At 64.7% G+C, this 56,564-nt stretch carries 52 protein-coding genes (2 of these 52 cut by a window edge); 18 read left to right on the forward strand and 34 right to left on the reverse strand.

Annotation, left to right across the window (positions count from 1 at the left end; translation table 11 throughout):
- On the forward strand, positions 1–698 hold the 3' portion of the coding sequence (locus AC5ZFO_RS16370; protein WP_282522961.1) for an IclR family transcriptional regulator. 46 nt of this gene lie to the left of the window's left edge; 698 of the gene's 744 nt are visible here — the last part of the coding sequence; its start codon lies off the left edge, out of view; the stop codon is at positions 696–698.
- A 10-nt stretch (positions 699–708) separates the two neighbouring features.
- Here the strand turns inward: AC5ZFO_RS16370 and AC5ZFO_RS16375 are convergent, their stop codons facing one another.
- Positions 709–1,125 carry a hypothetical protein gene (locus AC5ZFO_RS16375; RefSeq protein ID WP_282522962.1) on the reverse strand — a complete coding sequence of 139 codons (417 nt, stop codon included), beginning with the start codon at positions 1,123–1,125 and terminating at the stop codon, positions 709–711.
- A 369-nt stretch (positions 1,126–1,494) separates the two neighbouring features.
- On the opposite strand from AC5ZFO_RS16375, the gene AC5ZFO_RS16380 reads away from it, so the two are divergent.
- Positions 1,495–2,982 (forward strand): glycosyl hydrolase family 79 N-terminal domain-containing protein, encoded by a 1,488-nt coding sequence (locus AC5ZFO_RS16380; protein WP_496122231.1) that lies wholly within the window; start codon positions 1,495–1,497, stop codon positions 2,980–2,982.
- Positions 2,983–2,988: 6 nt separating this feature from the next.
- Here the strand turns inward: AC5ZFO_RS16380 and AC5ZFO_RS16385 are convergent, their stop codons facing one another.
- Positions 2,989–4,290, reverse strand: coding sequence for an MFS transporter (locus tag AC5ZFO_RS16385; RefSeq protein ID WP_496122232.1), 1,302 nt, complete (start codon positions 4,288–4,290; stop codon positions 2,989–2,991).
- Between the two features lie 371 nt (positions 4,291–4,661).
- Here AC5ZFO_RS16385 and AC5ZFO_RS16390 point away from each other — a divergent pair, with 371 nt between their 5' ends.
- The 3 genes from AC5ZFO_RS16390 to AC5ZFO_RS16400 are packed head-to-tail and all read left to right on the forward strand — an operon-like array spanning position 4,662 to position 8,431.
- A complete protein-coding gene (locus AC5ZFO_RS16390) occupies positions 4,662–5,876 on the forward strand; it encodes an ABC transporter substrate-binding protein (RefSeq protein ID WP_496122233.1) in 1,215 nt (404 codons plus the stop codon).
- A gap of 7 nt (positions 5,877–5,883) precedes the next feature.
- Positions 5,884–7,617: an FAD-dependent oxidoreductase gene (locus AC5ZFO_RS16395; RefSeq protein WP_282522966.1), complete on the forward strand. Its 1,734-nt coding sequence runs from the start codon at positions 5,884–5,886 to the stop codon at positions 7,615–7,617.
- 19 nt (positions 7,618–7,636) lie between these two features.
- Positions 7,637–8,431, forward strand: coding sequence for an IclR family transcriptional regulator (locus AC5ZFO_RS16400; RefSeq protein WP_282522967.1), 795 nt, complete (start codon positions 7,637–7,639; stop codon positions 8,429–8,431).
- 6 nt (positions 8,432–8,437) lie between these two features.
- Here AC5ZFO_RS16400 and AC5ZFO_RS16405 read toward each other — a convergent pair whose 3' ends face one another.
- Positions 8,438–10,588, reverse strand: a complete 2,151-nt coding sequence (locus tag AC5ZFO_RS16405; protein WP_282522968.1) for an ADP-ribosylglycohydrolase family protein — start codon at positions 10,586–10,588, stop codon at positions 8,438–8,440.
- A gap of 36 nt (positions 10,589–10,624) precedes the next feature.
- Positions 10,625–11,680, reverse strand: coding sequence for a LacI family DNA-binding transcriptional regulator (locus AC5ZFO_RS16410; protein WP_282522969.1), 1,056 nt, complete (start codon positions 11,678–11,680; stop codon positions 10,625–10,627).
- A gap of 76 nt (positions 11,681–11,756) precedes the next feature.
- Here AC5ZFO_RS16410 and AC5ZFO_RS16415 point away from each other — a divergent pair, with 76 nt between their 5' ends.
- The 3 genes from AC5ZFO_RS16415 to AC5ZFO_RS16425 are packed head-to-tail and all read left to right on the forward strand — an operon-like array spanning position 11,757 to position 14,777.
- Positions 11,757–13,097, forward strand: coding sequence for an ABC transporter substrate-binding protein (locus tag AC5ZFO_RS16415; protein WP_282522970.1), 1,341 nt, complete (start codon positions 11,757–11,759; stop codon positions 13,095–13,097).
- Between the two features lie 7 nt (positions 13,098–13,104).
- Positions 13,105–13,953 (forward strand): carbohydrate ABC transporter permease, encoded by an 849-nt coding sequence (locus AC5ZFO_RS16420; RefSeq protein ID WP_028156517.1) that lies wholly within the window; start codon positions 13,105–13,107, stop codon positions 13,951–13,953.
- Positions 13,950–14,777 carry a carbohydrate ABC transporter permease gene (locus AC5ZFO_RS16425; RefSeq protein WP_254140142.1) on the forward strand — a complete coding sequence of 276 codons (828 nt, stop codon included), beginning with the start codon at positions 13,950–13,952 and terminating at the stop codon, positions 14,775–14,777. Before AC5ZFO_RS16420 ends, AC5ZFO_RS16425 begins: the two co-directional genes overlap by 4 nt.
- Before the next feature lie 5 nt (positions 14,778–14,782).
- On the opposite strand, the gene AC5ZFO_RS16430 is transcribed toward AC5ZFO_RS16425, so the two are convergent.
- The 8 genes from AC5ZFO_RS16430 to AC5ZFO_RS16465 form a co-directional block, all read right to left on the reverse strand.
- Positions 14,783–15,562, reverse strand: coding sequence for an SDR family NAD(P)-dependent oxidoreductase (locus tag AC5ZFO_RS16430; RefSeq protein ID WP_282522971.1), 780 nt, complete (start codon positions 15,560–15,562; stop codon positions 14,783–14,785).
- 57 nt (positions 15,563–15,619) lie between these two features.
- Positions 15,620–16,210: a thiamine pyrophosphate-dependent enzyme gene (locus AC5ZFO_RS16435; RefSeq protein WP_282522972.1), complete on the reverse strand. Its 591-nt coding sequence runs from the start codon at positions 16,208–16,210 to the stop codon at positions 15,620–15,622.
- Positions 16,210–16,752, reverse strand: coding sequence for a thiamine pyrophosphate-binding protein (locus AC5ZFO_RS16440; protein WP_282522973.1), 543 nt, complete (start codon positions 16,750–16,752; stop codon positions 16,210–16,212). The genes AC5ZFO_RS16435 and AC5ZFO_RS16440 overlap by 1 nt, the downstream gene beginning before the upstream one ends.
- Positions 16,753–17,077: 325 nt before the next feature.
- Complete coding sequence (locus AC5ZFO_RS16445; RefSeq protein WP_282522974.1) at positions 17,078–17,782, reverse strand: GntR family transcriptional regulator; 705 nt, start codon at positions 17,780–17,782, stop codon at positions 17,078–17,080.
- A gap of 108 nt (positions 17,783–17,890) precedes the next feature.
- Positions 17,891–18,634 carry an aspartate/glutamate racemase family protein gene (locus AC5ZFO_RS16450; protein WP_282522975.1) on the reverse strand — a complete coding sequence of 248 codons (744 nt, stop codon included), beginning with the start codon at positions 18,632–18,634 and terminating at the stop codon, positions 17,891–17,893.
- A gap of 9 nt (positions 18,635–18,643) precedes the next feature.
- Entirely contained in the window at positions 18,644–19,909 is a 1,266-nt protein-coding gene (locus AC5ZFO_RS16455; RefSeq protein WP_282522976.1) for an NAD(P)/FAD-dependent oxidoreductase, read from the reverse strand.
- Positions 19,910–19,912: 3 nt separating this feature from the next.
- Entirely contained in the window at positions 19,913–21,574 is a 1,662-nt protein-coding gene (locus AC5ZFO_RS16460) for a thiamine pyrophosphate-binding protein (RefSeq protein WP_282522977.1), read from the reverse strand.
- 147 nt (positions 21,575–21,721) lie between these two features.
- Positions 21,722–22,639 (reverse strand): NAD(P)-dependent oxidoreductase, encoded by a 918-nt coding sequence (locus AC5ZFO_RS16465; RefSeq protein WP_282522978.1) that lies wholly within the window; start codon positions 22,637–22,639, stop codon positions 21,722–21,724.
- A 108-nt stretch (positions 22,640–22,747) separates the two neighbouring features.
- Between AC5ZFO_RS16465 and AC5ZFO_RS16470 the strand changes: the two genes are divergently transcribed.
- Positions 22,748–23,581 (forward strand): transporter substrate-binding domain-containing protein, encoded by an 834-nt coding sequence (locus AC5ZFO_RS16470; RefSeq protein WP_282522979.1) that lies wholly within the window; start codon positions 22,748–22,750, stop codon positions 23,579–23,581.
- A gap of 113 nt (positions 23,582–23,694) precedes the next feature.
- Here AC5ZFO_RS16470 and AC5ZFO_RS16475 read toward each other — a convergent pair whose 3' ends face one another.
- Complete coding sequence (locus AC5ZFO_RS16475) at positions 23,695–24,441, reverse strand: metallophosphoesterase family protein (RefSeq protein ID WP_282522980.1); 747 nt, start codon at positions 24,439–24,441, stop codon at positions 23,695–23,697.
- Positions 24,442–24,702: 261 nt separating this feature from the next.
- Between AC5ZFO_RS16475 and AC5ZFO_RS16480 the strand changes: the two genes are divergently transcribed.
- Entirely contained in the window at positions 24,703–26,400 is a 1,698-nt protein-coding gene (locus AC5ZFO_RS16480) for a GMC family oxidoreductase (RefSeq protein WP_496122234.1), read from the forward strand.
- A gap of 69 nt (positions 26,401–26,469) precedes the next feature.
- Here AC5ZFO_RS16480 and AC5ZFO_RS16485 read toward each other — a convergent pair whose 3' ends face one another.
- A complete protein-coding gene (locus AC5ZFO_RS16485; RefSeq protein ID WP_282522982.1) occupies positions 26,470–27,081 on the reverse strand; it encodes a TetR/AcrR family transcriptional regulator in 612 nt (203 codons plus the stop codon).
- A 79-nt stretch (positions 27,082–27,160) separates the two neighbouring features.
- On the opposite strand from AC5ZFO_RS16485, the gene AC5ZFO_RS16490 reads away from it, so the two are divergent.
- Positions 27,161–28,045 carry an NmrA family NAD(P)-binding protein gene (locus tag AC5ZFO_RS16490; protein WP_282522983.1) on the forward strand — a complete coding sequence of 295 codons (885 nt, stop codon included), beginning with the start codon at positions 27,161–27,163 and terminating at the stop codon, positions 28,043–28,045.
- A 50-nt stretch (positions 28,046–28,095) separates the two neighbouring features.
- On the opposite strand, the gene AC5ZFO_RS16495 is transcribed toward AC5ZFO_RS16490, so the two are convergent.
- Together AC5ZFO_RS16495 and AC5ZFO_RS16500 are read right to left on the reverse strand one after the other, a co-directional pair.
- A complete protein-coding gene (locus tag AC5ZFO_RS16495; RefSeq protein ID WP_282522984.1) occupies positions 28,096–29,589 on the reverse strand; it encodes a carboxylesterase family protein in 1,494 nt (497 codons plus the stop codon).
- Between the two features lie 22 nt (positions 29,590–29,611).
- On the reverse strand, positions 29,612–30,952 hold the full coding sequence (locus AC5ZFO_RS16500; RefSeq protein WP_282522985.1) for an MFS transporter: 1,341 nt from the start codon (positions 30,950–30,952) through the stop codon (positions 29,612–29,614).
- A 208-nt stretch (positions 30,953–31,160) separates the two neighbouring features.
- Here AC5ZFO_RS16500 and AC5ZFO_RS16505 point away from each other — a divergent pair, with 208 nt between their 5' ends.
- Positions 31,161–31,811 carry a TetR/AcrR family transcriptional regulator gene (locus AC5ZFO_RS16505; RefSeq protein WP_085405284.1) on the forward strand — a complete coding sequence of 217 codons (651 nt, stop codon included), beginning with the start codon at positions 31,161–31,163 and terminating at the stop codon, positions 31,809–31,811.
- Positions 31,812–31,956: 145 nt separating this feature from the next.
- Here the strand turns inward: AC5ZFO_RS16505 and AC5ZFO_RS16510 are convergent, their stop codons facing one another.
- From AC5ZFO_RS16510 to AC5ZFO_RS16535, 6 genes are all read right to left on the reverse strand, one after another.
- Complete coding sequence (locus tag AC5ZFO_RS16510) at positions 31,957–32,742, reverse strand: ABC transporter permease (protein ID WP_282522986.1); 786 nt, start codon at positions 32,740–32,742, stop codon at positions 31,957–31,959.
- Positions 32,739–33,551: an ABC transporter permease gene (locus tag AC5ZFO_RS16515; RefSeq protein WP_282523022.1), complete on the reverse strand. Its 813-nt coding sequence runs from the start codon at positions 33,549–33,551 to the stop codon at positions 32,739–32,741. The genes AC5ZFO_RS16510 and AC5ZFO_RS16515 overlap by 4 nt, the downstream gene beginning before the upstream one ends.
- A 68-nt stretch (positions 33,552–33,619) precedes the next feature.
- Complete coding sequence (locus tag AC5ZFO_RS16520; RefSeq protein WP_282522987.1) at positions 33,620–34,666, reverse strand: ABC transporter substrate-binding protein; 1,047 nt, start codon at positions 34,664–34,666, stop codon at positions 33,620–33,622.
- A gap of 28 nt (positions 34,667–34,694) precedes the next feature.
- A complete protein-coding gene (locus AC5ZFO_RS16525; protein ID WP_496122244.1) occupies positions 34,695–36,002 on the reverse strand; it encodes an NAD(P)/FAD-dependent oxidoreductase in 1,308 nt (435 codons plus the stop codon).
- Positions 36,003–36,017: 15 nt separating this feature from the next.
- Positions 36,018–36,734, reverse strand: coding sequence for an HAD family hydrolase (locus AC5ZFO_RS16530; RefSeq protein WP_282522989.1), 717 nt, complete (start codon positions 36,732–36,734; stop codon positions 36,018–36,020).
- A gap of 36 nt (positions 36,735–36,770) precedes the next feature.
- Positions 36,771–37,853, reverse strand: a complete 1,083-nt coding sequence (locus tag AC5ZFO_RS16535; protein WP_282522990.1) for an ABC transporter ATP-binding protein — start codon at positions 37,851–37,853, stop codon at positions 36,771–36,773.
- A 212-nt stretch (positions 37,854–38,065) separates the two neighbouring features.
- On the opposite strand from AC5ZFO_RS16535, the gene AC5ZFO_RS16540 reads away from it, so the two are divergent.
- Positions 38,066–39,004, forward strand: a complete 939-nt coding sequence (locus AC5ZFO_RS16540) for a LysR family transcriptional regulator (protein ID WP_496122235.1) — start codon at positions 38,066–38,068, stop codon at positions 39,002–39,004.
- A gap of 20 nt (positions 39,005–39,024) precedes the next feature.
- On the opposite strand, the gene AC5ZFO_RS16545 is transcribed toward AC5ZFO_RS16540, so the two are convergent.
- From AC5ZFO_RS16545 to AC5ZFO_RS16575, 7 genes are all read right to left on the reverse strand, one after another.
- A complete protein-coding gene (locus AC5ZFO_RS16545) occupies positions 39,025–40,176 on the reverse strand; it encodes an alpha-hydroxy acid oxidase (RefSeq protein WP_496122236.1) in 1,152 nt (383 codons plus the stop codon).
- Positions 40,177–40,291: 115 nt separating this feature from the next.
- Complete coding sequence (uxuA, locus tag AC5ZFO_RS16550) at positions 40,292–41,482, reverse strand: mannonate dehydratase (protein ID WP_282522992.1); 1,191 nt, start codon at positions 41,480–41,482, stop codon at positions 40,292–40,294.
- Between the two features lie 13 nt (positions 41,483–41,495).
- On the reverse strand, positions 41,496–42,545 hold the full coding sequence (locus AC5ZFO_RS16555; RefSeq protein ID WP_282522993.1) for an L-idonate 5-dehydrogenase: 1,050 nt from the start codon (positions 42,543–42,545) through the stop codon (positions 41,496–41,498).
- On the reverse strand, positions 42,542–43,948 hold the full coding sequence (locus AC5ZFO_RS16560; RefSeq protein ID WP_085405292.1) for a TRAP transporter large permease: 1,407 nt from the start codon (positions 43,946–43,948) through the stop codon (positions 42,542–42,544). Before AC5ZFO_RS16560 ends, AC5ZFO_RS16555 begins: the two co-directional genes overlap by 4 nt.
- Before the next feature lie 4 nt (positions 43,949–43,952).
- Positions 43,953–44,531: a TRAP transporter small permease gene (locus tag AC5ZFO_RS16565; protein ID WP_282522994.1), complete on the reverse strand. Its 579-nt coding sequence runs from the start codon at positions 44,529–44,531 to the stop codon at positions 43,953–43,955.
- Positions 44,532–44,777: 246 nt separating this feature from the next.
- Complete coding sequence (locus AC5ZFO_RS16570) at positions 44,778–45,737, reverse strand: sialic acid TRAP transporter substrate-binding protein SiaP (protein WP_282523023.1); 960 nt, start codon at positions 45,735–45,737, stop codon at positions 44,778–44,780.
- 90 nt (positions 45,738–45,827) lie between these two features.
- Positions 45,828–46,637: a FadR/GntR family transcriptional regulator gene (locus AC5ZFO_RS16575; RefSeq protein ID WP_282522995.1), complete on the reverse strand. Its 810-nt coding sequence runs from the start codon at positions 46,635–46,637 to the stop codon at positions 45,828–45,830.
- Positions 46,638–46,783: 146 nt separating this feature from the next.
- On the opposite strand from AC5ZFO_RS16575, the gene AC5ZFO_RS16580 reads away from it, so the two are divergent.
- Complete coding sequence (locus tag AC5ZFO_RS16580) at positions 46,784–48,268, forward strand: mannitol dehydrogenase family protein (RefSeq protein WP_282522996.1); 1,485 nt, start codon at positions 46,784–46,786, stop codon at positions 48,266–48,268.
- A gap of 98 nt (positions 48,269–48,366) precedes the next feature.
- Positions 48,367–48,774 carry a nuclear transport factor 2 family protein gene (locus tag AC5ZFO_RS16585; RefSeq protein ID WP_282523024.1) on the forward strand — a complete coding sequence of 136 codons (408 nt, stop codon included), beginning with the start codon at positions 48,367–48,369 and terminating at the stop codon, positions 48,772–48,774.
- A 24-nt stretch (positions 48,775–48,798) separates the two neighbouring features.
- Here AC5ZFO_RS16585 and AC5ZFO_RS16590 read toward each other — a convergent pair whose 3' ends face one another.
- Positions 48,799–49,554: an HAD family hydrolase gene (locus tag AC5ZFO_RS16590; RefSeq protein ID WP_282522997.1), complete on the reverse strand. Its 756-nt coding sequence runs from the start codon at positions 49,552–49,554 to the stop codon at positions 48,799–48,801.
- Positions 49,555–49,697: 143 nt separating this feature from the next.
- Between AC5ZFO_RS16590 and AC5ZFO_RS16595 the strand changes: the two genes are divergently transcribed.
- Positions 49,698–50,546, forward strand: coding sequence for an NAD-dependent epimerase/dehydratase family protein (locus AC5ZFO_RS16595; RefSeq protein WP_282522998.1), 849 nt, complete (start codon positions 49,698–49,700; stop codon positions 50,544–50,546).
- Between the two features lie 70 nt (positions 50,547–50,616).
- Here the strand turns inward: AC5ZFO_RS16595 and AC5ZFO_RS16600 are convergent, their stop codons facing one another.
- Both AC5ZFO_RS16600 and AC5ZFO_RS16605 read right to left on the reverse strand, forming a co-directional pair.
- Positions 50,617–51,504 carry a dienelactone hydrolase family protein gene (locus tag AC5ZFO_RS16600; protein ID WP_496122237.1) on the reverse strand — a complete coding sequence of 296 codons (888 nt, stop codon included), beginning with the start codon at positions 51,502–51,504 and terminating at the stop codon, positions 50,617–50,619.
- A gap of 101 nt (positions 51,505–51,605) precedes the next feature.
- Positions 51,606–52,832 (reverse strand): MFS transporter, encoded by a 1,227-nt coding sequence (locus tag AC5ZFO_RS16605; protein WP_282523025.1) that lies wholly within the window; start codon positions 52,830–52,832, stop codon positions 51,606–51,608.
- Between the two features lie 481 nt (positions 52,833–53,313).
- On the opposite strand from AC5ZFO_RS16605, the gene AC5ZFO_RS16610 reads away from it, so the two are divergent.
- Complete coding sequence (locus AC5ZFO_RS16610) at positions 53,314–53,895, forward strand: MarR family winged helix-turn-helix transcriptional regulator (RefSeq protein ID WP_282523000.1); 582 nt, start codon at positions 53,314–53,316, stop codon at positions 53,893–53,895.
- A gap of 14 nt (positions 53,896–53,909) precedes the next feature.
- On the opposite strand, the gene AC5ZFO_RS16615 is transcribed toward AC5ZFO_RS16610, so the two are convergent.
- The gene (locus AC5ZFO_RS16615) at positions 53,910–54,842 is read right to left on the reverse strand and encodes a hypothetical protein (protein ID WP_496122238.1); all 933 of its coding nucleotides are present in this window, start codon (positions 54,840–54,842) and stop codon (positions 53,910–53,912) included.
- Positions 54,843–55,658: 816 nt separating this feature from the next.
- On the opposite strand from AC5ZFO_RS16615, the gene AC5ZFO_RS16620 reads away from it, so the two are divergent.
- Positions 55,659–56,429, forward strand: a complete 771-nt coding sequence (locus AC5ZFO_RS16620; RefSeq protein ID WP_028147148.1) for a response regulator transcription factor — start codon at positions 55,659–55,661, stop codon at positions 56,427–56,429.
- A gap of 122 nt (positions 56,430–56,551) precedes the next feature.
- Here the strand turns inward: AC5ZFO_RS16620 and AC5ZFO_RS16625 are convergent, their stop codons facing one another.
- Positions 56,552–56,564: the 3' portion of a hypothetical protein gene (locus AC5ZFO_RS16625; protein WP_282523002.1), read on the reverse strand. It continues 446 nt past the right edge of the window; 13 of the gene's 459 nt are visible here — the last part of the coding sequence; its start codon lies beyond the right edge, outside the window; its stop codon occupies positions 56,552–56,554.

Raw genomic sequence — 56,564 nt, forward strand, 5'->3', positions numbered from 1 at the left:
TCGCGCAAACGAGGAAGCCGGCAACGCTTGCCGAGATCGCCGATCATTTCGGCTGGCCGCGCTCGTCGACCTTCAACCTGCTCGCGACGCTCTCCGAGAAGGGCTACCTCTATGAGCCGCGGCCGCGCGCCGGCTTCTATCCGACGCCGCGCTGGCTGGCGATGGCGCGGATGATCTCCGAGGTCGAGCCGCTGCCACCGTGGACGCATCAGCTGATCGCAGATCTCTCCGCCGAGACCGGCGAGACCGCATCCATCGTGGCGCCGGCCGGTGTGATGGCGGTGTTCATCGACGTCGTCGAATCCCAGGCCGCGATCCGCTATTTCGCGACCATCGGCCACCGCGTGCCGATCCACGCCACCGCCAGCGGCCGCGCCCTGCTGCTGCAATATTCGCAGGACGAGCGCGACTCCGTCTATCGCAAGATCGAGTTCAAGCAATACGGCCCGTCGACGCCGATCAGCATCGAGGCCGTCGAGCTCGAGCTGCGCAATTCGATCGCGCGCGGCTATTGCCAGAGCTTCGCCGATTACAGCCGCGACCTCGCCGGCGCGGCGATCCCGTTGCCGATCGGTGATCGCCGGCTCTCCGTCGTCGTCGCAGGGCCGGAATTTCGCATTGGTCCAAAAGTGCCGGAGGTGGCCGCGCTGATCGCACGGACCGTCGACCGGCTGCGGCCGAAGACAACCGCGGCCTAAAGCCGGAGCCTCATTCGAGTCCCTGAACGGGCGGGGTCGAAGTCTCCGCCGGCGGAGCCGGGGCAGCTTGAACTGGCTGCACCGGGGGCGCGGCTTGAGCCGGCGGATTGCTGGCAGCTCTGATCTGGCCGTTGGCATTCATCGCCTCACGTGCGCGCGGCGGAGCGCCGGTCGCGGCTGCGCGGTAGGCCTCGCGGCGTGGCGGCTGCTGATGTCTTGCCGACCGCGAACCTCTCACGCCCCATGACCTCGCGATTGAAGGACCGGCGGTATAGCCAATCACTGCACCCGCGACCGCACCGACCGGACCAAGCACGACGGCCCCGGACACGGCGCCTATCGCCGCAGCACCAGCGCGCTCCTGCGCAACGGCGCTCGCAGGCACGCCAGCCAGCAGCACGACCGCAGTGATCAAAGCTTTCTTCATCGGAGCGCCTCCCTCTCGGGAGATCACTCTTACTCAAATATGGCCGCACGAGGTTTGTTCGTTGCCCAACACGGGGCAATGGCCGATGGAACTCCGGCAATTCAAAGACCCCCGCCGCCAGTCGGGGTTCCAGCGCAGGCCGACCGGCGCAATAGCGTCGCCTCGGCGCGACCTTGTCGCCCGTAAAACTGTTCCCGTCGAACGCGCGGCCGAACGTACCGTCCGCCTTGGCGATTGCCCACGAGGTCCATGGGCGCGATTTTTCGATGTAAAATCGGCACCTGCTTTCGGCAGTGCCGCATGAGAAGGCGTCAGGACGTGTGTACAAGGCAATGGCTTCGATGGCGCGGGCTGGCTCTCACAGCAGGCGTGACGACGATTGCGTTGTTCGGTGCCGCGACGTTTGCGGTGCACGCCGGCGGCGCCTCCATCGCACCCGCCGAGCTGAAGGCGATCGGCACGATCGATACGCGCTTTCAATCCTACAATATCGAGATGGTGGAGGTGACCGGCGGCCGGTTCTGGAAGCCCTATCCGCGAACAATGCGCGCGCTCGATGAGCGGGATCGTTACGGCGAGAGGCCGCCGATCGATCTTGCCAATGCGCGGCTGCGCAAGCTCGCCGCCGCTTTGGCGCCGGCCTATCTGCGCGTGAGCGGCACCTGGGCCAATGCCACGTTCTTTGCCGACACGGACCATGCACCGGCCAAGCCCCCGCCGGGATTCGACTCTGTGCTCAGCCGTCAACAGTGGCGTGGCGTGATCGACTTCGCGCGCGCAGTCGACGCCGAGATCGTCACCTCCTTCGCGATCAGTCCGGGCAGCCGCGATGCGGATGGCGCGTGGAAGACCGATCAGGCGCAGCGCCTGATCGACACGACGCGTTCGCTGGGTAGCCACATCGCGGCGGCGGAATTCATGAACGAGCCGACGCTTGCGGCGACGAACGGCGCGCCGCCGGGATATGATGCGAAGGCTTATGGGCGCGACTTCAGGATTTTTCGCGAATGGATGCAACGCGCGGCGCCGGAGACGCTGATCGCCGGTCCGGGCTCAGCCGGCGACGCGCCGTCGCCATCCGGGTCTGGCATCACCACGCGCGATCTGCTCGTCGCATCCGCCCGCGGCATCGATCGCTTCTCCTATCATCACTACAACACGCTCTCGCCGCGCTGCGGCGGCCGCGACGATCCGGCGCAGGCGCTCTCCGCGGACTGGCTGGCACGCACCGACGCGACATTCGCGACCTACCGGGCCCTGCGCGACGCATTCGAGCCGGGCAAGCCGATCTGGCTGACGGAGACGGCAAATGCCGCCTGTGGCGGCAATCCATCGGACAAGACGTTTCTCGACACATTCCGCTATCTCGACCAGCACGGACGCCTGGCGAGGGCCGGCGTCCAGGTGGTGATGCACAACACGCTGGCCGCCAGCGACTACGGCCTGCTCGACGAGGGAACGTTCCGTCCGCGGCCGAGCTACTGGGCTGCGCTGCTCTGGCATGGGCTGATGGGAACGATCGTGCTCGACGCGAACCCGGCCGCCGCGCCAGATCTCCATCTCTACGCGCATTGCCATCCGGGCATGCGGGGCGCCGTGTCCGTGCTCGCAATCAACGCGTCGCGGCACGCATCATCGACCCTGACGCTGTCACACCCCGCCGAGCGTTACACGATCCATGCGACGCGGCTGCAAGACGCGACAATTCAGCTGAACGGCAAGACGCTCGCGCTGAGTGCCGATGACGAATTGCCCCGACTTGAGCCGCGCGCAACACCTGCGGGAGCGATCCGGCTTGTGCCGGCGACCGTCACCTTCCTGGCGTTTCCGGACGCAGCAAATCCCGCCTGCCGGTGACCGCGCTTACGACTTGAGCGCGTCGCGCGCCGTCTCCGGCGCCATCAGCGTCGCGATGATCGTGATGACCGACAGCGCGATGATGTAGACCGACACCGCCCAGGACGAGCCGGCCCACGCGAGCAGTGCGGTCGCAATCAGCGGCGAGAAGCCGCCGCTGAGCGCAGCCGCGACGTTGGCGCCGAGCGATGCACCACTGTAGCGCACCTGGGTGCGGAACAGCTCCGGCATGAACGCCGCCTTCGGCCCGAACAGCAGCGCGTGCGTCAGCGTCATCGTGACGACGAGCGCGAAAATGATCAGCGCCGGCTCCCTGGTGTCGAGGAACCAGAACAGCGGAAACGCCAGCGCCACCGAGAACACCCCGCCGGCGAGGTACAGCGCCTTGCGGCCGAAGATGTCGGAGAGCCAGCCCGCGAGCGGCAGCGTCGCGAACTCGACGATCGCGGCATAGACCACCGCGTTCAGGATCACCTGGCGAGGCAAGCCGAGTTTCGTCGTCGCATAGACCACGGTGAAGACGGTGAGGAGATAGGCGAGCCCGACCTCCGACACCGTGATGCCGATCGCGAGCAGAAAACTGCGCCAGTCGCGGCGCAGCACCTCCAGCACCGGCTGCGCCAGCACTTCCTTGCGCTCCACCACTTCCTTGAAGTGCGGCGTCTCCGCGAGCTTGAGCCGCACGATGAAGCCGACCCCGACGAGCAGGATGCTGATCAGGAACGGCACGCGCCAGCCCCAGCTCAGAAAGTCGGCCTCGGGCAGTTGCGTCATCAGGCCGAAGATGCCGGTCGAGGCGGCGACGCCGACCGGAAAGCCGATCTGGACCAGGCTGCCGTAGAAGCCGCGGCGATCACCGGCGTGCTCGATCACCATCACGACCGCGCCGCTCCATTCGCCCCCGAGCCCGATGCCCTGGACGAAGCGCAGGATGATAAGCAGGATCGGCGCCCAGACGCCGATCTGGCTGTAAGTCGGCAGGCAGCCGATCAGAAAGGTGCCGAGCCCCATCGCGATCATGGTCGCGACCAGCATGGTCTTGCGCCCGAGCCGGTCGCCGTAATGCCCGATGATCGCGCCGCCGATCGGACGCGCCACGAAGCCGACCGCATAGGTCGAGAACGCCACCAGCGTTCCGACGAAGGGATCGAAGCTCGGAAAGAACAGCTTGTTGAAGACAAGTGCAGCTGCCGTGCCGTAGATCAGGAAATCGTACCACTCGATCGCGGTGCCGAGCGCGCTTGCCCACACCACATGCGCCGTCGTCGATTTCTCCGCCGCCGCGGAGACTCCCGTTGCTGCCGTCATGCCCTGCCCCAAAAGATTCCGGAGCGCATCATGGCTAATCGTGTGGACGGTTGCAACCTGCGGAGGTGTGATCTCTGTGCGGGATTACAATGCGAGATTTTGCGCGTCGCTGCTCCCGCACTCCGTCATTGCGAGGAGCTCTTGCGACGAAGCAATCCAGGCTGCCTCCGCGGAGAAAGTCTGGATTGCTTCGCTGCGCTCGCAATGACGGGTGTGGCGGCAGTTGCGCGCACGCCTCCGGCAATGTCTCCCGGGCGATCATGGAACTCATCGACCCCTCTTATTAGCCATTGACAAACTCATTCGACAATATCTAATTTGCCCCCAGAATAACCGGCCGCGCCAAGCGGCCAATAAGAGAGGGATCGACGATGAGAGGGCTTTTGGCCTGCACCATGCTTGCGGCCATGACTTCGGCTGCCATGACCACGGTCGCTAGCGCGCAAGTCTCCGATGACGCGGTGCGGATCGGCGTGCTGACGGATCTGTCGAGCTGGGGCCGCGACAACAGCGGGCCGGGATCGGTCGAGGCGGCCAAGATGGCGGTGGAGGAGTTCGGGCTGACCGTGCTCGGCAAGCCGATCGAGATCATCAGCGCCGACCACCAGATGAAGACCGATGTCGGCGTGCAGATCGTGCGCGGCTGGTTCGACAACGGCAAGGTCGACGCCGTCGTCGACATCCCCAACTCCGGCATCGCGATCGCCGTGCACAACATGGTGCGCGAGCGCAACAAGATCGCGCTGCTCTCCGGCCCCGGGGCGAGCTCGCTGACCGACGAGCTGTGCAGCCCGAACACCGTGCACTTCACCTACGATACCTACGCGCTGTCCAAGGTGACGGCCTCCGCCGTGATCAAGGAAGGCGGCAAGTCCTGGTACTTCATCACCGCGGACTACGCCTTCGGCCAGCAGCTCGAGAAGGACGCCACGCGGTTCATCAACGAGATGGGTGGCAAGGTGCTCGGCGGCGTGAAGCATCCGACCAACACAGCCGACTTCTCCTCCTTTGCGCTCCAGGCGCAGAGCTCGAAATCCGACGTGGTCGCCTTCGCCAATGCGGGCCAGGACACCGACAACGCGATCAAGCAGTCCGGCGAGTTCGGCCTGGTCCAGGGCGGCCAGAAGCTCGTCGGCCTCCTGATGTTCGACACCGACGTGCATGCGGTCGGCCTCAAGGCCGCGCAGGGCACCTACATGACGACGGCGTCGTACTGGAACATGGACGAGGCGACCCGCGCCTGGTCCAGGAAATTCTACGAGCGCACCAAGGTGATGCCGACCATGATCCAGACCGGCGTCTACGGTTCGGTGCTGCATTATCTGAAAGGCATCAAGGCCGCCGGCACCGACGATCCCGCCAAGGTGATGGCCAAGATGCGCGAGCTGCCGATCGAGGATACCTTCGTCCATGGCGGCAAATTGCGCGAGGACGGCCGCGTCATCCGCGACATGTATCTCGCCAAGGTGAAATCGCCCGAGCAGTCCAAGGAGCCGTGGGACTATCTGGAGATCGTCAAGACCGTGAAGGGCGAGGACGCCTTCCGCCCGGTCTCCGAATCCAAATGTCCGCTGCTGAAGAAATGAGGCCCGCATGACCGGCAACGAGCGCAACGCAATTGAGACTTACGAGTGCGATGTGCTCGTGGCCGGATCGGGTGCCTCCGGCATGTCGGCCGCGATCACCGCTAGATATCGCGGCCTCGACGTGCTGATCGTCGAGAAGGAGCCGCGCTTCGGCGGCACCACCGCGCGCTCCGGCGGCTGGCTCTGGATCCCCGGCACCTCGCTGGCGAAGGCCTACGGAATCGAGGAGACGCCGGAGCAAGCCCGCACGTACTTGCGCCATGAGGCCGGCAACAACTTTGACGCCGCGCGGGTCGATGCATTCCTGAGTGCGGGTCCGGAGGCGGTCGACTTCTTCACCACCAGGACCGCGCTGCGCTTCGACATGCCGCTGGTGTTTCCCGACTATCACGCCGAAGCGCCGGGCGGGGCGCAGGGCGGCCGCTCCATGGTGACGCGCCCGTTCGACGGCCGCGAGCTCGGCGACCAGATCAAGACGCTGGGCATGCCGCTGCCTGAGCTGACCGTGTTCGGCATGATGCTCGGCTCCGGCAAGGAGATCATCCATTTCATGCGCGTGACCAAATCGCTGACCTCGGCCGCCTATGTCGCCAAGCGACTGTCGCGCCATTTGATGGACGTGCTGCGCTATGGCCGCGGCATGACCTTGACCAACGGCAATGCTCTCGCCGGGCGCCTCGCAAAATCCGCGCAGGACCTGAAGATACCGATGTGGCTGTCCTCGCCGGTGCGCGAGCTGACGGTCGAGAACGGCGCGGTGACCGGCGCCATCGTCACCCGCGAAGGCCGCGAGGTGCGCGTCCGCGCGCGGCAGGGCGTCGTGCTCGCCTGTGGCGGCTTCCCGCATGACGTGGAACGCCGCAAGAAGATGTTTCCACACGCACCGACCGGCCATGAGCATTATTCGCCCGGACCGACCGGCAACACCGGCGACGGACTGCGCCTTGCAGAAAGCGCCGGCGGACATGTCGAGGATCGCCTGCCGAACGCGGCGGCCTGGGTGCCGGTATCGGTGACCAAGCGCAAGGATGGTTCGAGCGGCGTGATGCCGCATTTCATCGACCGCGCCAAACCTGGCGTGATCGCGGTGATGCGGGACGGCAAGCGCTTTGCCAATGAGGGCAATTCCTATCACGACTTCGTCCAGGCCATGATCAAGGCCGCAAAGCCCGGCGAAGAGATCGCGGCATATCTCGTCTGCGATCACCCGACGCTACGCAAATACGGCCTCGGCTGTGTGCCGCCGTTCCCGATGCCGCTCGGTCATCACCTCGATACCGGCTATCTCATGCGCGGCGACACGCTGGAGGCGCTGGCGGCAAAGGCCGGCATCGATGCGACGGCGTTCACCGAGACGGTCAAGCAATTCAATGCGACTGCGCCGCAAGGGCACGACGCCGCCTTCGGCAAAGGTTCAAAAGCCTATAACCGGTATCAGGGCGACGCCATGCACGGCCCGAACCCCTGCATCGCGCCGATCGAGAACGGTCCGTTCTACGCCATCAAGATGGTGATCGGCGATCTCGGCACCTATGCCGGCATCGTCACCGACGAGAACGCGCGGGCGCTGGACGCCGAAGGCCGGGTGATTCCCGGGCTCTATGCCGCCGGCAACGACATGGCGAGCATCATGGGCGGCAATTATCCCGGTGCCGGCATCACGCTTGGGCCGGCGCTGACCTTCGGTTACATTGCCGGCCGTCATCTCGCCGACAGCGCCGCCAAGCGCAACGCGGCGTAAGCCACGCGCCAGGAGACGCATGAAGAGAGAAAGCCGCGGCATCCAGTCGATCGAGGTCGGCGGAGAATTGCTCCGCGCGCTCGCGAGATGCGGCGAGCCGATGATGCTGCGCGATCTCGCGCGCGAGGCCGGCATGACGCCGGCCAAGGCGCATCCCTATCTCGCCAGCTTCTCCCGCATCGGGCTGATCGAGCAGGACGAGACCACTGGCCGCTACGAGATCGGCGCGCTGGCGCTGGAGCTCGGCCTGATCAGCCTGCGCCGTCTCTCCGGCGTGCGCATCGCGCGTCCGAAGATCGCAGGCCTCGCGAGCCAGATCGGCCATGCCGTCTCGCTCGCGGTCTGGGGCACCCACGGCCCGACCGTGGTGCAGCTCGAAGAGCCGGGCCAGCCCGTGCACATCGTGATGCGCGCCGGCTCGGTGATGGCGCTGCTGGAAACCGCGACCGGCCGCGCCTTTGCAGCCTTCCTGCCGGAGAAGACCATCAACGCCGCGCTCGAAAGCGGTCTCGACCGTCATGGCGTCGGCTACAATCCGAAGCGCGCGATGAAAGGCGCGAAGGTCGCCGAGATGCTCACGGAGGTCCGCAAGCACGGCCTCGCCCGCGCGCTCGGCGATCCCCTGCCCGGCGTCAATGCATTCTCGGCACCGGTGTTCGACCATTCCGGCCATGTCGCGCTGGTGATCACCGCGATGGGGCCTGAAGGCACGTTCGATGCGCGCTGGGACAGCCCGATCGCCCATGCCCTGCGCGACTGCGCCGGCGGCATCTCGAAGCGGCTGGGTTATGGGATGACGATTGCGGCGGAGTGATCGCCGCTAAAGCGGCGCGATCTTCACCTCTTCCGCAGAAATCGATCCGCTGTCGACGACCAACGCGACCGCGCCGCCGTTAAGGCGGAGATCGTCCGCATCCTGCACGCTGAACAGCTTCTTGCCGTCGACATAGGCTTCGATGTCGCTGCCGGACACACGCAGCTCGATCTTGTACTTCCGGTCAAGCTGCCAGGGAAAACGTTCACTGGCGAGCACGTTCTCGTCATGCACGCGCTTGATCAAGCGGACGCGGCCGCCATCGGCGCGGTCGAACATCAGTGCATAATAGCGCTCGCGGCCCTGTACGCGCGCGGCGAGGCCCCAAGCGCTCGCCAGCAGCGGCATGATCTCGGACGTCACGCGATAATCCTTCCAGTCGCGCGAGCCCTGCGCGATGAAGCCGATCCCGTCGCCGTTGGTGACGCGCAGCCCTTCCCAGCGGGTCTGGAACTGGCTGACATTGTTGACCCAGGCGTGCTTCCACATCGTGCTGAGATTGTTGTCCGGCCGCTTCAGAACGGTGTCGGCCGCACCGCCCCAGGTCAGATAGTCCAGATACAACGTGCCATCTGCGCCGAGCGGATCGCGCGTCTCGATCTCGGCGCCGATCTCGAAGATCGGATAGGCGCCTGTCTCCGGTACCTGCCAGCTCAGCACGACCTCGCAGCCGCCGGTCAGCTCCTGCGCGTCGCTATAGATCTGCACCAGCTCGTCGCGCTCGTCATAGACGCTGGCGAACAACCGCACCGCGACGGTGCCACTGTCCGTTTCAGACTCCAGCCGGCATTCGACGCGCTGGCCCGAATACAGCGTCGGACAGGACACCAGCTGATAGGTCGGCATGGTGAACACCTCCTTGTCGAAAAAGGTGGGGCTCGCGATTCGTGCGACGCGGCCGGGCGCCAGGCGGCGGAAGTCGATCGCGAGACTGCGCTCACCGGTCCGGCTGTGGCCGGCGACGTTGCTGATCCCGACCTCGTGCAGCCGCGCCGGCGCGCCACCCTTGGCGTGGAAGCCTTGCAGGCTGCCCGGGAAATTGAAATTGAAGCGCGCACCATTCTTGGCCACGGCCAGTGCGGGCGCGCCCGCCAGCGCCAGCCCTGCCGCGACCAGCGATTGCGTCTCGATGACCGCATCGGTAATCGCAGCGCCGCCATCAGCGGTCGAGATGTACATGCGGTCGGCAATCGGCGTGCGGAAATCCGGCCCGGCATCGAGGCCGGCCACTCCAGTGCGGATGCCGAACAGGCAGCCGACATTGCCGGCGTTGCAGTCGGTGTCCCAGCCCGCGGTGTTGGCGATGCGCATCGCCTCCTGAAAACTGTTCTCGCCGTAGAGCGTCGCCAGGATGATCAGCGCGTGGTTGGGCACGACGTGGCAATTGCCGAGGAATTTGTCGTAGCCATAACGTTCGGCGATCAGCGCGCGGGTCCGCTCCCAGTCGTTGCTGTTGTCGCCGGCGTGCCAGTCGCGGACGTCGTTGACGACGCGCCGGATCAGCGCGTCCTTCGGCACGAAGGAAAGACCTGTGTCGATCAGCTTCTGCACGTCGCGCTCGACGAAAGCCTGCGCCTCCATCGCTGCGAGCAGCTTTGCGGCATGCACGGACTCGCCGTCATGGCTGACGCGCCCGGCCTGGTCGGCGAGATAGGCGGCCTGCTCGGGATTGCCGGGGCTCACCATCGCCCAGCCGTCGATGAAGATCTGTGCGCCGATCTGCTCGGCCACTGTCGTGCCGTTCAGCTCGATCGAGCCGCTCTGCGGCGCGGGGATGCCGGCCTTCAGGCGGAGATAAGCGGTGTGCTCGGTCGAATTGCCGATGCCGCCCCACCACAGCACCGCGCGCTCCTCGACGATGTAGTTCAGCCAGGCTTGGCCAACCTGCTTGGCGGTCAGGCGCTTCGGATAGCCGTTGTCGGCGAGCGCGCGCGGAAACGCAAAGGTGCCGGAGACGTCGTCGTCAGTGACGACGAGATGATGCGAGCGCAACGCGACGTCACGGCGCTCGTTGACGTAATAATTGATCGGCCCGAGCTCCTGCATGATGCGCTCATAGGTCCAGCCCTCGAAGGGCCGGCCGAGATAGACGCCGATGAGCTTGCCGAGCACGCCGGCATAGACGCGCTCGGCGTAGTCATGAGGAATAGCGGTCACTTGTTCACTCCCACGTTCAATTGCTTGGCTCGCCGATCAGACCGACGAGCGTTTCATGATCTCGAATTTCAATTCATGGCTCTTGCCCGGGGGCTCGAGCCCGCCCGGCTGCAACCGCCTGACCAGCGTTTCCGCAGCGAGCGCGCCGAGGTCGAACTCCGGCTGCCGCACCGTGGTGAGGCCGAGCAGCTTTGCGACCGGAATGTCGTCGAAGCCGGCGATCGCGATGTCACCGGGAATCGAGAGCCCGGCGCTGCGCGCCGCTTCCATCGCGCCGAGCGCCAGGACGTCGCTGGCGCCGAACACAGCGGTCGGGCGCTCGCCCTTGCGTTCGAGCAGCCGCTTCATCGCGCGCGCGCCGGATTCCTCCGAATAGGCGCTATCGGTGATGAAATCGGGCGTTAGCCCCGCCTCCCGCATCACCGCGCCGTAGCCCTGTGCGCGGCGCTGGCTCGGGCCGAACTCGGCCTGGATCATGGCGATGCGGCGATGCCCGCGCGCGATTAGAAGCCGCGTCATCTCGGCGGCCGCTTCCGCGTTGTCGATATAGACGCTGTCGATCGCGAGCGGCCCGTCCGGCTTGTGCTGGCTTTCCAACCGCACCAGCGGAATGCCCTTGCGCGCGAGCACAGCAAGCTGCGGCGCGCGCAGGTGGAAGAATGTCGCGACCACGCCGTCGGCACGGCCCTGCAACAGCCAGTCGATGGCGCGCGCCTCGCGCTCGGGCCGTCCGTCCGTGTCGAAGATCAGCACGTCATAGCCGGCCGGTGCCGCAACCGCCTGCAACCCGCGTACGAGACCGGGATAGAACGGGTTGGTGATATCCGGGATGACACAGGCGAACGTCATGGTCCGCGCGCTGCGCAGCATCCGCGCCGGATGGTTCGGCCGGTAGCCCAGCCCCTCCGCGACTTCGAGAATGCGCGTACGCGTCGCCGGCGGGACCGACGGCGTCTCCGCCTTGTTCAGGACGAGCGATACCGCGGCCTGCGAAACGCCGGCCGCGAGCGCGATATCCTTCTGCGTGGGGCGGGCCGGCGCCGCTTTGTCGCGCCCCTTCCCCCGCTTCGTCCTCGTTGTTGACGTCGCCATTTCGCTTAGTTATACGTATTATTAAAGCAAAATCAACAATCGTCACTACTCTTCGAGGAAACCGAGGTTCTTCGCCATGACCATGACCCGACGCCAGCTTGTTGCCTCCATTCCCGCCGCTGCCCTTGCGGCAGGCCTGCCGCGCAGCGCCTATTCTCAGGACGGACGCAAGGTCGTGACGTTCTGGTTCGGCCAGGCGAATTCGGACGGACAGGCCGCGCTGCGCAACGATCTGGTCGAGGCCTTCAACACCTCGCAGGACAAATATCTGCTCCAGCTCGAGGTAAAGGGCGCGGCGGTCAACAACCTCCTGAAGGTCGCCCTCGTTGCCGGCAACGGCCCCGACATCGTGCAGACCGCGGGCCCCGCCTATCTCACCGCGATCGCTAATGCCGGCCAGGTGCTGCCCCTCGACGATTTCGCCGAGAAGTACAAGTGGAAGGATCGTTTCCTCGCACCGCTGCTCAACACCAGCGTCTATGGCGGCAAGCTTTACGCCCTGCCCCGCGACTACGAGTCGATGCACCTGTTCTACAACAAGGAGCTGTTCAAGCAGAACGGCTGGAAGCTGCCGACCAACCGTCAGGAGATGGAAGAGGTCGCCGACGCCGCGCTCGCCAAGGGCATCATCCCCTTCGGCGCCGGCAATGCCGACTGGAAGGGTGTCAACGAATGGCTGATGACGGTGTTCTTCAACAACGTCGCCGGCCCCGATAATGTCCGCAAGGCGCTCGCGGGCGAACTGCCCTGGACGGCGCCGCCTTTCGTCGAGGCGGTCGAGCTGTCAAAAGCCTGGTACAACAAGGGCTATTTCGGCAAGAACTACTTCTCGCTAACGATCGAGCAGAGCTTCCTTCAGGTCGTCAACGCCAAGGCGGCGATGGCGTTCAGCGGCACCTGGTCGTTCGGCACCAAATCCTACGGCATGTCGAAGCCCGACACGGTGATGGACGTGATGCCGACGCCGACGCTGGGCTCGGCCTTCTCGGGCTCGCTGGTGCATCTGGCCTGCGGCGCGACGCTGTCGATCGCAAAAACCTCGCAGAACGCCGAGGGCGCCGCCGCCGTATTCGAGTTCATGCTGACGCGCAAATTCTACGAGACCATGAACCGCGATTGGCCCGGCAAGTGGGCGCTGCCGGTGAAGGACCTGCCGCCGGACATGCTGCAGGGCATCGGCTATCCCCTGTTCGAGAAGACCATTGCGAATCTGCACGAGGCCTTCAGCAAGGGGCAGTACGGCTTCACCACCTGGACGTTCTGGCCCGGCGCCACCAACTCCTACCTGATCGAGGGCATCGAGCAAGTCTGGCTCAACAAGATCACGGCGGATGCGTATCTGACGCGGATGCAGACGCTGTTCGCCCAGGAAGCAAAGGACGGCAAGGTGCCGCCGCTGCCGCCGCGGACGGCCTGACCTCAAGATGTGGCTGTTCGCGCTCCCGGCGCTGCTGATCAATATCTGCATCATCCTGGTGCCCGCCGTGCTGACATTCACGGCTGCGTTCTTCATCTGGGATGGTGTGGGTACGCCGATGTGGGCGGGACTGGCCAATTTCCAGAACATGGCCGCCGATCCCGTGTTCTGGTCCGCGTTGACCAACAACTTCATCTGGACCGCGATCTTTCTCACCGTTCCGGTCTGCCTCGCGCTGGTCATGGCCGCGGCGCTGCTGATGGCGCCGAAGGCGCGCATCGTCGTTCAGTCGATCATCTTCCTACCGCGCATCATCGCGGTCGCGGTCACCGGACGCATCTTCCAAGGCATGATCTTCAGCCCCGCGACCGGAATCGTCGCCTGGCTCAACGAACACGGCTTTTCGATCTCCGACCCCCTCGCGGATCCCGACCGTTCGCTTTACGCGGTCGCGGCGGTGGACATCTGGCACTGGTGGGGCTTTCTCGCCGTCGTGTTCCTGTCGGCGATGCGGCAGATCAGCGTTGACCAGATCGAGGCGGCGCGACTTGATGGCGCCGGCTTCTTCGCGCTGTTCCGCTACGTGCTGATCCCGGGTATCCGCCCAACACTTACTCTCATGCTGATCCTCACCGTGATCTGGTCGTTCCAGGTGTTCGAGTTCATCTTCATCGTCACCCGCGGCGGGCCGGCCTATGGCAGCGAGGTGCTGGCGACGTTTGCCTATCGCCACGCCTTCTTCGAGGGCGATGTCGGCCAGGCCGCGGCGGCCGCCTGCGTCATGAGCCTGTTCGGCCTGTGCGCCACTGCCGTCTATCTCTGGCTCCAGATCACCGACGACGCGCAATCGACATGATCGGGGATCGCTGGAGCAGGACGTTCGCCCTTGGGCTGATCGGCGTCGCATCGTTCAGCTCGCTGCTGCCGATCGTGCTCGCCGTCATGAACGCGCTGAAGACGACGGTCGAGATCGGCAGCAATCCACTGGCGTTACCGACCCAGTTGCACTGGGAGAATTTCTCCTCGGCCTGGCGCAATGCCCAGCTCGGCCCCAGCCTGCTGCACAGCGCCGAGATCGCGATCCTGACCATCGTGATGGTCTGCGTCACCGCGACGCCCTGCGCCTATGTGCTGGCGCGCCAGAAAGGCAAATTCTGGCGCTTCATCACCTTCTACTTCATGGCCACGATCACCGTGCCCGTGCAGCTATACCTCTACCCGCTGTATTTCATCTTCGCGAAGCTCGGCCTCGTCAATTCGATCCCGGCCGTGGCGCTGATCTACACCGCGATGTTCTCGCCGTTCGCGATCTTCCTGCTGCGCACCTATGCGCTGGCGATCCCCGTCGCGCTGGAGGAGGCCGCGCAAGTCGACGGCGCAAAGCCGTGGCAAACGTTCTTCTACGTGATCCTGCCGATGATGCGGCCGGGATTGCTCACGGTTGCCATCATCGTCGGCCTGAATGCCTGGAACGAGTTCGTCATCGCCGTGACGTTCCTGCAAAACGACAGCAACGTCACCGCGATCGTGCGCTTCTACAATCTCACCGGCCAGTATTCGACCGACTGGGGCGAGATGCTCGCCGCCGCCGTGACCATCGTGCTGCCGATCGTCGTGATCTTCGTGCTGCTGCAGCGCCAGTTCATCGACGGCATGACCTCGGGCGCGGTGAAGTCGTAAGATCCCTACTTCTCCTTCACCGGCACCGTGTAGTTCAGGATCAACCGGCCACCATCCGGATAGATCGTCTGCCCCGTGATATAGGACGCATCGTCGCTGGCGAGGAACGCGACGACGGACGCCACCTCGCTCGGCTCACCACCACGGCCAGCCGGCGTGCGTGACATCACGGTCTTGCGGGCATCCTCCGAGGTGTAGATGGACGACGCCACCATGTCGGTCAGGATCGTGCCGGGCCCGACCGCGACGACGCGGATGTTGTGCGGGGCGAGCGCGACGGCGGCGACCGAGGTCAGCTGCTTCATGCCGCCCTTGGAGATGGCGTAGGTCGCAAGCGTCGGGATCGCCAGCAGCGCGTTCACCGAGGACATGTTGATGATGACCCCGCCGCCGCCCTGCGCGATCATCTGCTTGGCCGCCGCCTGCACGCCGAAGAACGCGCCCTTCAGATTGATGCCGATGATTTCGTCGAATTCCTCTTCGGAAATCTCCAGGATGTCGCGGTTGCGGGCGACGCCGGCATTGTTGACCATGATGTCGAGCCGGCCGAATTCTCTGACCGCGGTCGCCACCGCACGATCGACATCCGCACGCCGCGCGACGTGACATGGCACGGCATACAATTCCTTGGGCTTGCCCAGCTCGTTGACCGTCTTCTCGAGCTCATCCGTATCGACGTCCGAGATGACGACCTTGACGCCGTCCTCGAGGAATCGCTTTGCGCACGCCTTGCCTATACCGCGCGCCGCGCCGGTGATGACGGCGACCTTGCCGGATAGTTTCATGGGTCTCACTCCAGGATAGCTGCTTGGGCAGCGAGCTATCCCGGAGAAGACCCCGGTTCAAGCCGCCGCGAAGCCGAGATGAGCACGGAACCGGTTCTTGATAAAGACGGCATCGCGCGAAGGCAGCGAACGCGGCGGATTTTCGGCCAGAACCTTGACGACAAAAAGCCGCGGGCCATCGGACGGCCCGGCGATCTCTGCGGCGAGGCGTTGCACCTCCTCGAGCGTCCGCACGGTCGCGGTTGCGGCAAAGCCGCAGGCGACGGCAATTGCCGTGAGATCGACGCCGCGGCCGGTGTGGCTCGCCTGCATGCCGGTCTCGCCAAAATGCTGGTTGTCGATCACGACGATGTCGAGGTTGCGCGGACGCGCGACGCCGATGGTGGCGATGCCGCCGAGCCCCATCAATTGCTCGCCATCGCCAGTCAAGGCGAGGACGCGCTTTGCCGGCTGGGCTTGCGCGAGCCCAAGAGCGATCAGCGCGGCGCCGCCCATCGCGCCCCAGAGATAGAAATTGCCGTCGTGATCCTCCACGGAATGCAGGTCGTAGGTGGGCGAGCCGAGACCGGAGACGACCAGCGTGTCCTTGCGGTCCTCTAGGAGCGCGGCGACAGCGACGCGACGATCGAGTTGAGCTTGCATTGGCATCACCACTTCTTCTTGCCGATCAGGCGTTGCCCGATCAGAACCGCGATCTGCTGATCGGAATCGTAGGCGAGCGACGACGCCGATTCGACGGTCTCGACCAGATCTTCCGGCGTCTCCGCGCGCATCACTTTCAGCCCGATCGCTTCCAGCGACGGCTGCGTCGCCCGGCTCATCGGCACCTGCCACGGATTGAACTCGGCCCATTCGCCGCGCATCGTCACCAGCATCAGCAGCGGAAAGCGCCCGATCGCCGACAGCGACAGCATGTTGATGCAATTGCCGACCCCGCTCGACTGCATCAGCAGCACGCTGCGCTGGCCACCGAGCCAGGCGCCGGCGGCGATCGCGATGCCCTCCTCTTCCGTCGTCAGCACGTTGGTGGTGACGTCGCGGTCGGCCGAGAACATGCGGATGAGCTGGCTATGGCCGGCATCGGGCACGTAGGACATCTGCCTGACGTCGGCGGCTTTGAGGATACGATAGAGCTCGGACGGCCAGTCGTCGCTGCTGCGCGTTTCGGGATTGGGTTGAGGACTATGCACCGCGAGGTCTCCATGAAATTCGAGCGGACGCTAGCGATTATTCCGCGCGACGGCTCTGACCGTCTGGCACGATCAGGTATTGAAGGATTATATAGCTGCCAGCGAGTTCAGCGCGAACGATGCGCATTGCTGCGCCCTCTCCCCTCGTGGGAGAGGGCACCACCGCAGGTTGACAAGAATTCACTTGGGTGAGGGGTTGCCTCCGCGCACTCATGCGCATCGGTATGCGCCGAGAGATACCTCTCATCCGGCGCTTCGCGCCACCTTCTCCCACATCCGCCTTCGCCAAGGCTTCGGCGGACATGAGGGGAGAAGGAAGAAGACCTCAATTCGCCGCAGACCTTGGCGCGGCCGGCATGTAAATCTGCGCGTAGCCTTCCTTGATCGCCGACGTGATGCGATCCAGCCGGCGGTCGATGTGCTTCTCCAGCACCGAGACGCAGGCCTCTTCGTCGCGCGCCTTCAATCCTTCGACGACTGCGCGGTGCTCAGCCTGGGTGTTGGAGCGGTTGATGCGGTCCATGTCGATCCAGCGCACGAAGCGGATGCGGGCGTTGACGTTGCGCAGCACGCGCAGCATCTCGGCGTTGTTCGACATCCCCATCAGCCGCTCGTGAAAGGTCTCGTCGAGTTCGACCAGCTCCACCGACGAACGCTCGCCGGGATCGGGACCGGTGGCTTCGAGGAATTTCAGGAGCGCGTCGATGTCCTCATCCCCAGCGCGCTTGATGGCGAGGCGGATCGAGGCGACCTCGATCGATTTGCGCAGCTCGTAGAGATCGAAGATCTCGTGGGCGTCGAGCTCGCGGCAGAAGAAGCCCTTGCCCGGCGTGAAGCGCAGGAAGCCTTCGGTGTTGAGACGGTTGAGCGCTTCGCGCAGCGGCGTGCGGCTGACGCCGAGGCGCTTTGCCAGTTCGCCCTCGTTGAGCCGTTCGCCCGGCTTGAACTCATAGCTCACGGCCATCGCCTTGAGCTGTTCATAGACGCGATCGACGATACTATCGGAAGCCAGTTCCACGTTACTCTTCATCAGCTGCATTCATGCCCGAACACAGCCCAATATACCGGGGCTGTATGGACGATTGCAATCCAAACAGCTGCTTAGCACATCTTGTGCAGAGCTTTGCGACAGCCGGACTCAGGCAAACGCGCGCGGGCGCAGTCCAGCATGAAACCAGGTGATCATGGAATAGATGTCGTAGACCGGCAGTCCAACTTCAGCCTGCAAAGCTGCCGCATAAGGCGGCATGTTGGTGCATTCGAGCACGATGGCGCCGACATCGGGGTTCTTCGCGACCAGCTCCATGCCCGCCTCGACCACGTCACGCTCGGCCTGAGCCACATCCATGTCGTCCTTCTCGGCCTTGATCAGGACGCGAAAGAATTCCTTGCCATGCTCGGTACCGACCAGTGGCGTATCGAGCGGCACGCCGGCGCCTTCGAGATGGGCCGGCGTCAAGGTCGAGCCTGACACCGTGACGAGGCCGACGCGTTTGCCCGGCGGCAAGGTCGCCTGCACCCACGGCACCTGCATCAGCGACGAGGTCGCAACGGGAACGCCGACGGCGGCTGCGATCTCCTTCTGGAACAGCGAGAGGAAGCCGCAATTGGTGGTGATGGCTTCCGCGCCCAACCGGACCAGGTCCTTGGCCGCATCGATGAAGTCAGGCAGCAGGCCGGCGGCGCCCTTCAGCACCACCTTCTCCGGCGACGCGCCGCTCACCACACGATAGAGCACGGGGAACGGCCAGGTCGCGCCGTTGCCCATGTCGCCGGGAATGCGGGGAAAGCGCGCTTCCAGCATCAAGATGCCGAGCGGCGCGCCATAGATGGCCTTGCCGCCGCGGGCGATGCGAGAGGACGAGTTGGCTGGATAGGTCATGGTGCGTTCTCAGAGGAAGCGAGTGGGCGCGAACGGCGCAAGCGGAATCTCCGGCTGCTTGCCGCTCAGGAGCTGCGCGACGAGACGGCCGGTGCGGGCCGATCCGACCAGGCCGACATGGCCGTGGCCGAAGGCGTAGACGATATCGCGCGAGGCGCGCGCATGGCCGATGCAGGGCAGCCCATCCGGCATGCTCGGCCGATGACCGAACCAGGTCTTGATGCGCGAGGGCGGAATGTCCTTCGGCAGTTTCGGGAACATGCTGAACAGGTTGTTGCGCAGGATCTCGGCGCGCTTCCAGTTCGGCGCGGCCTCGAGGCCGGCGATCTCGACCGTGCCGGCGGCGCGCAGGCCCTTGTCGGTCCAGTTCACCACCATGCTGACGTCGGACGCCATCATCGAGCTGCGCGGACCCGATTCCGGGTTCTCGATCATGACGTGATAGCCGCGCTCGGTCTCGAGCGGCAAGGGATCGCCGACCGATGCGGTGAGCTGCTTTGACCGCGCGCCGGCGGAGACCACCGCGGCATCGCAAGCAATCTCACCGGTTTCGGTGAGAACGGCAACGAGCTTGTTGCCTGAAAGCTTCAGACCGGTCGCCCTGGCATGAACGAGCTTGGCACCGCTCGCGAGCGCGTGCTGGGCCAGCGCCGCAACGTAAGCGCCGGGATCGCGGCAGCGGCCGGCTTCCTCCACCACCACGCCAAACGTGTAGCGCGGATGCAGATCCGGCTCGCGCTGACGCATCTCGTCGGCGTTCAGCTCCAGCCATTCGACGCCGACCTTCTTGCGCAGGCGCCAGCCGAGATTGCTGTCGAAATTGCCGCGCGACGGGAATACGTGCATCACGCCGTTGCGCTCGACCAACTCAGGCACGCCCGCTTCTTCCGCGAGCTTCTTGTGCAGCAACGGCGCGTCCTTCAGCAGATCGCGCAGCGCAAACGCCGTCTTCTCGACCCGTGCCTCGGTCCAGCCCGAGAGCAAATACTTGATCAGCCAGGGCAGCGCCTTCGGCAAGTAAGACCAGCGGATCGCGAGCGGGCCGAGCGGGTCCATCAGATAACCCGGCACCTTCTTCCAGAGGCCCGGCTCGGCCGGCGGAATCACCGAATGCGAGGAGAGCCAGCCGGCATTGCCATAGCTCGCCGCCTGTTCGCCACCGGGCTCGGCCGCGTCGATCAGCGTGACGCGATGACCCTCGCGTAGCGCCTCGATGGCGCTGATCACGCCGATCGCGCCGGCTCCGATGATGGCGACGTGGCGGCCCTCCGACATCGCTTAGGCCTTCACTGTCGGCACAAAATCCTTGCCGACCGAGATCGCCCTGGAATCGATGATGCAGTGGAGGATCGACGGCTTGCCCGAGGCCAGTGCGCGCTCGAAGGCCGGCGCGAACTCTTCGGTGCGCTCGACGCGCTCGCCATGGCCGCCGAACGCCTTCGCATACATCGCGAAGTCGGGGTTCTTGAGCTGGGTTCCGACGACGCGGCCGGGGTAGTCACGCTCCTGGTGCATGCGGATGGTGCCGTATTGCGAATTGTCGACGACGATGACCACGAGCGGCGCATCGTACTGCACGGCGGTCGCGAATTCCTGGCCGTTCATCAGGAAGCAGCCATCACCTGCAAAGGCGACGACGACGCGATCCGGATATTGCCGTTTTGCGAGCACCGCCGCCGGCACGCCATAGCCCATCGAGCCCGAGGTCGGCGCGAGCTGGGCGGCAAAGCTGTGGAAGCGGTGATGACGGTGGATCCAGCCGGCGTAATTGCCGGCGCCGTTGCAGACGATCGCGTCCTTCGGCAGGCGGTCGCGCAGCCAGGTCATGACCTGGCCGTACTGGAACGTGCCCGGCAACTCACGCGCCTTATCGGTCCAGGCGAGGTAATCGGCATGCGCCTTGGCGGCCTCGCCCTTCCAGGCAACGGCGCCAGCGGGCTTCAGCGTCTCGACTGCGGCGGCGAACGCGGCGGGCGTCGCCTGGATCGCGAGCGCCGGCTGATAGATGCGGCCGAGCTCTTCGGAGCCCGGGTGAACGTGGATCAGCTTCTGCTGCGGGGTCGGAATGTCGAGCAGCGTGTAGGACGAGGACGGCATCTCCGACATGCGGCCGCCGATGAGGAGAATGACGTCGGCGCCATCGATACGCGCCTTCAGGCCCGGGCTCGGCCCGATGCCGAGATCGCCGGCATAATGCGAATGATCGGCGTCGATCAGCGAGGCCCGGCGGAACGAGGTCGCGACCGGCAGGTCGAACCGCTCGGCAAAGCGCGCGATGCTCCTGGTCGCCTCATCCGTCCAGCGCGAGCCGCCGAGGATGACCAGCGGCGCCTTGGCGCTCGCGAGCATGGCGCCGACGCGCTCGATATCAGCAGGCGCGGGCCAGCTCACGGCCGGCTCGATGCGCATGGCGTCCGCAACGGCCGCGGTTTCGGTCAGCATGTTCTCCGGCAGCGCGATCACCACGGGACCCGGACGGCCCTGCATCGCGACCCGGAAGGCGCGCGCGACCAGCTCCGGAATGCGATCGGGGCGATCGATCTCGACCGCCCACTTGGCCATGGTGCCGAACACCGCCTTGTAGTCGAGCTCCTGGAACGCCTCGCGCTCGCGCATGCCGGTGTCGACCTGTCCGACGAACAGGATCATCGGCGTCGAATCCTGCATCGCGATGTGGACGCCGTGGCTGGCATTGGTGGCGCCGGGGCCGCGGGTGACGAAGCAGATTCCGGGACGGCCGGTCAGCTTGCCATAGGCTTCCGCCATCATCGCAGCACCGCCTTCGGCGCGGCAGATCACGACGTCGATCGGGCTGTCATGCAGCGCATCGAGCGCCGCGAGGTAGCTCTCGCCCGGCACGCAGGTGACGCGCTCGACGCCTTGGGCGACGAGCTGATCGATCAGGATCTGGCCCCCGGTGCGGGTGTTGCGAATGGTCATGACGGCTCCCTGCAGGCTTTGGCGATGCGCATCACGGCTTCGCGCAAGTTTTGTTCCGAGGTGGCGTAGGACAGGCCGACAGGGGGCGCAAGTGCGAAAGGCCTGCCGTCTCCTGCGCAGGCATCATGCCCGGCTTCGATGATTGCACTACCGGCCCGCCGCGATGATGCGGCGGCAATGATCGAGCGCCGCGCCGATCAGGTTGTCGCTCGCCTCCGGCGTACGGAACGCCGAATGCGCCGACAGCGTCACGTTCGGCAGCTTCGTGAGCGGATGGCCCGCCGGCAGCGGCTCGACGGTGAAGACGTCGAGGCCGGCATGCGCAATGTGGCCCGCGTGGAGCGCGTCGAGCATCGCGTCCTCGTCGACCACGGCGCCGCGCGCGGTGTTGATTAGGATGCTGCCGGGACGCATCTGCGCGATGCGTTCGCGTGACAGAAAACCCTTGGTCTCGTCGTTGAGCAACAGATGCAGCGAGACGACGTGGCTATCCGCGAGCAGCTTCTCCAGCGGAACGAACTCGACGCCCGGATGCGTCTTCGGCGTCCTGTTCCAGGCGATCACCTTCATGCCGCAGCCCGCCGCCATCCGCGCGGCTTCCGCGGCGATGCCGCCGAAGCCGATCAGGCCAAGCGTCTTGCCCGTGAGCTGGACAGCGTCGCGGCGCAGCCAGTTGCCCTCGCGCATGCCACGATCCATCTCGCCAAAGCTTTTTGCTGAGGCCCACATCAATGCAATCGCGCATTCGGCGACCGCGGTGTCGCCGTAGCCCTTGATGGTGTGAACCGAGATGCCGCGGTCGGCGAGCTCCTCGGGATTCATGTAGCTGCGCGCGCCGGTGCCGAGGAAGACGACATGCTTCAGCGTCGCGCACCTGGCGGCAATCGCCGTCGGCACCGCGGTGTGGTCGACGATCATGATCTCCACACCATCGAGAAGGCGCGGCAGGTCGTCTGGCGAGATGGCGGGATTACGGTTCACGCTGACCGGGAGGTTTTCCGCGCGCAGCAGCTTTTCGGTCACTGCGGCAAGGGTGTCGTTGGCGTCGACGAAAAGGGCGCGCACGGGCCTGTCTGTCCTCTTGGAATTAAAAATACCGTATTGCATTTTAAACTGAATACAGAAATAGTCCAGACGCCGGGTTTAATGTCCAGCCTCCCCAGGAGAACTGCCATGAATCGCAGGGATGCACTCGCCACTGTCGCCCTCGCCGGTGCCGCGATGGCAACCGGTTCGGCCAAGGCCGACACCCCATCCGGCTCCACGCTCGAGCGGATCAAGAAGAGCGGCGTGCTGCGGATCGCCGTGATCGCCGGCCAGGATCCCTATTTCCACAAGGACCTCACCACCAATCAATGGTCGGGCGCCTGCATCGACATGGCGAACGACATCGCCGGCAAGCTCGGCGCCAAGGTCGAGACGTTGGAATCGACTTGGGGCAACCAGATCCTGGATCTCCAGGCGGACAAGGTCGACCTCGCCTTCGCCGTGAATCCGACGCCGGAACGCTCGCTGGTCATCGACTTCTCGACGCCGATCCTGGTGCACTCCTTCACCGTCATCACCAAGAAGGGTTTTGCCAAGCCGCAGACCTGGGCCGAGCTCAACAAGCCGGAGGTCAAGATCGCCGTCGACATCGGCTCGACCCATGAGACCATCGCGCGCCGCTATTGCCCGAAGGCGACGATCCTCGGCTTCAAGGAGCGCAACGAGGCGATCCTCGCCGTCGCAACCGGACGCGCGGACTGCAACATCTCGCTGGCGGTGCTGTCGATCGCGACCTTGAAGAAGAATCCGACGCTCGGCGATCTCGCGGTGCCGCGGCCGCTGCTCACGCTTCCGACCAACATGGGCATCCGCGCCGAAGGCGACCGGCGCTACAAGGATTTCCTCAGCGCCTGGGCCGACTACAACCGCTCGCTGGGTCAGACCCGCGAATGGATGCTGAAGGGTTTCGAAGCGGTCGGCCTCAGCGCCGACGACATTCCCGGCGAAGTGCAGTTCTGATCCCAGGCTGCGTCGCCCGAACCCTTGATGAAACGGGCCTGAGACGCCGGTTGCGGCCGCTAAGCGTTGGCTCGCGCACGCTGCAACACGCATGAGGCAGCATGGCAGCAAGCCTAGCCGCCCTCTCCTTGCACCCAACCCGTCGCAATCGCGCTCGCCCAAATGAACATGCCTTTGTTGCGCGCCAGTGCGGCCATGGCCGCGGTGTCGTAGGGCACGTAGCGGATCGTCGCGGACCAGCCTGCGCCGGCATGCTCCAGGATCGCGTAGCACGCATGAGGCGTGCCGACCTCGACCACGTAGGGAACGGGCACTTTCCCGTCATAGCCGGGCAAGCCGACGCTGCCGGGATTCACGACCAGCCGTCCATCCCTCAAACGCACCACGCGCGGAATATGCGTGTGGGCGCACAGGATGATCTCAGCGTCGATCCCCTCAGCTTCAGCCTCGATCGCGTCGATGCCGCTCGGACGCGGGCAGCCGTCGTCGGCGATGTGGTCGAGCCAGAAAGCTGCGTCATCCCTTGGCGATCCATGGCACAGGAACACCCGTCCCTTATACGTGAGCGTGGACGGCATGCTTGCCATCCACTCGAAATGCTTGCGCGCGAGCTCACGGAAATCGCTGCGAGCGGAGCCGCCGGCCTGCCAGAGCTCGACGAGGATTCGATCCTGATCGCCCCGTATCGACGGAAAGCCCCGCGCCATCAACAGGTCCGCGGTCTTGGCTGCCTCGAGCGGGCCACTGACGTGGTCACCGAGGTTCACGACCTCGTCGATGCCGGCCGTGGCGATGTCCGCAAGAACGGCTTCAAGTGCCGAACGATTCCCATGCACGTCCGCGATGGCAGCAAATCTCATTTGGCCCCTCCCATTCGGAATGGCCGATTGTTCGCGCTATGCGGGGATGCAGTTCTGGCTAGTTTGTTTAGCTACGTCTCTTTAGCTGCATTTGTAGAAGCGCCCGCAAGCTGAGGATCAAATCGGCGCTGGCAGAAGAATTACACGATCGTGGTTGCCAGGCAAGCGACGCGAGTTACGAACTGTCGCGGCAATGCCGACGTGACCTCGGGAAAATAACGCGCTACGTTTCCCGGACAAGACCAAGAGGAAATGCCAATCGTGTACGACTTCATTATCGTCGGCGGCGGCTCGGCGGGGTCCGTGCTGGCCCACCGGCTCTCCGCAAAGAGCGCCAACAAGGTCCTGCTGTGCGAGGCCGGACAGGACACACCGCCCGGCAACGAGCCCGCCGAGATCAGGGACAGCTATCCGGGCACGGCCTATTTCGATCCCCGCTTCCATTGGACCGAACTCAAGGTCACGACCCAGATCGTCAGCCACAACAATCCGAACGAAGCGCGTCCTCCTTTACGCAAATACGAGCAGGCGCGCGTGCTGGGCGGCGGCTCGTCGATCAACGGCCAGATGGCCAACCGCGGCGCACCGACCGACTACGATGAATGGGACGCGCGGGGCGCCGACGGCTGGAGCTGGAACGACGTGCTGCCCTTCTTCAAGAAGGTCGAGCGCGACCTCGATTTCGACGGGCCGTACCACGGCAAGGACGGCCGAATTCCGGTACGCAGAATTCCGCGTGAACACTGGACGCGGCATTCGCAGGCGTTCGCCGACGCCTTCCAGCAGGCCGGCCATCAGTTCGTGCCTGACCAGAACGGCGAGTTCGTCGACGGCTATTTTCCGGTGACGCATTCCAATCAGGCCGAGCAACGCGTCTCGGCCGCGATGGGCTATCTCGATCGTGACACGCGCAAGCGCGCCAATCTCACCATCTCCACCAACACGCAGGTGAGAGAGCTGCTGTTCGAAGGCACGCAATGCGTCGGCGTGAAGGCGATGGTCGACGGACGGGAACAGGAATTCCGCGGCCGCGAGATCATCCTCTCCAGCGGCGCGATCCATTCGCCGGCGCATCTCCTGCGCGCCGGCATCGGCCCGGTCGGTCATCTCAAGGATATGGGCATTCCGGTCCTGATGGGACTGGCAGGCGTCGGCCAGCGCCTGATGGATCATCCCTCGATTTCGCTGTCGTCCTTTGTCCGCCGCGGCGCGCGCATGAACGAGCACACTAGGCGCCACATGCAGCTTGGCCTGCGTTATTCATCCGGGCTGTCGGGCGTACCGAAGGGCGACATGTTCGTCGTCCTGCTCAGCAAATCGGCCTGGCACGCGGTCGGCGAGCAGATCGGCTCGCTGCTGACCTTCGTCAACAAGACCTATTCCGAGACCGGACAGGTCAAGCTCGCCTCGCGCGATCCCGCCGCCGAGCCGATCGTCGAGTTCAATCTGCTGTCCGACCGCCGCGACCTCGATCGTCTGATGAGCGGCTTCCGCAAGATGGCGGCCGTGCAGATGAGCGACTTGGTCAAGGCGGTGACGGACAAGCCGTTTCCGGCCGCCTATACGGACAAGGTGCGCAAGATCGGCGTGGTCAATACCAAAAACAGGATCCTGACCAAGATCGCCGCGACCTTGATGGACGGGCCGGCGGCGCTACGCCACTACCTGATCGACAATTTCGTCGTCGAAGGTTTCACCTTCGACCAGGTGATGAACGACGACGATGCGCTGGAAGCCTTCGTCCGCAAGGCGACCATCGGGGTGTGGCACGCCTCGTGCTCATGCCGCATGGGCCGGGCCGACGATCCGATGGCGGTGGTCGATAGCCAGGGCCGCGTCAAAGGCATCCAGGGCCTGCGCGTCGTCGACGCCTCGATCTTCCCCGTGGTGCCATGCGCCAACACCAATTTTCCGGTGCTGATGTCGGCGGAGAAGATCGCTGCGGCAATGGTGCAGTGAGCGCTATCCGCTATTGCCCCGATGCACCCGAGGCTTGGCGCCCCACAGCGATACGAGCGAACGTCCACGTCAGACCGTACGTTGGGTGGCGGCGGCAGTTGGGACGAATGGCCATGCCAACATTGCAAGTTCTACGACGCGGCGAAGCTCGCCAACCGTCGCGCCGGCTTGCGGCAAATTCATTATCGCCTGCAACACACCAAGGTAGTGCCACGCTAATCCGTCGATGTCCGCCGTCGCCGCCAATTCTCCACTTGCAACCGCCTCGCGTAAAATGCTGCCGAGGATCGCGCGCTGCCGCATAAGTCCCTGCCGCGCGACCGACTGGCCCGCCGGAGGCAGATCGACCATCTCAGCGCACGATCGGGTCAGCATGCATCCCGCGGGCCGCGCCGTCTTGCCTCCTCTGGGCAGGAATTCGTGCAACAACGCTTCGAGCTGTTGGCGCTTCGTGTCGGCTCGAACGGCGCTCATGCGCCGCTCGACGCGCTCGATGTAAGCCGAAAGGACCTCTTCGAATAGCCCGTCCTTGTCTTGAAATCGCTTGTACATACTCGACCGCGACAGGCCCATCGCCGTCGTCAGTTGATCGATCGACGAAGCCGAATAGCCGTGACGCCAGAACACATCCATCGCGGAATTGATCACGGCATCGTCATCGAATTGGGGTTTTCCACTCATGCCATTCCCACTTGACATCATGGAACGATCGTTCCAAGTATCTTGAACTGATCGTTCCAAGATACGGAAGGTTATCCGGATGTTCAACCCCTCCCAGCGTGGCGCTGGCCGCACGCGCATTGCGGTGGCGGGAGCCACAGGTCGCGTCGGCTCCGCCTTGATTTCGAAACTGTTCACGGAACCGGTTGAGATTGTGGCATTGACCCGCACGTCGGATGCTGGACGTCTGCCGTCCGGAGTTTCGCTGGCGACCGTGGACTTCGATGCGCGATCGACTTTGGACAACGCGCTGCGCGGAGCTGACCGTCTGTTCCTCGCCCACGGCACGTCCCCCCGGCAAGTCGCCAACGAAATTGCGCTGATCGACGCAGCCGTGGCCGCCGGCGTAGGCCACATCGTCAAATTGTCTGTGTTGGGACCACCGTCTCGGCTGCATCCGTTCGACTGGCATACGCAAATTGAGGCGCATCTTGCGACCTGCGACGTAGGCTTCACGGTTTTGCGGCCATCGAGTTTCGTCGATATCCTGGCGCGGGCTGGCGCTCCAGTTGCCAATGACGCATGGGGCGGGGCAGCCGGCGATGGATTGGTCAACCTGATCGACACACGCGATGTGGCGGACTCGGCTTTCGCAGTCCTTCTCGACGACGCGCACGCAACTTCCCAGCGCGCCTATCACCTGACCGGGCCAGCCGCGGTCAGCATGCCTGAGATAGCAAGTGAAGTGTCCAGATTGCTTGGACGAGTCGTCACATATCAGCACCGAAGCCCCGCGGAGCAGCGTGAGAAGCTATTGGCGTCCGGGCTCACCGAATTTGTCGCCGACCTACTGCTCGGTCTGGATCGCCTTTTCTACGAATCGGTCCTCGCAGAAACCACGTCGACTGTTCGCGAGTTGACGGGCCACGCTCCGCGCCCGGTAACCGATTGGCTGAGCGACAACATCTCGGTGTTTCGAAAATAGCTGAAACCGAGGCGACGCATCATAGGGTCTGATCTCATGGTGCCGCCTTGCTACATCGCAGTCATAGCTTGCACCCCACCGGACCGCGCCGATAGCTCCGCCCACACGCGGAAGCGCGCGCCGTCGTTGAGCGGCACGATGTGAAACGGCTGGCCGAAGATCGCGAGCGGCTCATTTCCCGGCTCGAACCGCGGCCAGGCTTGCACGACATCCGGCATGCCGGTCGTGACGAAGCGCAAGACGCTCGCCTGAAACCGCGCGGCGACATCGATGTCATCAGGCGTCATCGGGCCGCCCTTGCGCTTGAGGATCGGCCGATCAATGAAATCAGGCAGATGCGCCCACAGGCAGGCATTGTCCGCGCCATGGGTCGGTCCCTGCGACAGGAACGGCTCCAGGGCCGGGCGATGATCGAACCGGCTCAACCACACCGCGCCGCCTGCCGCAGCATGAAGCCGCGCGAGATCGGCCATGGGGCGATGCCAGAACGCATCCGACAGCAGCGCCTCGTACGGATCCTCGTCAAGGCGCGCGGTGGCGCGGTAATAGGATAGCAGTCGGCACCAGCCGGCATAGTCGAACGCAGCGCGCACCTGCCGCTCGGTGGTGCGGATCATCGCCGCCGGCGGCTTGCTCTTCAGGAACATCACCATCTCGTCGCGGCAGGAGCCGAGCCAGAGCGGAATGTTGCGCAAAGTTCCGTCGGCGAAGACGTCGCGCGGCTCGCGCGGGATGACCGTGCCGTCGAGCACCGGACCGAACACGGTGCCTGCGTCCGTCTCGTCCGCGAGCCTGCGTCCAACGCGCTCTGCCGCCGCAAACAGCGTTGGCAGCGGCACGGACGCAATCGCGCTGGGATCGGGCACAAGCTCGAGCTCCTCGAGCACGTGGCGCGCGACATCATCTGCGTGACCCGCACTCATGATGTTGCGCCCGGGCGTACTCAGCGCGAGCGCACGAATAAACTTGCCTCTTGCCTGCGGCAGGGTTGCGAGCGCTATCACCATGGAGGCGCCGGCAGATTGTCCCGACAGCGTAATCGCATCCGGATCGCCGCCGAAGTTCGCGATGTTGGCACGGACCCAATTGAGCGCTGCGAGCGTATCCTGGAGCGCGAGGTTGTTGGCTTCGGCAAGGCCGTAGCGATGCAGTTGCAGGAAACCGAGCGGCCCGAGCCGGTAGTTGATGGTGACAATGACGGCTGGGCCGTGGGCGGCGAGGAAGGAACCGTCATAGTCGGCGCCGCCGCCGGTGACGAAGGCGCCGCCATGGATGAAGAAATTGACCGGCAGCGGGTGATCCGCCGCCGGCGCCCAGATGTTCAGGCTGAGACAGGATTCCTCGTCAGCATGATCGAGATGGCCGGGCTGCGGCGCGTAGGCGCCGTAGTCCGTGCAGCGGCGCGGCTCGGTCCACGCGAGCGGCGGTGTCGCCCTGGCAAAGCGCCGCGCGATTGCGAACGGTACGCCCTTGAATGCTCGTAGGCCGTTCTGCTCGGCGCCGACGATCGGTCCGCTCGTGGTCGGAACTGCATTGGTCAACATGCGACTGTTACTCTGTCTTGTCTCAAGCGCGCTGCTTTCCGAGATCGGCGATGTCGACATTGTGGGTTTCGCGCGCGGTGGCCGCTGATGCCGCCGAGATCACGCAGCAGCAGGCAACGAAGATTGCCACGGGAATCCAGCCGTTCGGTCCCTCGCCGACCAGGCTTGCACTCACCAGCGGCGTGAAGCCGGCGGCGAGGAAGCCGAGCTGCGTGCCGATCGCCGTGCCGGAGTAACGCACGCGCGCGTCGAACATCTCCGCATAGAACGACGGCCAGATCGCATTCGGCGCGGCGTAGATGACACCCGAGAGGATCATCGCCGCGGCGAAGATCGCCAGCGTATTCCCCGATGTCACCAGCATGAAGTACGGGAACACCAGCGCCGCACAGCCGAGCACGCCTCCGATGAACACCGGCTTGCGGCCGATCCTGTCGGCCAGCAGCGCCCACAGCGGCTGGGTGATCAGCGCCGTGACATTGCCGAGCACGCCGGCCCACAGCATGGTCGGGCGCGCGACGCCGAACTTGCTGGTGGCATAGCCGAGCGCGAACACCGCGGTCATCGTGCTCACGGTCGCAATCAGCGCGCAGACGATGACGCGCAGCACATCCGGCCAGTAGTCGCGCAAGAGCGTAACGACGGGGAAGCGCGCCACCTGCGCCTTGTCCTTGATGTCTTCGAAGACAGGCGTTTCCGGCATGGTCCTTCGCACCAGATAGGCGACCAGCAGCACGAGCGCGGAGAGCAGGAACGGAATGCGCCAGCCCCAGCTCAACAACTGGTCTTCCGGCAGACTCGACACCGGGATGAACACCAATGTCGCAAGGATCGCGCCGGCCTGGGTGCCGCTCAGGGTCCAGCTCGTGAAGAAGGCGCGGTTGGAATTGGCGGAATGCTCCAGCGTCAGCGAGTTGGCTCCGCTCTGCTCGCCGGCAGCCGACAGGCCCTGCAACAGACGGAGCAGCGTCAGGATGACAGGCGCGGCATTGCCGATCGTCTTGGCATCCGGCAACAGGCCGATCGCCAGCGTCGAGCCGCCCATCAGCACCAGCGTGAACAAGAGCACCGTCTTGCGGCCGATGCGGTCGCCGAAATGGCCGAGAATGACGGCGCCGACCGGGCGCGCGATATAGCCGATACCGAAGGAGAGCAACGCGAGCAGCGTTGCGGTCGGTGGATCGACATTGGCGAAGAACACTTTTGGAAAGATCAGCGCGGCAGCGGTGCCGTAGATGAAGAAGTCGTAGTATTCGAGCATGCTGCCGACGAAGCTGACCAGCGCGGCGCGCTTCGGCAGCTTGTTCGGCGTGGCTTCCGCGCTGGATGATGCGCGCAGCGGTGCGGTTGACGTCAACGTCATTGAAGGCTCCTCCCCATCTGGCCGGTGCGGTTCGCGTCAGGCAGGTCGCCTCGCGCGCGTTTTCTGGTTCTGGTTGCCGCAACTTTGGTCTGGAGCAATAATGTACGAACTAGTACGTTTATGTAATAGGCGTTGGATCAATGCTACAGCAGGCGAAATTTGCCTTCACCTTCAAGGTGATCCGTGGAAACTGGCGGGAGAAACAGTAATGCTCGAGCGCATGCCGCCCCCATCGAAGCGCACCAACGATCCTGAGCGCACCAAGCGCGACATCCTCGAAGTGGCGATGGCCGAATTCGCCTCGGAGGGCTATTCCGGCGCCCGCGTCGATGCGATCGCGGCACGGACGCGCACATCCAAGCGGATGATCTATTATTATTTCGGCGGCAAGGAGCAGCTCTACCTCGCGGTGCTGGAGGAGGCCTATCGCAGCATCCGCGCGCTGGAGGACCAGCTCGACATCGAAAGCTGCGATGCCCGGGAGGGATTGCGCCGGCTGATCGAGGCCACCTTCGACCATGACGAGCGCAATCCGAACTTCATCCGCCTCGTCAGCATCGAGAACATCCACCACGGCAAGCACCTCAAGCAGAATCTGCAACTGCGCCAGCTCAACGCCAGCGTGATCGCGACACTCGACGGCATCCTCGAACGCGGCCGCGGCGAAGGCGTCTTCCGCGACGACGTCGACGCCATCGACCTGCACCTCGCCATCTCCTCCTACTGCTTCTTCCGCGTCGCCAACCGCCACACGTTTGGGGCGCTGTTCGACCGCGACCTCAGCGAGCCCAGGGTGCTGGCGAAGAGCCGGACGCAGATCGTGGAGATGATCTTGGCGTGGCTGGGGGCGAAGGCTTAGCAGCCACCACGCACTCGCTGTCATGCCCCGGCTTGACCGGGCATCCAGTACGCTGCGGCCTATCGGCCTAATCACCACTGTCTCTGGAATACTGGATCGCCCGATCAAGTCGGGCGATGACACCGAGAATGGGGCGGCATCGCGCTCACCCGCTCCTCTTCCCCCGCGTGCTCGCCAGCAGCACCAGCATGAACGACGCCGCCGTCATCAGCGTCGAGATCGCGGCAATGGTCGGGTCGATCTCGTCGCGGAGCGCGGTGAACATGCGCTTGGTCAGCGGCTGATACTGGCCGCCGGAAATGAACAACGCGACGATGGTCTCGTCCATCGCCGAGATGAAGGCGAAGATGCCGCCCGCGACCACGCTCGACTTGATCTGCGGCAGCGTCACCGCGAAGAAGCTGCGCAGGCGGTTCATGCCGAGGCTGCGCGCCACCATCTCCTGCGCCGGATCGAAGCTCTGCAAGCCCGCAAGCACCGAGATGACGACATAGGGCAAGCCCAGCATCACATTCGCCAGCACGAGGCCGGGCATGGTCGCGACCAGGCCGACCTTTGCATAGACGAAGAAAATGCCGACCGCAGTGATGATGATCGGCACCACCAGCGGCAGCAGCAGCGCCATATGGAACATGCGCATGATGCGCAGCTTCGACTGGCTGATCGCGTAGGCCGCCGCAACCCCGCACGGCGTTGCGATCAGGACAGTGAAGAACGCGACCGTCAGCGTCACCCGCGTCGCCTGCATCCAGGCCGGATTGGCGAAATATTGCTGGTACCAGCGCAGCGAGAACGACGGCGGCGGGAACGTCAGGAAGCGCGCACTGGAGAACGAGATCGGGGCGATGATCAGGACGGGAAGGATCAGATAGACCAGCACCAGCGCGCTGATCACGTAGAGGACAATCCGTGCGGGCGAAGTGCGCGTCATTTCTGCCCCAACACGCGATCGAGGGAGATGAAGCGGCTGACGGCGAAGAAGATCAGGAGCACGCTCAGGAGCAGCACCACGGCGACCGCGCTCGCGGCGCCGAACTGGTTGTAGAGCTCGACATTGCGGCTGACCAGCATCGACACCATCACGGTGCGGCCGCCGCCGAGCAATTCCGGCGTGATGTAGAAGCCGAGGCAGAGCACGAACACCATGGTGCAGCCGGCGAGCACGCCCGGCAGCGACAGCGGCAGGAACACGCGGAAGAACGTCAGCGACGGGCTCGCCCCCAGGCTCGCGCCGGCCTGCATCAAATCGCCGGGGATCTTCTGCATGGTGGCATAGAGCGGCAGCACCATGAACGGCAGCAGGATGTGCACGGTCGCAACCACCGTGCCGAACGTGTTGTGCACCAGCGCGAGCGGCTCGGAGATGACATCGAGATAGCGCAGGAACTGGTTGATCACGCCGGTGCGCTGGAGCAGCGCCAGCCAGGCATAGGCGCGGACCAGCACGCTGGTCCAGAACGGCAGCACCACCAGCGACAGGATGAGGATGCTCCAGCCCTTCGGCACCGCGTTGGCGAGGTAGGCGACGGGATAGCCGAGCAGCAACGCGATGACTGTCACGGCGAGGCTGATCTCGAAGGTCAGCGCAAAGCTGCGCCAGTAGATGTCTTCCGTAAAGACCCGGCGATAGTTCTCCAGCGTAAAACCGTCATGGTAGATCGACTGCCAGGCGAGCCAGCCGACCGGCAGCACGATCAGAGCCAGGATCACCAGCAGCGCCGGCGACACCAATGCCAGCATCAGCGCATGCTCGCGGCGCTGATGCTTTTGGGAGGAATCTGGCACTGTTATCGTCAACGCTGCCTCGCTCACTTCTGCATGAACGACGCCCAGCGCTTCTCGGCGGCCTCGCCCGCGGGCGAGGACCACCAGGCGTAGGACATCAGCGCCTGCTTGGCCGCGTTCGCCGGCTCGCTCGGCAATTGCGCGGCGCGCTCGGGCTTGATCACGCCGGTCTCGAACGCCTTCGGATTGCCCGGGCCGTAGTCGATGTTGAGCGGAAGATTGGCCTGGTGCACGGGATCGACGGCCTCATTGAGGAATTTGACTGCCGTCTCCAGATTCGGCGCGCCCTTGAGGATGCAGAGCGAGGTGCTCTGAAGAACGCCCTGGTTGTAGGTGAAGGAGACCTTCGCGCCCTCCTTCGCCACCGCGCTGACGCGGCCGTTCCAGGCCATCTCCATGTCGACTTCGCCGTCATTGAGAAGCTGCGCCGACTGCGCGCCTGAGGTCCACCACACCGTGATGTGCGGCTTGATCTCTTCCAGCTTCTTGAAGGCGCGGTCGACGTCGAGCGGGTAGAGCTTGTCGGGCGCGACGCCGTCGGCCATCAGCGCGGCCTCCAGGGTAGCGAACGGATGGTTGCGCAACGCGCGGCGGCCGGGAAATTTCTTCACGTCCCAGAAATCGGCCCAGCTGTTCGGCGCGTCCTTCGGGAAGGTCTTCTGGCTGTAGGACAGCACGCTGGAATAGAACTCGTAGGACACCGAATAGGGACTGCGATAGGCCTCCGGCATCGCCGCGCCGTTTGGAATCTTCGAGAAGTCGAGCTTCTCGATCAGCCCCTGCTCGCCGCCGCGCAGGCAGTTGCCTGTCGGGGTATCCACCACGTCCCAGATCGGCTTGCCGCTGCCGACCTGCGTCTTGATCGCGGGCCAGGCGTCGGGAATGGAGTCCTGGTTGATGGTGATGCCGAGCTTCTTGGCGGAGGGATCGAGGATCGCCACCGTCTGCGCCGCCTGATAGGCGCCGCCTTGCGAGACGAAGGTGATCTGCTCGGCGGCATCAGCCGCGGTGGTAAATCCGATTGCGCCCAGCACGGCAAAGCCCAATCCAAAATTGCGTGTCGTCGTCATCCTCGCCTCCTCCATCGCCAAAGAGATCTCACTGACCGATCGCATCGAGAAACTGGTACCAGCCGGCGACCATGCGCACGGCCGGCTCGCGCAGGGGATAGAACGGGATCGCCTTCATGCGCCTGATATCGAGCAGCCCGACCTCGGGCGTCTCGCCGCGCACGAAGGCCGCGAGATAGCGGCCCATCAGGCTCGACATCGCAACGCCGGCGCCATTGTAGCCCATCGAGACCAACGTGCGGTCGTCGAGCCGGCCGATATGCGGCACCGAGTCCAGCGTCATGCCGACGAGGCCCGACCATTTGTAGGCGATCGGAACGTCGGCAAGGCCAGGGAAGATGCCGACCATCGCCTTGCGCAAGGCGTCGAAGGCAGCCTGCGAGTCCTGCTTGCCGAAAGCACCGCGGCCGCCGAAGATGACGCGGTTGTCGACCATGCGGAACCAGCGCATCATGCGCTTGGTCTCGGTGTAGGTGCGCCCGGTCGGCATCAGCTTGCCCGCGAGATTGCGTGGCAGCTGCTCCGTCGCGACCAGCGCACTGCGGAACGGGATCAGCGTGCGCTGCATCTGCGCAGTCGCACTGGTGAGATCGGAATAGCTGTTGGTGGCGATGATCGCCTGTTTCGCGCGCACCGCGCCTTGCGGCGTCTCGGCGACAATGCCGTCCTTCTCGCGCCGGAGTTTGACCACCGGCGACTCCTGGAAGATCGGAACGCCACGGCGCCCGACGCCTTCGGCGAGCCCTCGCAGATAGTTCAGCGGATGGATGCCGCCGGAGCCGGGATTGAGCACGCCGCCGACAAAAATGTCGGAGCCGGTTTCGTCACGCACCCCGCGCTTGTCGAGGATGCGGACTTCGGCGGAGCCCATCTCGCGCGTCATCCAATTGGCTTCGTCGATCGCGGCCTTCAGCGTCGTCTCGTTATGCGCGGCCTTGACCTGGCCCGTGCGCGTCAGCGCCGCGCTGGTGATGCCGAACTCGGAGACCAGCTCCTCGACCATGTCAGTCGATTCATGCGCGATCTCGTACATGCGCCGCGCCATGGCGCGGCCATGCGCGGCGTCGATCTCGCGGAACGACAGGCGAAATTTTGCGGTGATCACCCCGCCATTGCGCCCGCTCGCGCCCCAGCCCGGCCGGTTGGCCTCGAGCACAACCGGCGACAAGCCGCTCTTGGCGATGTGGTGCGCCGCGGAGAGGCCCGTGTAGCCTGCACCGATGATCACCACGTCCGCCTGTCGCTCACCCGACAGCACGGGAAACGCGCGCGCCGGCTCCGCCGTGGCTTCCCACAGCGAATTGGCCGATGGCAATGCGCTCCAGTCCCGTGCCATGCCGCCGCTCATGCCTTACGCCGCCGGTCCGATCGCCGCGTCCGCGAGCGCCTTCAGCGTCGAAAAGTGGAAGTCCGGTTTGGTCAGCGTCTCGACCGCCGGCGTGCCGCCGAAACCGCCGATGCCCTGGCGACGCTCGATCCAGCACACCTTGTAGCCGAGCTTTCGCGCGATCCCGATGTCGTGGTACTGGCTCTGCGCGACGTGCAGAATGTCGGACTGCTTGTAGCCGAACGCGGACTGACGCCCCTTGTTGAAGGCGAAGAACTCCGGGTTCGGCTTGGCAACGCCGGTATCGTCGGCGCAGACGGTGTCGTCGAAGGGATTGCCGAGCGCGTGCGCGTAGCAGGAGAGCGCGACGCGGTCCGCATTGGTCATCGCCACCAGCCGGAACTTCGTGCGCAAGCGCTTCAGCGCCTCGACCGAATCCGCAAACGGCCCCCAGCGCAACACCGAGAGCTGGAACACGTCGCAGGACGCATCGTCGGAGGGAAGTCCGAGCTCCTTGGCGAGATGGCGATAGACGTGGAACATCGCCTCGCTCGAGCGCTCATAATGCTTGTCGCGGCCGCGCTTGTAGGGCTCGAAGATCTGCTCGTCGCTGAGCTCGGCCGGCGACTTGCCGGAGATCTTGCGCACCGCGGAAAGCACGCCGGTCTCGAAATCGATCAAGGTGCCGACGACGTCGAAGGTGAGAACCTTGAAATTGCTGAACGAGGCTGCTGACGACATCTTTGGTTTCTTCTCTCGGTTGAACAGGGCTTGAGTTCAGTCCCCCGCCCTGGGGACAACGATGGTGTCCTCGGGGTGAAGGGTCACGGTGAGGCTGCCGCCGAGCGGCGGGATGCGGCTGTAGGCCTGGTGATAGCTCGGCTGGCGCAGGCTGAGCGCGATGCCATCGGTGAGCGCCAGGAAGATGCGGAGACTCTCGCCCTGGTAGACGATGTCGATGACCGTCCCGGTCAGCCGGTTGCAGGCGTCATCCTGCGCGCCGTCGTCGATCAGGAGCTTTTCGCTGTGCACGGCGAGCATCAGCGCATCGCCGTCCGGAATCGCGCGGGCGCTACGCAGCAGCGCATTTCCGAGCGCGACGCTGGAGGCATCGACGCGGCGAACCGGCAGCATCGTCGCTTCGCCGATGAAGCTCGCGACGAAGGAGTCCGCGGGATGATCGTGCAGCCGCTCGGGCGCGTCGATCTGGATCAACCGGCCGTCCTTCATCACGGCGACGCGGTCGCTCATGGTCAGCGCTTCGCGCTGGTCGTGGGTGACGTAGATGATGGTGGCGCCGATGCGCTTGTGCAGTGTGCGCAGCTCGATCTGCATGGATTCGCGCAGCTGCTTGTCGAGCGCTGAGAGCGGCTCGTCCATCAGGATCAGGCGCGGCTCGAAGATCATCGCACGCGCCAGCGCCACGCGCTGGCGCTGGCCGCCGGAGAGCTGCGCGATGCCGCGCTCTTCATAGCCGGCGAGGCCGACCATCGCGAGCGCTGCGCGCACCTTGTCGGGCCAGCTCGCTTTCGGCAGGCGCCGCGCGCGCAGGGGAAAGGCGACGTTCTCGCCGACGCTCATATGCGGGAACAGCGCGTAGTTCTGGAACACCACGCCGATGTCGCGCTTGTGCGGCGGCATCCAGGTGACATCACGACCGCCGAACAGGATGGTTCCGCGCGATGGCAGGATGAAGCCGCCGAGAATTCCAAGCAGCGTGGTCTTGCCGGAGCCGGAGGGCCCGAGCAGCGAGACGAACTCGCCGGCGCCGACATTGAGCGAAACGTCGTCGAGAGCGCGAACGGCGCCATACGCCTTGCTCGCGGACCTGATCTCGACGCTTTCCGCTCGTTTGTCCAACGATCGACCTCGCCTCGTTCCCTGCAATGGCGTGCCTCACTGCGCGCCATAAGCCTGCTTTATAGACAGGAATTTTGAGCACTCACGGCCGAAGCGTGCACCGCACCAAATCTTCGTTCGCAGGCCCTATCTTTAGGCTGTGATGCCAATGACACCAGACTTGGCAAAACTCGGCAATTGCCAAATTCTCACCGCGTCCATAACATGGCGTTATGCCCGAGCTGCGCCGGATGCTGCCCTCCAGTAACGCCCTGTTCGTCTTCAACGCAGCGGCGCGCAATGGCAGTTTCACGGCGGCAGCAGCCGAGCTCAACGTCACGCAGCCGGCGGTGAGCCGGATGCTCGGACAGTTCGAGGAGCATCTCGGCGTCCGCCTGTTCGACCGCACTGCGGGGCGCGCGGTGCTCACCGAGGAAGGCGAGCTGCTTTATCGCCGCGTGCTCGAAGGCTTTCGCAGCATCGAGACCGGGCTCGTCGAGATCGAGCGGCGCCGCAAGGGCACCGAGACGGTGACGCTGTCGGTCTCCTCCGCCTTCACCACGCATTGGCTGATGCCGCGCATCGACAAGCTCCAGAAGCAGTTTCCCGACGTCGATTTGCGCTTCCAGCTGATCTCCGGCGCGCTGCGCGGGCCGGTCGAGAATGTCGATCTCGGCATGCGCTTTCGTGACCGCGACGAGCCCTCATCCGGCGGCACGCTGGTGATGAAGGAAGTCATGCTGCCGATGTGCAGCCCTGGCTATCTCGGCGAGACCGATCCCGCTGAAGGCAACACCATCATTCGCCTCGCCGAGACGCCGGGCGACTGGGCGGCGGATTACGCCTCGCTTCTCACCGGCCGCCGCGGCGCGGCCAAGGCGCTGAGCTTCACCGACTATGCCGTCGTGATGCAGGCCGCCCTGCTCGGCCAGGGCATCGCACTCGGCTGGTTGACGGTGGCCTCGCACTGGCTCCTGACCGGCGCGCTGGTGCCGGCTTCCGATACGCTCACCACCACGCGCCGCATCTGCGAATTCCTGCCGCCGCGTAACCGGCCGATGCGCCCCATCGCCGCCGAAATCCGCGACTGGATCATCGCGCAGATGAAAAGCGAGATCGCCGCGATCGACCGGCTCTATCCGAAGCTCGGTGCGATGGCCGCCTGCTATTGATGCCGAATGATCGCGGCGCGCTACCCCGGCCGGAAACGCAGATTGGCGCGCGATAGCTGGCTGATCGACGTGCATCCCATCAGCTTCATATCGCGCACGAGCTCGGCCCGCAGCAGGCCGAGGGCCCGTTCGACGCCGGGCCGGCCGGCGGCGGCGAGCGGATAGAGATAGTATCGTCCAAGCCCGACCGCCTTGGCCCCGAGCGACAGCGCTTTCAGGATATGGGTTCCGCGCTGGATGCCACCGTCCATCATCGCGTCGATGCGGTCACCCACGGCATCGACGATTTCGGCGAGCTGATCGAATCCCGAGCGGGAGCCGTCGAGCTGGCGGCCGCCATGATTGGAAAGAACGATCCCGGCACAGCCGATATCGACCGCGCGGCGCGCGTCTTCCACCGACATGATCCCCTTCAGGCAGAACGGCCCGTTCCAGGTCCGCACCATCTCCGCGACATCGTCCCAATTCATCGCGGGATCCAGCATCTCCGTGAAGTAGCGGCCGATCGACATGGCGCCGCCGCTCATGTCGACGTGCTCCTCCAGTTGCGGGAGCCTGAATTTCTCGTGGCTGACATACTGGATACCCCACATCGGCTTGATCGCGAACTGCAACATGCCCGCGGGCGTCAGGCGGAAGGGAATGCTGAAGCCGGTGCGCAGATCGCGCTCGCGATTTCCCCCGGTGATGCTGTCGACCGTCAGCATCATCACCTCGACGCCCGCGTCCTTGGCGCGCTGCATCATGGCGCGGTTGAGACCGCGATCCCGGTGGAAATAGAATTGATAGACCTGCGGCGTGTCGTGGGCCTTGCGCAATTCCTCGAGCGACACCGTGCCCAGCGAGGGGACGCCGAACATGGTGCCGTAGCGCGCCGCGGCAGCGGCGACGGCACGCTCGCCTTCATGATGGAACAGGCGCTGCAAGGCGGTCGGCGAGCAGTAGAACGGCAGCGCGAGCTTCTGGCCCATGATGGTGACCGACAGATCGACGTCCTGCACACCGCGCAGCACGTTGGGCAGAAGGTCGCAATGCTCGAAGCTCGCGCTGTTACGGCGATGGGTGGTCTCATCGTCGGCCGCGCCATCGATATAGTCGAAGATCGGACCGGGCAGTCGGCGGCGCGCCAGCCGCCGGAAATCGTGGAAGTTATGACACTGTGTCAGGCGCATTTCTCAACTCCGCTCACGGCATGCTCTGCGCGTCGATCATCCTGCCATCGCGCCGCCGATGCTGCTAGCGGTTGCCATCGCGGCGATCTCTCGCCTGATGGAAGCCGCCGGTCTCCTATCGATGCTCGATCGCCCTGATCGCGCCACGGAGCTCGGCGAGCCCGCGGAGGCGGCCGATCGCGGTGTAGCCGGGATTGGTGCGCTTGGTGGCGGCGAGATCGTCGAGCATACGATGGCCGTGGTCGGGACGGAACACGATTCTCTTGTCGGGCGAACGCCGTGCGTTCTCCTTCAACAGCGCCTTCAGGACCGCGACCATGTCGACGTCACCATCGAGATGATCGGACTCGTAGAAGGAAAGGCCGTCGGCCTCGCGCTTGGTCGCGCGCAGATGCGCAAACGCGATGCGCGGTCCGAAGCGCTCGGCCATCGCAGGCAGATCGTTCCCGGCGCGCACGCCGAGCGAGCCCGTGCACAGGCAGATGCCGTTGGCCTTGGACGGCACGGCGTCGAACAGCGCCTGATAATCGTCGGCGGTCGAGGCAATGCGCGGCAGGCCGAACAGCGGGCGCGGCGGATCGTCCGGGTGCAGCGTCAGCGACACCCCGAGTTGCTCGGCGACCGGCGTGACGCGGCCCAGGAATTCGGCGAGATGCTGCCGCAGGATCTTTGGCGTGATGTCGCGATAGGTCTCCAGCCGGTCGCGGAATTGCGGGATGGTCATCGGCTCGGTGGTCGAGCCCGGCAACGCGCTGGCGATGACCATGACGAGATAGTCGATATCGGCCTGGCTCATCTGGTCGAACAGCTCTTTCGCGCGCGCCTGCTGCTCGGGGGAGTATTCCTGCACGGCGGCGGGACGCTTCAGGATATGCAGCTCGAACGCGGCAAAACGGTCCTGGTCGAAGCGCATGGCGCGGGCGCCGTTCGGCAGCTCCCATTCCAGATCGGTGCGACACCAGTCCACCACCGGCATGAAATTGTAGCAGATGATCTTGATGCCGGCCGCCGCCACCGCTTCGAGACTCGCGATCCACGCGTCGATCGAAGCCGTCGCCTTAGCCCCGAGCCGCTTGACGTCGTCGGGGATTGGAATCGACTCCACCACCGACCAGGTCAGTTGCGAGCGGCCGGGCTGGCCGTGCTCGATGAAATTCTTGCGCTCCTCGACCGCCTTGCGCGTCCAGGCTTCGCCGATCGGCACCTGATGCAGCGCCGAGACGATATCGGTCGCCCCGGCCTGCCTGACGTCATCCAAGGACACCGGATCACCCGGCCCGTACCAGCGCCATCCCTCGAGCATCATGTGATCACTCCAATCAGTTCGCGGTCAGCACGACCTTGACGCTCTGCGAGCGGTCGAGCGCCAGCCGCAGTGCGTCCGGCGCGGTCGACAGCGGCCGCTCGGCGGTGACCAGCGACAGCACGTCGACGCTGCCCGAGCCGATCAACTCCACCGCGGTCATGAACTCGAAGCCGAAGCGGAACGAGCCGCGCAGGTCGATCTCCTTGGCCATCACCGCATTCGACGGCGTCGGAATCTGGCCGCCCGGCAGGTTGCCGATCTGCACCACAATGCCGCCGCGCCTGACGATGCCGATCGCGCTCGCAAGGCCCGCGGCGGTGCCCGAGACCTCGAACGCGACATCGTAAGGACGCGATGCGGCTTGTGCCTTCAGTCCTTCCTCGCCGCCCGAGACGTTCTCGACATGCGAAGCGCCGAGCCGGGTCGCAAAGGCGAGCGGCGCCGGCGCGATGTCGGCGACCGTGACGTCGGCCATGCCGGCGCGGTGTGCGGCGAGCATGGTCAAAAGCCCGATCGGGCCGGCACCGAAGATGATGCCGCGCTTGCCCTCGATGTTGCCGGCGCGCGCGACCGCGTGCAGGCAGACCGCCAGCGGCTCGGCCAGCGCCGCGGCCTGATAGGAGACATGGTCGGGGATCTTCACGCATTGCGCGGGGATCGCGTCGAAATAATTGGCGAAACCGCCCTGCATGTGCGGCGTCTTCGAGGCCGAGCCCATGAAGTAGATGTTCTCGCAGAGGTTCGGCCGGCCCTCGCGGCAGGCGACGCAATGGCCGCACCAGCGCGATGGATTGACGGCGACACGGTCGCCGACCTTGAGGTTCGCTGCGGAACCGGAGATCTCCACGACTTCGCCGGAGATCTCGTGGCCGAGCACCAGCGGCGACTTCACGACAAAATCGCCGGTCCGGGCATGACGGAAATAGTGCATGTCGGAGCCGCAGATGCCGCCGGCGCCGAAGCGGATGCGCACCATGCCGGAAGCCAACTTGTCGAGCGGATGCTCGATCATGCGCAGATCTTCGGGGCCGAACAGGGTTGCGGCGAGAGCGGTGGAGGTCATTTGGAGAGTCCCATGTATTTAGGCAGCCAGAGGGTCAGTTCGGGAATGTAGGTGATCGCGATCAGCGCGACCATCAGCGGCACCAGCCAGGGCAGGATCGCGACCGTCGTGCGCTCGACCGAGAGCTTGGCCACGCGGGCGAGCACGAACAGCACCATGCCGAGCGGCGGATGCAACAGGCCGATCATCAGGTTGAGCGTCATGATCAGGCCGAAATGGATCGGATCGATGCCGAGCTTGAGCACGATCGGCAGCAGGATCGGCACCAGGATGGTGATCGCCGCCGTGGTGTCGATGAAGCAGCCGACGAACAGGATCAGGACGTTGGCGAGCGCCAGGAACACCCATTTGTTGTGGGTGATGCTGAGCATCCAGTCCGAGAGCATTTGGGCTGCCTGCGACACCGTCAGCAGCCAGGCGAAGATCGAGGCTGCCGTGACGATGAACAGCACCGAGGCCGTGGTCTCGATGGTGTCGAAGGTCGCCTTCGCCACCGTCTTCAAGGTCATGGTGCGGTAGCGGACGAGGCCGAGGAACAGCGACCAGATCACGGCGGCGACCGCGGCCTCGGTCGGCGTGAACCAGCCGAGCGTCATGCCGCCGATCAGGATCACCGGCGCCATCAGCGCCATCACCGCCGAGAAGTCGAAGTACCAGTCGATCGCGAGCAGCGCGCCGAGGCCGATGACAACGGCCATGTTGGTCGACATGCCGGCCAGCACCATCAGCCAGATCGCGAGCGGGAAAGCCAGCACGATGGCGATCTCGAGGCCGGCCGAGCCGAGCTGCGGCCAGGAGAACGGCGTATCGCTGCCCCATTTGTTCTTGTGCGCGAAGTAGGTGACCGTCGCCATCATCAGCAGCGTCATGACGATGCCGGGAATGACGCCGCCGAGAAACAGCGCGCCGATCGAGACGTTCGCCATCATGCCGTAGATCACGAAGGGCAGCGACGGCGGGATGATGGGACCGAGCGTGGCGGACGCCGCGGTGACGCCGACGGAGAACTCGGTGGAATAGCCGTGGTCCTTCATCGCCTTGATCTCGATGGTGCCGAGACCGGCGGCGTCCGCGATCGCCGTGCCGGACATGCCGGAGAAGATCACCGAGCCGATGATGTTGACGTGACCGAGGCCGCCGCGCATCCAGCCGACCAGCGCGACCGCGAATTTGTAGATGCGGCCGGTCACGCCGGCGATGTTCATGAGATTGCCGGCCAGAATGAAGAACGGCACCGCGAGCAGCGGAAAGCTCTCGACGCCGGCGATCATGCGCTGCGCCAGCGTGACATCGGGCGTCACGCCGCTGACCAGGATGTAGAGCAGCGACGACGCGGCCATGGCAATCGCCACGGGAACGCCGAGCAGCATCAGGACGAGGAAGCCTCCAAGCAACAGCAACATAACTTTACCCCTCAAAACCGTCGTAGGCGCCGGGACGTTCGAGGATCGAATAGCCCTGTCGCAGATGTTGGATGGCCACCTGCACCGAGCGCACGAACATCAGCACGAAGCCCGCCAGCACAGCGTAATAGACGTAGTCCTTGGGCAGATTGATCGTGGTCATCGATTCATCGCCGATGATCTGGATATAGACCCAGACCAGCTTGATGGCGTAGCCGAAGAAGGCGATCCGGATCAGGTCGATCGCCGTGGACAGCCCGCGCGCCACGATGTGCGGCAGATAGCGGTAGATCAGGTCGACCTGGATGTGCCGCGACAGCCGCACGCACATCGAGGAGCCGATGAAGACCACGCCGATCAGGCAGTAGGTCGCGATCTCCTCGGTCCAGGCATAGCTGTCGTTGAGGACGTAACGGGTGAAGAACTGGAGGAAGACGGCAAGCGCCATGACCCAGAAGATCACCAGCGCCACCCAGTCCTCGAAAGCGTAGACGCCGAGATCGACCTTCGGCACCGCCTCTTCCTCGAATGTGTGGGCGATCTCGTCTCCGGTGATCTGCCGGTGTATTTCGGCGGTGGACATGGGAGTACTCCTCAAACTTGCGGCACGTCGTTCCGGGATGGTGCGTTAGCACCAGACCCGGAACCTCGAGATAGTTCTACTGCGTCAACCTCGCTCCGCTCCTCATCCTGAGGAGCTTGCGAAGCAAGCGTCTCGAAGGATGACCTCGGGCGACGCCCGAGCGACATCCGGGCCTTCATGGTTCGCCCGGACGATGCGAAGCATCGTCCGGAGCGCGTTCCGCGCTCCTCACCATGAGGGTCTTGCTTACTTCACCGCCTGAATGCGTTCCCAGTCGGCCTTGCGATAACCAAAGGTCTCGAACGGAACGTTCTTCAGCACGATGTCGCGGAACTCGTTCTTGTCGACCTCGGTCACGGTCAGGCCCTTCTCCTTGAAGAAGGAAACAAGCTTGGCCTCGTTCTGCTTGATCTCATCGGTCGCCTTGGCAGCAGCTTCCTGCGCGACGTCGGTGAAGATCTTCTTGTCCTCGTCGCTGAGCTTCTTCCAGAGCGCGCCCGCCACCACCGTGTTGAGATGGTCGACGATGTGGCCGGTCAGCACGATGTGCTTCTGCACTTCGTAGAACTTCTTGGCCTCGATCGTGGTCAGCGGGTTCTCCTGCGCCTCGACGGTGCCGTTCTGAAGCGCGAGATAGACTTCGGCGAACGCGATGGGCGCGGTGTTGGCGCCGCAGGCGCGCGGCATCGCCAGATAGGCCGGAACGTCGGGCACGCGCATCTTCAGGCCCTTGAGATCGGCGCAGGACTTGATCGGCTTGTTCGACGAGGTCTGGCGCACGCCGTAATAGGTCACCGCGACGATGTGGTGGCCGCTCTTGTCCTCGTAGCCCTTGGCGAGCTCCTTGAAGATGTCGCTCTTGGTGTAGGCAAGCAGATGGTCCGAGTCGCGGAAAGTGTAGGGATAGTAGGTCACGCCGATCGGCGGGAAGCTCTTGGCCGCGAAGCTCGAGCCGGAGATGATGATGTCGACCGAGCCGAGCGAGAGGCCCTGGTTGATGTCGGCTTCCTTGCCGAGCTGCGACGCCGGATAGACATCGACCGTATAGCGCCCGTTGGTGCGCTTGCCGATCTCCTGCGCGGCCCAGACCGAAGCGGTGTGGAACGGCTCCGAGGTCTCGTAGACATGGGCCCATTTGAGCTTGGTCTGCGCCATCCCGGGATTGGTCGCCGCGAACATTGCCGCGACCGAAGTCGCCAGCACCATCGTCATCTTCTTCAACACTGACTTATCCTCCACTGACTAAAGTCTGCTTCTTGTTCGCCCGCCCCAAAAACCGGGACGAGCCGCCCAATCTCATCGCCGCCGCACGCCGCCGCTTTTGGCCTGCGTCTTCGCGCGTTTTGGTTTTGCCGGTTTCGCCGGCGTGCGCGCGACCCGGCCTCGCTCCGCGGGCGATCCCGCGGCGGTCTCGGCACCAAAATTCTGCGCAAAGCGCTCCTGCGAGCGCGCTAAGTGCTTCCGCATGGCCTCACGGGCAGTGTCCGGATCGTGCGCCGCAATCGCGTCACGCACGGCGCAGTGCTCGTCGAGCGCGGTGCGCCACGTGCCCGGGCTCTCGAAGTAATGCGCAAGCTGCGCGAAATAGGGATTGAGGCGCTGGTCGAACAGCTCGCCGACCACGCGCACCAGCACGGCATTGCCGAGACTGCCGGCGATCGCGACGTGGAAGGCACGGTCGTGCACCATCGAGGCCTCGCCGGGATGCTCGACATTCTCCATGGCGACAAGCGACGCATTGATGCGGGCGATATCGTCCTTGGTCGCCACGCGTGCGGCCTGCTCGGCGATCGCGCTTTCCAGGAATTCTCGGGCGCGCAAGAGCTCGAACGGGCCTTCGATGCCGGCGGCCGGAAGCGCAGGCGCGGCGTCCGCCGGCTCGGTCACGTAGATGCCTGAGCCGACGCGGATGCGGACGCGGCCCTCGACCTCGAGCGCGATCAGGGCTTCGCGCACCGTCGGCCGCGAGATCCTGAGCTGCTCGGCGAGTTCGCGCTCGGTCGGCAAGCGGCTGCCGACCGCGTACTCGCCGCTGTCGATCAGGCTTCGCAATTGATCGGCGACCTGGCGGTAAAGCCGTCTCGCCTCCACAGCTTCCAGCGGCACGCTGGCCTCCCCGAAAGGGTCTCGCTGGGAAGCATCGCGTCCCGGCGGCCCGCCAATTTTGGAAAATTGGTCTTACCAATTGACCGAAGCATTGACCGAGGACAGGCGCCATGTCAAGCAGCTGCCAAACACAGGGAGAGACGACCATGCGCCATAATTCAACGCGTCTTGGCCGCGCCAATCTCGACCGGCTGCCGCCCGCCATCCGCCGCCCGGCCTATGACCGTTCGCGCGTTACGCCCGGCATCGTGCATCTGGGCCTGGGGGCCTTTCATCGCGCGCACCAAGCCGTCGTCATCGACGACTGCCTTGCCGCAGGCAGCTCGTCCTGGGGCATCGTCGGCGCGAGCCTGCGCAGCCCGGATACGCGCGACGCCCTCGCCCCGCAGGATCATCTCTACACTGTCGCCGTACGTGCCGCCGAAGGCACCGAACACCGCGTCATCGGCGCGTTGCTCGACAGTGTCGTCGCGCGCGAGAAGCCGGCAGCACTGGTCGAGCGGATGGCCGATCCCGCCATTCGCATCGTCTCGCTGACGGTCACCGAGAAGGGCTATTGCCACACGCCGCAGACCGGCGATCTCGACGAGCGCCATCCGGATGTCGTGCACGATCTCAACAATCTTGACGCGCCGCGCTCGGCGCCCGGCTTCATCGTGGCCGCTCTAGCGCGCCGGCGCGCACAGGGGCTGGCGCCCTTCACCGTGCTCTGCTGCGACAACCTCGCCGCCAACGGCCACACCGTGCAGCGGATCGTGACGCAGTTCGCCGCGCTCCGGTCGAAGGACCTCGGCAAGTGGATCGCCGATAGCACCGCCTTCCCGTCGACCATGGTCGACCGCATCGTGCCGGAGACGACGGACGCCGACCGGGATGCGGTCTCGGACGCGCTCGGCATGCGCGACGCCTGGCCTGTGATGACCGAGCCGTTCACGCAATGGGTGGTCGAGGACCGCTTCACGGCGGGGCGGCCCGATTTCGCCGCCGCCGGCGTCGAGCTCGTCACCGACGTCAAGCCGTTCGAGCTGATGAAGCTGCGGCTGCTCAACGCCAGCCATTCGGCGCTGGCCTATCTCGGCTATCTCGCGGGCTACGAGACGATCGCCGACACCATGCTGGATCCGCATTTCGCGCGTCTCGCCGCGCAGGTGATGGAAGAGGCCGCGGTGACGCTGACAATGCCTGTTGGCACCGATCTCGCCGCCTATCGCGCTTCGCTGCTCAAGCGCTTCGCCAACCCGGCGCTGCATCACCGTACCTGGCAGATCGCGATGGACGGTTCGCAAAAGCTTCCGCAGCGCCTGCTCGGCGGGATGCAGGATCGCCTGCGCAAAGGCTTGCCGATCGCGACGCATGCGCTCGCGGTGGCCGGCTGGATGCGTTACGTCACCGCACGCGACGAGCAGGGCCGCGCCATCGATGTTCGCGATCCGCTCGCCGCCGAGTTCGCCGCGCTGGCGCGCGAGGCGGGTCCCGTCGCCGAACGGCTCGCGCCCGCATTGCTCGGGGTCGAGAAAGTGTTCGGACCGCTGGGCACTGAGCCGCGCCTGCGCGAGGCCGTGACCACGGCGCTCGGCCGTCTTTACAAGGACGGTGCGCGGCGGGCGGTGGAGACACTTGTCTCGGCGTGACCACAAAGCAGGCAATGCTGCACTGCGGTCCAAATCGAACGCAAAGTCGGACGGAAGTCGCGCTTGATTTTTGCCTGCCATTGCCCCACCCGAGAGGCATGGCAAAGGACAATAAGGTCATCGCCGCGAACGCGGCCTTCTACGCCGCCTTTTCAACGGGCGACTTCGACGAAATGGAGCGGATGTGGGCGGATGACGACGCCATTTCCTGCATCCATCCCGGCTGGCCGGCCATTATCGGCCGGGCCACGGTGATCGGCAGCTGGCGCGACATCCTGCAAAATCCGGAGCGGCCGCAGATCGTTTGCGCCGAACCGCAGGCGATCGTCGACGGCGACAGCGCGCGCGTGCTCTGCATCGAGATCGTCGACGGCACCGCATTGGCCGCTGCCAACCATTTTCGGCGTGTCGGCGACGGCTGGCGGCTGGTGCACCACCAGTCGAGCCCAATCGCGCAGATTGTCGAGCAGTCTGAAGATGATAGAACGAGCCACCGCGTCCACTGACCGCGGCGGGCCGGCCGGCGCTTTCTACTGTGCATGGGGTTGTTTTTCAGTTTTTTGTTTTGAGCCTCCGAGTTCCGACAAATCGTCGAGCACGACCTGCGCCGCACTGAAATCATCGTCCCGAAAGAACATGCTCCTGGTGATGAGCACCGGAATGTTCGCCCGCGAGGCCGCGATCAGACCGTTGCGGGAATCCTCGATCGCGACGCAGTCGGCTGCGCCCAGCTTCAGCCGCGCCAGGGTTTCCAGATAGACATCCGGCGCCGGCTTCTTGTGGCGGACATCGTCGCCGGCGACGACCGCATCAAAATCCGCCGCCCAGCGCGTTCCCAGCGCCTGCGACAGCAGCGCATCGATATTGCCGTGCGAGGTGGTGGTCGCGATCGCGAGCCGCTGGCCGCGGGCCTTCGCGGCGGTGAGCAGGTCCGCCACGCCGGGCCTTAAGGGACAGCAGCCGGTTTCGATCAGCTCGGCGTAATGCGCGGACTTGATGCGGTGAAGGGCTGCGATATCGGCATCCGGCAATGGCGGTGCGACCTGCAGCCCCGTGTGAAAGGCGCGCATGCGCTCCTTGCCGCCGGTGACACGCAGCAGCTCCCGGTAGACGGCCCGGTCCCACTGCCAGTCGAGACCGTGGCGAACGAAGGCGTGGTTGAAGGCCTGCCGATGCAGCTCCTCGGTTTCGGCCAGCGTACCGTCGACATCGAAGATCAGCGCGGCGGCGCGCCCAATCAACTCCGCGGCACCGCATAGCACTGCGGCCGGCGCTTCTGCCTGCATGACCGACGCCTCCCTCCTGACAAGCGAGCATCGCCCGCCCTGGCGGGCGAGTAAAATTGCAATATCTTTTGCCGGACCCAAAAATCCCTTATGAGCGAACGGCGCGCAGATCGCGCGAGCGGGAACTCCAGCACGGCAGACGCATGCGGCTCTTCATCCTCGGCCTCGGCTACAGTGCCCGGCATTTCGTCGGCCAATTCGGCGGCGCCTTCTCGCATATCGCCGGCACCGTGCGCGATCCCGGCAAGCGAAACGACCTTGCCGGCATCGAGATGCACGCCTTTTCCGGCGGCAGTCCGGCCCGCGAGGTGGTCGAGCGAGTCCGCGGCGCCGATGTCCTTCTCATATCGATCCCGCCCGGCAGCGCGGGCGACCCCGCGATTACGGCCTTTGCCGACGCGCTCGCGGGCCGGCGGCGGAAGATCGTCTATCTCTCCACCATCGGCGTCTATGGCGATCACGCAGGCCGCTGGGTGGACGAGAGCACGCCGCCGCAGGCCACCCTCGACCGCACGCGAACGCGCGTCGCGGCGGAGCAAGCCTGGACCGCCGCGGCGCGCGGCGATGTCGCGATCCTGCGGCTTGCGGGCATCTACGGTCCCGGCCGCAACGCGCTGGTGACGTTGCGGGCGGGGACGGCGCGGCGCATCATCAAGCCGGGACAGGTCTTCAATCGCATCCACGCCGACGACATCTCGAGCGCGATCATGGCGGCGGTGAAGCGCAGTGACGGCGGCACCTGGAACGTCTGCGACGACGAGCCGGCGCCGCCGCAGGACGTGATCGCTTATGCGGCGAAGCTGATGGACATTGCGCCGCCGCCCGAAGAGCCGTTCGAGACCGCCGAGATGTCGGCGATGGCCCGCAGCTTCTATGCCAGCAGTGCCCGGGTCTCCAACGCGAGACTGAAGCACGAGCTCGGTGTCGGGCTTGCCCATCCGACCTATCGGCATGGCCTGGATGCGCTGTGGCGCGCGGGGCAAGGACGATAGGTTCCAGAGCGAAGTCAAGCGCTGGAACAAAGAGGGCGGCCGCCCAGGCCGCCCTTTTTCGAATTTGGCGTCAGCTCAACACGCCGTACTTCTTGAACCAGGCCTCGGCCTGCTTCCAGGCATCTTCCGCCGCATCCTTGCGGTAGCTGCCGCGATAGTCGGCATGGAAGCCGTGCGGCGCCTGCGGATAGATCTTGAATTCGGCGATCTTCTTGTCCTGCTCGAGCACCGCCTTGAACTGCTCGACCTGGGCCACGGGAATGCCGGTATCGGCGCCGCCATAGAGGCCGAGCACCGGCGCCTTCATGTCGGGGGCGAGCTGAAGCGGGCTCTTCGGCCACGCCGGATTGGCGGGATCGACCGGCGCACCGTAGAACGCGACACCAGCCTTGAGGGTGCCACTGTGGGCGGCGTATTCCCAGACATTGCGGCCACCCCGGCAGAAGCCGATGATGCCGAGCTTCGTGGTGTCGCCGCCTTGCGATCCCGACCACGCCACCGTCGCATCGAGATCGGACAGCAGCTCGGCGTCCGGCTTGGCATTGACGACCGGCAGCAGATCCTTGATGTCGGTGACCTTGGTGAGGTCGACACCCTTGCGGAAGTAATAATCGGGCGCGACCGCGAATGCGCCGAGCTTGGCGAGGCGCCGTGTCACGTCCTTGATGTATTCGTGCAGGCCGAAAATCTCCATCGCCACGATGATCACCGGCGCCTTGGTGTTGCCGGTCGGGCGCGCGAAATAGGCAGGCATCTCTTCGGACCCGACCTTGATCCTGGCGTCACCAGCCTGGAGGCCGCCGGTATCTGTCGTGATGATTTCGGCACGGACCGGACCGGCCGCAAGCGTGTAGCCGGCAGCGACGGCCGCGGTGGCGCTCATGAATCCGCGGCGCGAGACCGGGGCCACTTTCGTCAGCCCGACGACGTCGGATGTCATGGTGGTTTCGAAACTCATCGGTCGATCCTTCCTGATGCTTGGCCCTGATTCCTCAGGCGGCGCATTCGCCGATAATTGGCGGCGAAACGCAAATCACCAGCCTGCGAGCCTGCCCGCGTTCAGGCCAGGCCCTGATGTCTTTTCACCGGCGCCGTCTCGGGCATCAGGCTCATTGCGACAAGTCCGACGATCGCCGCAAGCAGGAGGTACCAGGCCGGTGCCAGCGGATTGCCGGTGACATGGAGGAGCCACGTGACCACGAGCTGCGCCGTACCTCCGAAGCTCGCGATCGCCACCGCGTAGACGGTCGCGAACACGCCGCCACGGATGTTCTGGGGCAGCGCTTCGATGAAGGTCGCATAGAACGCGGTGAACGGCAGCGAGCCGATCATCGATAGCACGCCAAAGCCGATCAGGAGCGACAGCGCGCCCGGTGCATGGACGATCCACAGGAAGGTCGGATAGGTGAGCAGAAGGGTTGCGAGCTGCGGCCAGATCATGATCGGCTTGCGGCCGAGACGATCGGCGAGCCATCCGCCGACCAGTGCGCCGACGAACTGAATGCCGTTGCTGACGAGCGACACGGCGAAAGCCAGTGTCGACGACACGTGCAGGGTATTCTGCGCATAGGTCGTCATGTATTGCGTGACATAGGTCGAGATCGTGCCGCTGGCCAGGATCATCAAGGCCAGCGCGATGACGCCGAGGTGACGCCGGGCCTGCGAGAGGTGACCCGTGCGCTCTTTCGCTGCGACACCGGCATCGGCTTGCGGAATCGTCTCCGGCAGTGTCCGCCGCATCCAGATCCCGAACGGCAGGCAGACGGCCCCGATCAGGAACGCCACCCGCCAGCCGTAGGAGTCCAGCATCTCCGGCGCCATGGTCGTGCTCAGGATGACGCCGACCAGCGCGCCGGCGGTCGCCGCGATCTCCTGGCTCGCCGGCTGCCATGCCACGACCAGGGCCCGATGCTCGGGTGGCGCGATCTCGAGGAGATAGGCGGTGGTCGGTCCGACCTCGCCGCCGAGGGCGAAGCCCTGCGCCATGCGCGCCGCAATCACGATGATGGGCGCGGCAACACCGATCATGCGATAGGACGGCGTGAGGGCGATGGTCAGGATCGCAGCTCCCATCAACGCAAAGCTCAGCAGCATGGCGGGCCGCCGGCCGATCCGGTCGGAATAGATGCCGAGCACGATCCCACCGATCGGCCGCGTCACGAAGCCGGCCCCGAAGGTCGCCAGCGACAGCATCAGGCTGCCGTACTCGCTTCCGGTCGGGAAGAAGGTATGGCCGATCTGGATGGCGAAGAAGCTGTAGGTAATGAAGTCGTAGAATTCGAGCATGTTGCCGATGGTGGCTGCGAATGCTGCTCGTTTGACGTTGAACGGCGCCGCTTGCTCAATTCCCAACGACACTTTGACTTCCCTGGATTCGCTCGTTTGCCGGACTTAACCGTCTGGCTGCATTGCGTCGCAACATCCATTAACCGAAAGAGACGGTTCTCTCCCGGCGCGCCACATCGCCAAGCGTCACTGGTGATGCGCCTGTTCGCGCATTCGAAACCCCAGGCCGCAACAAATGGGCTCCGCAGTGGCGACTATGACACATCATGTTGCTCAGGCGTCGCACATCACCGTCAATTCAGGTGCAAGCTGTCGTGATTTGACTGAAATTTTCAGAAGAGTTGAGCCGTGCGATTTACTCGAACTTTCTTTGTGACGCTCTAGTTCCACGGCCGGAAGTTCCATCTGCACGACGGAGCAACTTCCCAGATTGCGCTACCAAAGGCTCAATTGAATAAAGCTTGTCCGACTTGGAACTGAAATGATTTTAGCTCGCGAAGCGATTGAATTGTTGGGACAGATGGCCCGCATCCTGTGGTTTGAAGGCACCAAGCATGGCTTGCGCGACCGCGAATGGATGGCCCTGCGCTTTCTCTCCCGCGCCAACCGTTTCTCGCGAACGCCCTCGGCGCTCGCGAGCTACGTCGGCACCACGCGCGGCACCGCTTCTTTCATCATCGGCGAACTCGAGCGGCTCGGATATTTGGAGCGAAAGCGCTCCGCGACGGACAAGCGATCGGTGACGCTGAGCGTGACGCAGCAGGGCAAGAAGTTCCTGGTGCGCGACCCCATCAGCGTTCTCCTCGAGCCGATCGCCGTCCTCGACGACGAGACCAAGATCCGCTTTCGCGACACGCTCCGGCACGTGCTCGATCAGGCGGACGCGGCCGAGCAGCGGCACCATACCGACGTCTGCAAGCGATGCATCTTCCTGCGCGAAGATGGCACCGCCACGGACGGCAAGCCCGGCGCCGCCGAGTTCAGCTGCCGCCTGTTTCGCGCGCCGATCGCGGAGACGGAGATCGATCTGCTATGCACCAGCTTCGAGCATCATCGCCAATAGGAGGCGGCCCTCGATCATGGCGTTGCCTTGCGTGACGAGTAGATGACGCCACCGCTGGACTCCACCACCAGACGGCCGTTCTCGTTCTTGATCTCTTCGATGCGGCCAAGCCCGGGTACCTGCTGGCCAAGCACGGCCTCGATGACGCCGTTCGGGCCTTGCAGGATCGCAATTCCCTCATAGGCCTGGCGGACCGACCAGCCCTTGACCACCTTGCGCGGCGCCGACGGAGGAACCGAACCCGTGATCTCGGGCGCGGCAACCGAGGCCATCATCGGCATCGTCTGCGAGGCCGGCTGCGAGGCGACGGCCGCCGGTGCCGGCGCTTGGGCCTGAGCCTGGGCGAGCTTGTCCAGCTTCACCGTCGAGGACGAGCTCACCCGCTCGATACGGTCGAGATTCTCGGCGAACCTGCCGAAGCGATCGTTGGTCGCCTTGCTCGACTGATCGACCGCGGTGCGCAGGCCGTCGAGATTTTCGGACACGCCCGACACCTGCTTGCGCAGCAGCGCGACAGTCTCGCGCAGATTCCTGATCTCCGTATTGGCGGCAACGTTGCTTTGGGCTGGCTGCGTGGTGAGATAGGCGATCACGCCGGTGCAGGCGCAGACCACGAGAATCGCAGCGACCGCCAATGTTGCGAGCGGCGCGACCCAAGTCGGACGCGGCGGCGGCGGCTTGGCCACTATCACGGCCGGCTTGATCACGGTCGGCGCAGGCTTCGGTATCGCCATCTTGTCGAGGCGCGCCTTGGCGCGAATGCGCTTAAGCCCCTCGAGCGCCTCTTTCGCCAGAGTTTCGTCGTTCGCCGCAGCCGACACACGCTTCGCGCTTGCAGCGGGCTTGGCCGTCTGTGTCGTGTTTGTATCGCGCGCATCCGGAGCCGGCTTCGCCGCCGCTGAAAGATCAGCGGTCGCGTTGGGACGAGCTTGTCCATCGGACAACATGTGAAAATGCTCCGTTCGGTTCGATCTATCGAACGGTGAAGTTATTTGCCGAAGCTTGCCTGAAACGTGCGCAGCGAAAACTTTTCATCGCGCCCGATGCGACGTCGCATGAGTCAAAGGCGTCATGGACGTGGCGAGAGTGCGACTCGAAAGACACACACTCGCCAAGATTTCGCCAAGCTGGAGTCGCCGCGCCATACATGAGTCGAATTGTCGCACGGGGAAACACCAGCAGGAGAGTCAATCCCGGGTTGAAAACCCCATTGTGCGCATCACCCGTGGCACCGCACAAAACAGCTGTGATTACGCGGGGATGCGGAACTTTAGAAACGCTACGGTGCAAAACTAGTTCGATCATCAAATCAACTGATGCGATCGAACATACAAAGAAACAACCAGAAACGAATCAACAGCATCAAACACGCATAGCAACCGCTTTGTTGCGCGCGCTTGATCGGAAATCGGCAATTGTTACGGTCCTACTCAAGTGATTCTCGCCAGTTGGCGAGGAGATCGACAGAGTTCAGGTGCGTTCGGACGCGATAAGCAAGTTGGCGCAACTGTTCTAGGTCTGTCTCAATCCGTTCCGCGGGGTGATCCGTAAGAACCCGCCGGGCCTCACGCAGTAAGCGTTCAGTATCGAGTCGAAGTAGCAGGCCTGCGCACGCAGGCACTGAATGCGTAGGGCTGCCCGCGAATATCGAAACCATAACAACGGTTCGCGGGATGGAAATATCGTCAAACAGCATGGTTGCCGAGCCGGGCATCACAACAACCATCCGGCCGCAACAAGTGCGAAACAGGGGCGAAAGACTAATGTATATTATCGTTGATGATCGCGAGAGCGTCACGAACAGCTACGTTGGAGGGCTCGTTCGCGAAGGTGTATCGTCGATCGGCTTCTCCTCCGGAGAATTCTGGGACTGGTTACAATCTGCGAGTGAACCGGATCTGGCGGCGGTCGACGCCTTTCTCCTCGGGGACTGCGATGCCCGCGGAAGCCTGCCGCGGGCGATGCGCAAGCGTTCCTCGGCACCCATCATCGCCATGAGCGGCCAGAAGATGCTCAAGAACACGCTTGAGCTGTTCGAATCGGGCGTCGACGACGTCGTCCACGTGCCGATTCACCTGCGCGAGATCCTCGCCCGAACGGCCGCAATCGCGCGCCGCCGGGTGGGCGAGCTACCGAGGCCCTGCGAGACCAGGATCCAGGTCTTCTTCAACGGACGTGACCCCGAGATCGCGGGCCACGCTCTCACCCTGCCCCGCCGCGAGCTGCGCATTCTCGAATATATGGTCAGCAACCACGGCAAGTGGATCACCAAGACGCAGATCTTCAACGCGGTCTACGGCATCTTCGAGTCGACCTTCGACGAGAGCGTGATCGAGAGCCACGTCAGCAAGCTGCGCAAGAAACTCCGCGACCGCCTCGGCTTCGACGCGATCGTGGCCCGGCGCTATGTCGGATACCGCCTCAACATCCCTGCCGGCGAGACCATCGACGTGCCGATGCAGGAACTCGACGAGGTCGGTATCCTCCTGAACAGGGCACATGCCGCCCCGGCGGCGTACCCGGCCGGAAACTGACGCGGCAGGGAACCGCCACGAAACCGACAACGGCCTCTGCGGAGTACCCTTCGCAGAGGCCGTTGCACTTTCAGCGGCAGGGATGGCGGAACAGCGGCCTCGCGATGCCGGCGCCGCGACAGCTACGGCTTCTGC

The sequence above is a fragment of the Bradyrhizobium sp. Unk1 genome, from assembly GCF_059512345.1.

Coding starts and splice junctions, on each gene's coding strand:
- AC5ZFO_RS16540 (WP_496122235.1), top strand. CDS start 38,066: ATGCCCGAGCTGCGCCGGATGCTGCCCTCCAGTAACGCCCTGTTCGTC.
- AC5ZFO_RS16450 (WP_282522975.1), bottom strand. CDS start 18,634: ATGACCTATCCAGCCAACTCGTCCTCTCGCATCGCCCGCGGCGGCAAG.
- AC5ZFO_RS16565 (WP_282522994.1), bottom strand. CDS start 44,531: ATGTCCACCGCCGAAATACACCGGCAGATCACCGGAGACGAGATCGCC.
- AC5ZFO_RS16460 (WP_282522977.1), bottom strand. CDS start 21,574: ATGACCATTCGCAACACCCGCACCGGGGGCCAGATCCTGATCGATCAG.
- AC5ZFO_RS16520 (WP_282522987.1), bottom strand. CDS start 34,666: ATGACGACGACACGCAATTTTGGATTGGGCTTTGCCGTGCTGGGCGCA.
- AC5ZFO_RS16515 (WP_282523022.1), bottom strand. CDS start 33,551: ATGCTGGCATTGGTGTCGCCGGCGCTGCTGGTGATCCTGGCTCTGATC.
- AC5ZFO_RS16470 (WP_282522979.1), top strand. CDS start 22,748: ATGAATCGCAGGGATGCACTCGCCACTGTCGCCCTCGCCGGTGCCGCG.
- AC5ZFO_RS16590 (WP_282522997.1), bottom strand. CDS start 49,554: ATGCAGGCAGAAGCGCCGGCCGCAGTGCTATGCGGTGCCGCGGAGTTG.
- AC5ZFO_RS16435 (WP_282522972.1), bottom strand. CDS start 16,210: ATGCCAATGCAAGCTCAACTCGATCGTCGCGTCGCTGTCGCCGCGCTC.
- AC5ZFO_RS16375 (WP_282522962.1), bottom strand. CDS start 1,125: ATGAAGAAAGCTTTGATCACTGCGGTCGTGCTGCTGGCTGGCGTGCCT.
- AC5ZFO_RS16600 (WP_496122237.1), bottom strand. CDS start 51,504: ATGAGTTTCGAAACCACCATGACATCCGACGTCGTCGGGCTGACGAAA.
- AC5ZFO_RS16425 (WP_254140142.1), top strand. CDS start 13,950: ATGATCGGGGATCGCTGGAGCAGGACGTTCGCCCTTGGGCTGATCGGC.
- AC5ZFO_RS16415 (WP_282522970.1), top strand. CDS start 11,757: ATGACCATGACCCGACGCCAGCTTGTTGCCTCCATTCCCGCCGCTGCC.
- AC5ZFO_RS16445 (WP_282522974.1), bottom strand. CDS start 17,782: ATGAAGAGTAACGTGGAACTGGCTTCCGATAGTATCGTCGATCGCGTC.
- AC5ZFO_RS16400 (WP_282522967.1), top strand. CDS start 7,637: ATGAAGAGAGAAAGCCGCGGCATCCAGTCGATCGAGGTCGGCGGAGAA.
- AC5ZFO_RS16390 (WP_496122233.1), top strand. CDS start 4,662: ATGAGAGGGCTTTTGGCCTGCACCATGCTTGCGGCCATGACTTCGGCT.
- AC5ZFO_RS16610 (WP_282523000.1), top strand. CDS start 53,314: ATGATTTTAGCTCGCGAAGCGATTGAATTGTTGGGACAGATGGCCCGC.
- uxuA (WP_282522992.1), bottom strand. CDS start 41,482: ATGATGCTCGAGGGATGGCGCTGGTACGGGCCGGGTGATCCGGTGTCC.
- AC5ZFO_RS16490 (WP_282522983.1), top strand. CDS start 27,161: ATGTTCAACCCCTCCCAGCGTGGCGCTGGCCGCACGCGCATTGCGGTG.
- AC5ZFO_RS16495 (WP_282522984.1), bottom strand. CDS start 29,589: ATGTTGACCAATGCAGTTCCGACCACGAGCGGACCGATCGTCGGCGCC.
- AC5ZFO_RS16505 (WP_085405284.1), top strand. CDS start 31,161: ATGCTCGAGCGCATGCCGCCCCCATCGAAGCGCACCAACGATCCTGAG.
- AC5ZFO_RS16510 (WP_282522986.1), bottom strand. CDS start 32,742: ATGACGCGCACTTCGCCCGCACGGATTGTCCTCTACGTGATCAGCGCG.
- AC5ZFO_RS16430 (WP_282522971.1), bottom strand. CDS start 15,562: ATGAAACTATCCGGCAAGGTCGCCGTCATCACCGGCGCGGCGCGCGGT.
- AC5ZFO_RS16385 (WP_496122232.1), bottom strand. CDS start 4,290: ATGACGGCAGCAACGGGAGTCTCCGCGGCGGCGGAGAAATCGACGACG.
- AC5ZFO_RS16410 (WP_282522969.1), bottom strand. CDS start 11,680: ATGGCGACGTCAACAACGAGGACGAAGCGGGGGAAGGGGCGCGACAAA.
- AC5ZFO_RS16530 (WP_282522989.1), bottom strand. CDS start 36,734: ATGTCGTCAGCAGCCTCGTTCAGCAATTTCAAGGTTCTCACCTTCGAC.
- AC5ZFO_RS16485 (WP_282522982.1), bottom strand. CDS start 27,081: ATGAGTGGAAAACCCCAATTCGATGACGATGCCGTGATCAATTCCGCG.
- AC5ZFO_RS16500 (WP_282522985.1), bottom strand. CDS start 30,952: ATGACGTTGACGTCAACCGCACCGCTGCGCGCATCATCCAGCGCGGAA.
- AC5ZFO_RS16595 (WP_282522998.1), top strand. CDS start 49,698: ATGCGGCTCTTCATCCTCGGCCTCGGCTACAGTGCCCGGCATTTCGTC.
- AC5ZFO_RS16555 (WP_282522993.1), bottom strand. CDS start 42,545: ATGACCTCCACCGCTCTCGCCGCAACCCTGTTCGGCCCCGAAGATCTG.
- AC5ZFO_RS16605 (WP_282523025.1), bottom strand. CDS start 52,832: ATGCTCGAATTCTACGACTTCATTACCTACAGCTTCTTCGCCATCCAG.
- AC5ZFO_RS16455 (WP_282522976.1), bottom strand. CDS start 19,909: ATGTCGGAGGGCCGCCACGTCGCCATCATCGGAGCCGGCGCGATCGGC.
- AC5ZFO_RS16525 (WP_496122244.1), bottom strand. CDS start 36,002: ATGGCACGGGACTGGAGCGCATTGCCATCGGCCAATTCGCTGTGGGAA.
- AC5ZFO_RS16475 (WP_282522980.1), bottom strand. CDS start 24,441: ATGAGATTTGCTGCCATCGCGGACGTGCATGGGAATCGTTCGGCACTT.
- AC5ZFO_RS16395 (WP_282522966.1), top strand. CDS start 5,884: ATGACCGGCAACGAGCGCAACGCAATTGAGACTTACGAGTGCGATGTG.
- AC5ZFO_RS16585 (WP_282523024.1), top strand. CDS start 48,367: ATGGCAAAGGACAATAAGGTCATCGCCGCGAACGCGGCCTTCTACGCC.
- AC5ZFO_RS16620 (WP_028147148.1), top strand. CDS start 55,659: ATGTATATTATCGTTGATGATCGCGAGAGCGTCACGAACAGCTACGTT.
- AC5ZFO_RS16545 (WP_496122236.1), bottom strand. CDS start 40,176: ATGCGCCTGACACAGTGTCATAACTTCCACGATTTCCGGCGGCTGGCG.
- AC5ZFO_RS16580 (WP_282522996.1), top strand. CDS start 46,784: ATGCGCCATAATTCAACGCGTCTTGGCCGCGCCAATCTCGACCGGCTG.
- AC5ZFO_RS16615 (WP_496122238.1), bottom strand. CDS start 54,842: ATGTTGTCCGATGGACAAGCTCGTCCCAACGCGACCGCTGATCTTTCA.
- AC5ZFO_RS16570 (WP_282523023.1), bottom strand. CDS start 45,737: ATGGTGCTGGCGACTTCGGTCGCGGCAATGTTCGCGGCGACCAATCCC.
- AC5ZFO_RS16560 (WP_085405292.1), bottom strand. CDS start 43,948: ATGTTGCTGTTGCTTGGAGGCTTCCTCGTCCTGATGCTGCTCGGCGTT.
- AC5ZFO_RS16420 (WP_028156517.1), top strand. CDS start 13,105: ATGTGGCTGTTCGCGCTCCCGGCGCTGCTGATCAATATCTGCATCATC.